We start from the raw sequence: 57671 nt of genomic DNA on the forward strand, positions 1-57671 counted from the left end.
GAATATCGCCCGCTCAATTCGAACAGATAACCGCCGAAACGAGATAAAGAGGCGGAAATAAAACGGGACAAGTCCAGTATGAGTATATAAGTGGCCGCAGATTACGCTCTCCATCAAATCCGACAGATTGCCCTCATGCTGATCATCTTGCTCATCATAGGCACCATGTTGCTGGTCGCCCCGTAAAATAAATTTGCCATATGAGAATATCAGCCTCAGATTGCTGACTGGAGCCCCCCCCAGTCCACACGAACCGCCATTCTGCTAATTTTAAAAGCCGCAAGGGATCACGCAGCTCCTCCACCACACAACTTTGCAATGGTGTTCAATTCCTGCTGGACGGCACATGAAAAACCCGAAAGCTGTTCATGTTGCTCCTCGGCCGTCAGACCAATGCGGATGAGATGCTTGCGGTTAGCGGCAATAACTTGCTTCCAGTACAAATCTGCATCCTCGCCTTGTTTTTTGTAAAGCAGTGAGGCTGTCCGCCTGACTTTGCCAACTCTCGCATCAAGTGGGAATACCAGAACCTTACAAGCTGGCTGCCACTCTAAAAGAGGAAGTTTCTTCTCACTCATTGATTACCAACCTCCGCAATCTGACTATGTGTATCCAGAGAGCAATCAGCGCTCCCCCCTATGGTATATCTATATGTGTCCGATGGGTGCGCCTGTGAAACCAAAGAAACCGCTCTGACAGGCGCATGGGTGCTCCTGCGAGGGGCTTTTTGCCCCTCTTCTTCTTGGTCACAGTACGATGGATGCGCCTGTGTGTCCGATGGGTGCGCCTGTTGTTTTTTCTTTGGCTCCCACCTCATGAAGGTTTTTGTTGGTAACTCACCGGTTACGTCACAGCGATATTCAGTTAACCGCCACTCTGTTACAGCCCGATTTTTAAGGCTAAAGGCCGAAGGTTTCTGTTTGTTAACAAACCCAACCTCAAGCAGCTTATTTAAAGCTCGCTTAGCAGTATCACGCCCCATATTTAGCTCATCAGATAGCTCACGGCAGCCAAGCCCAATGTAACCGTTATTCATGCCGTCATAACGCCATTTGAGTTCAAGATAGGCGCACCGCTCAATTGGCGTAAGCGCCTTCCATGCAGCGGAGCGCTTCACATAGGCCTCAATCATAATAAACTTGGATTTACCCTTTCGCTTATACTTACTCATGCGGACCTCTTTCTGGCCTGCGCAGCCTTGGCACAGCGGGTGGCCTGTCTATGATGCCAATCGGCAAAAGCAAGATGAGCGCGACCTGTAAGAATGAGGATTAAGCGCATTGGCTTACCCCTGTATTGTGCTCAAGGGCTTCATTCCATGTATCGAGACTGGACTTAATGAAGCGCTGCAGCTGACCGGCTGCAAAAATGATATTCGAGGCATCACTTTCAGAGATAAAGTAAAACTCACGATTGCCGGTTACGGACGAGTGATCTGTATCGAAAATATCGTGGAGCAGGCTGCCGAGGATTGAAGCCATGTTCTTTGAATCGTTGATCGGGTTCTCAAGATCGAACAGAGCTTCGTTTATCTTGGGCGTTGCCAGCGTAGTTGCCTGCGGAACACTCTTTGTGTTATTCCTCTGCATGTTCTTCATTCCTGCTACGGTTTGGATTGAACTTTGGCTCGGTATTGAGGTTGCCGCCTCTGCCGAGCCTTTTGATTTTAAGCATACAGTCATGCTGCATCTTCCATGAAGAACGCTATCAACTTGCTTCGTTCTGCAACCCACCGACCACCCACCTTTTTTGCTGGAAGTTGCCCTGAGGTTAGCAGGTGAAATGTCTGCCGTTGATTGCGACCAATTATTTTTGCGATTTCAGCAACACCCCATATTAAATTCATTTTTTGCACTCCATTGAAGCCTCAGGTACATACGTTGAACATCACTGCACTAATTTGTCAGTACATTAACCTTAGCGGCAAAATTGTCATCGTCAAGCTGTATTTGCACTAATTTTGTAGTACGTGTACATTGCATTGAGGAAATGGAGCGCATCTCATGGCCAAAGAAGCAACCAGAACCGGTAAAACGGAAACATTGACGATTAGACTGGATCCAAAATCCCGTTTTATTCTCGATTATTTGTCACGCCTAAAAGGACAAACGATCACTACTCTTGTTGAGAGATCGATCATGATCGCTGCGGATCAAGAAAGGCTTCAAGATTACGAGTTAGGCGGAACTCTCACATGGAATGATTTCTGGGATGTGAGTGATGGTGTCCGGGCTCTCAAAATAACTGATCGTCGTGAGTTTTTTCCTACATACGAAGAAGAAAAGCGGTTGAACTTCTGTAAAGAGCATTGGCCTTTTTTTTGGTCTACGAAAGATAGAACGGTTTTCCTAAATCATTACATAGACATCTTGTGGCCAAACATCGATGAGTATGTGCAGATACATGAAAACCACAAAGCCAATGACTACTTTGGCGCTGGCAAGGCCATGCAAGAAGCGCTTTCAAAGGCAAAATTAAAAGCTCCCGAATGGCCAGTGAAGCCTAAAGCTGAACTACAGAAAAAAGCACGCGATTTTGATGACGGGATACCGTTCTAATGTCCATACGTAAGCGCAAATGGACTACGCCAAAAGGCCTCATTAAAGAGGCATGGGTTGTCGATTATGTTGACAGCCAAGGTACACGCCGTTTGAAAACCTTTGCGAAGAAAAAAGAAGCGGATGCATTCTCTACCACCGCCAAGATTGAAGTGCGCGAAGGTGTTCACGTAGCCGACAGCGCAAGCGCTACCATAAAGCAGGTGTGCGGGTTCTGGATCAGCAGCGGTGAAAATGATGGGCTGGAACGCTCAACTATCAACCAGCGCCAAAGACATGTAAAACTGCATATTGAGCCTTTCATCGGTAATGCTCTCCTATCACGCCTAAATGTTCCGGCAATACGAGAGTTTGAAGATAAGCTCCGTGACGAAGGCAGATCACCCGCCATGATTAAAAAAATCATTGGTTCGCTTGGTTCAATCTTATCCGATGCACAAGAGCGCGGCCTGACCATTCGCAATCCAGTCAAAGACATACGCGGTACACGCCGCATAGGAAAAGACAGGCAGGCAGAACGCCGCCAGAATGGCCGCATCAAGGTTGGGATCGACATTCCCACCCGAGAAGAGATCAAAGCCATTGTCGGCACCCTAGAGGGACGCTGGAAGCCATTGCTCATAACCGCAATCTTTACAGGCATGAGATCATCAGAGCTACGTGGTTTACGCTGGCAAGATGTGGACTTTGAGAAGCGCGCTATCAACGTGCATCAGCGTGCTGATGAGTTTGGAGAAATAGGTCGGCCGAAGTCCGGCGCCGGCGAACGGACTATTCCGGTACCGCCACTTGTTACAAACACATTACGTGAATGGAAATTAGCCTGCCCTCGCAGACAATCAGTAAGACTAGATCCTAACGGCAACCCCGTCGCGGAACTTCATTACGTGTTTCCGAACGGCTTAGGTAAAATCGAAAGCCATGCAAACATCATCAATCGCGGTCTAATCCCTGTTCAGATAAAAGCCAGCATCATCCAGCAAGATGGAAAAGCCAAGTATACCGGCCTTCACGCACTGCGCCATTTTTACGCATCATGGTGCATTAACCGCCTCGATGACGGAGGGCTCGGATTACCTCTCAAAGTCGTACAGGAGCGCATGGGACACTCATCCATCACCATGACAGCCGACACATACGGGCACCTATTCCCACGTGGCGACGACGCAGATGAACTTGCTGCCGCAGAGGCTGCACTTCTAGGATAATTTTAATATGAAAATGCCCGAAATAATTGCCACCATTGCCGTGATAATTTCAGTCTTAGCCTTTGCACACACGCTTATAGCTTGGAGGCGTTCATTTAGACCTATTGTAACAGCAATGGTAAGGACTGCACAGTCTGGAGAATTAAGTACCATTTACAATTTAGTTTTACTTAACTCTGGCAGCATCCCAGCGAAAAATATAACTCTACACATACATGATCAAGGTCAATTAGAAGCATCCCTGTTATATGCAGATGAGACTAACCGATCCAGATTTTTAGCATGTTTTGAACCAAACACAAAAATTTCTGTCTTGCATAATGGTGCAAGCGTCTCTTGTTCATTTGGTTTTACAGGGGTCAACACTGGTTTCTGGAAACCTGGTGCAAAGTTTACGATTAGGATAAGATATGAAGGTTGGTTTAGTCACACCTACTGTGAATATCAGATCATAAAAATTGTGGATTCAAATAGTTTCACAGGTAGATACTGGGGCACTAAAGCAGAGTAAACGCAACATAAGTGCAACATACATTTAAATTACCCTGTAAAATCAATAAAAATATAAGGCATCATAATCCTTGTGTCGGCGGTTCGAATCCGTCCTCCGCTACCATTTTTTCAATAAAATTAATGATTTAGATAATCGGTAAATTTCGATATCAATATACTTTGTCTAAAATCAGATATCACATCAACTCCACACCGGTCTTAAATCTGTTTACAAGCCCAGATGTAGCCACGCTTGTTTTGGCGCCTGAGATCTGAAATCTCGCTTCAGACTTACACAATCTTTTGACGCACACCACACCAGCAAAAAGCAGCCCTTAATAAGGACAGCTCCTCGTTGTTACGTGGCTCACCCGAAGTATTTTTAGCACAACCGGATGTGCAGAAGCTTGTAGTAAGTAGGGCAAAGCAAAATTCTATGCCTGTGATACAGGGAGAGATTCCGTTGATCATATGCAAAACGGATAGTTTTCCTGATGTCTGCCCGCGTTCAAATAACGATTTTTCCTATCTTCAATCTTCTTCATCCAACCATGCAGCATATGCTGAAAGTGCGCGGGATAAATTAACAGGCGAACACACGTAATATGTAAACTACCGGCATCGAACCATGTAACATGCGTTTTGCAGGCAGGCATCCGTTCGGGACGAATGGCTGCCCCAGACGGAATGCGTATAAAAGACGTGATTTTTACTGATACAGAGAGTTCAAAAGTATTTTGTTACTTAGCCCCTGCTGCAAGCTTCTGCATTTTCTGCAACAGCGCTTGTGCAAGTGTCTCATAATCCCCGTCAAAATGATGCCCGCCGCTGATTTTCATAATATCTGCGCCTTTTAAAGCATCGGCAGTACAAGCCGTATCCTCCTCATCTTCACCATAGACACAAACGACACGATCCTGCGGCATGGAAAGAATGGCTGGCAGAGTTTTCTGTTCCCCTTCAAAACCGAGCCATCCCTGAACGGAAACCTGAAAAGATGTTGTGGTTGAGGCCCCCAGCAAGGCCACCATTCTGATCCGGCTTTGCAGTGCCGGATCAAGATATTTCCACGCGAAAGGAAATGTATCTGCACCGAATGAATAGCCCAGAACCGCTACAGGCAGCTTTCCGCCAGGATCCGCTTTCTTCAATAAGGCAGCCGTATCGCGGGCAATGTCCTCGGGCTTACGTTCACTCCAGAAATAACGCAGAGAATCCACACCGATCACATGTACACCCTGCGTCTGCAACCACTCTCCGATCGATTTATCAATATCGCGCCAGCCGCCGTCTCCGGAATAAAAAACCGCCACATATTTTGCCTTACCCCCATGTGCGGGCAGATCAACAACCGGCATAGCCGCACTTTGAGCATCTTGTCCGGCCATTGAAAATACCTCATCAGCCGCCATACGAAGGCGCTGATCCGGATCAGGTACATTTTGTAATATTGCAATATTCTGTTCGCGTGCGGTTTCCGGCTGGTTGGCTTGCAAACCGCCCGCAGCAACAAGCAAAGCGGAAACCGGTAATTCCTTACCGTATTCATAAATAAAACCACCGTCAGGTGCTTTGCCGGCCTGCGCCTGCTCGGTACAAGATGGCAGGCGGGTGCTGGCAGGCACAGGATCAACCCCGACTGCACCGGCGATTGTAGCATCGGGTGAATCAGCCGCCGCAGCATAAGCAATCGTTGCTCCCTGCCCGACACCTGTTACAACCGGATGAAAATAAACATTCAGATCCAGTGCACGCAAAGCCTCTTTGGTGATCGCTTCAAAATCTGAATCAAGATAATTGCACTCGCCATCCTCTTTATCGAGTGCTGCACGCCATTGCCGGAGATCAACCGGCAAGACAATCAGATTCCGTGTCAGTAGCGCATCGGCAAAACGGCGTTCACGATCGCCGCCTCCGTTAAGATCGCTGATAATAATCGCCAGCCCCGCCGGATCGCCCCTCGGCACATAAACAGGAATCTCTGACAAGCGTTCGGCAGTGACATATGTTACCGGCTTGTCCGAAACTGTCAGACCGGCCCAAAAACGAAGTACTTTGCCCGGGTGCATAGCAAAATAGGTGCCCGCAGTAATCAGCACCAGCAATCCGAAGAGTCCCAAAAGCCGTTTCGCTTTCATTTGCGTATAAACTCCAGCGGACTGCCGTTAATCAGCTTCGTAACGTCCAGAAGTGCACGCGGTGTTTCAAAACCACCGGGACAAACCATGTAATGCGGTGTCCAGACAGGTTCGAATTTTTCCTTAAAGGCCTTCAACCCGTCAAAATGATAAAGATCGGCGCCACGTCTGTAGATAAAAGAACCAAACCGGTTCCAGCGGGAAGCAAGCCTGCTGCCACTTAAACCTGCCAGAGGTGCTGCTCCGAGATTAAACCATTTATACCCCTGCTCTTTGCTATAGATCAGCAATTTGGCAAAGAGCGCATCCATCAGTAATTTATGCGCATTGGGCATATAGCGCATCAAATCTACTGTAATTTCATATTGATCACCGCCGCGCCACAAATTGGCAAAAGCAACGATTTCCCCTTCCTGCCTGAGAACAGCCAGATCAAACCGCTTGAGGTAATCTTCATCAAAATAACCGAGTGAGAAGCCCTTTTCACTGCCGGATTTAAAATCCAGCCACACATCAGAAATTTCGCGCAAGCGTGGTAAGAGAGGCGGCACATCTGCCGCAGAAATAATTTCAAAAACCAGCCCGTCTTTACTGACTTTACGGTCAGCGTAGCGAAAAGGTTGGCGCCGCGAACCCTCAAGAGAGAAATCCGCCAGTTCCACCCGCGCCACTTCACCAAGTTTAAGTGCAACAAGTCCCATATCAAGAAATAACGGCAGACTTTGCGGCCCCACTCCGTAAAACACAGTCCGTAATGCCTGCTGATCTGCCAAAGCATGAAATGACCATGCCAGTTCTTTTGCTGTGGAGACTTGGCCAACCGGTTCCCCCAATGCAATGAGACTACCGCCAGATTGCGCATACATGATGAAAGCAGTGTCATCAGGAGCAAGGAGAAACTGTTTATCCCCCACCATGGCAAGAGCCGCATCCGTATGCGGACAGGCTGAAACCAAAGCCGGCACAGCATCAGGAATATCATAATTGATATTTTGTCTGCGCTGGCTATGACGGTTGATTAATGTATGCAGACCAAAAGCAGCAACAACAGCAAAAACCAGTACCGTGGCGCGCAAAAACCGTGGCGCATTACTATTCCACGCAAAATCCCACCAAAGGTCGCTGGAATATTCGACATGACGGTACACAAAGAAACCAAGCCATGTAGAAACCAGCAGCGTTGTGCCGACAGTTACAATCCAATGCCAGCTTAGCTCAAAATTACCTGAGATCGGGCGGCGATAAAATGAAGCGCGAAACTCCCAGAGCACCACAGAAAAAGGCAAAGCGTAACGGCCTCTTCCCAATCCAACCCTTTCGAAAGAGAAAAAACCGCACCACTCAGGAGCAACAACAGTGCTGCCAGCCATGCACGCTCCAGACGTTTTGCCAGCCCCCGCGCAACAATCAGCAATGCGACCCCGACCAGACTTGCGGCCAGATGGGACATCTCAACCAGAAATTCCGGTACAATGTCGGATAGTAATTCCACACGATACCGTTTATCCGGCGTGGCTCCGGAAATCAGCAGGATAACCCCGCCCAGAAAAATAATGCTGGCGGTCAGTCCCGGTATCAGCGGCTCAACCAGACGTTTAGCAAGTCGCGCCTGTTTGCCGAGCATATGGCGGCGGCGCATGATTTCCCAGAATAACAAACCGGCAGCTGCCGTCACCAATGGCAAGACCGTATAGATAACACGATAGGCAAGTAAGCCTGCGATAGCCTCCGGATTGCTGCCAAGGCCAAGACCGGCAATGATTGTTGCCTCAAAAGCACCGATCCCGCCCGGTGCATGACTGGCAATGCCCAGCACAACCGCAATCACATAGACAATGGCAAAAACCGCAAAACTTGGTACAGCACCATCCGGCATCAGCACATAAAGCGTAGCGGCTGCGGCGCCCACATCCACCAGACCGGCAAATATCTGAACCGTAGCGCCTTTGGAATCCGGCAAGCGCAGGCTGAAAGTGCCAATCCTGATATGGCGTTCACTGTGTGACAACCAGTAAATAAGCCAGCCGACAGTACCCAGAATGACAAGTCCGGCAACAATATCAATACGACTGTCAAAAGCGGACAACCAGGGCACATCCTGAGGATCAATTAATAGTGCCGCGCCAACCATGATAATCAGGGCGAACCAGATAGCAAACCATGATGTACCGACTATTTTTCCTATATCGGCAAGGCTGATACCTTCCGCCGCATAAATACGATAACGTAATGCACCACCGGTAAGCAGTGAAAAACCAAGTGCATTAGAGATTGCATAGCCTGCCGCACCCGCAATTGCTGCAAGACGTTTTGGAATCTGCCCCGGAGCAATCGTCTCAACTGCAACCACATCATACAGTGCAACAGCCGCATAGCTGAGCATTGTGAAAAATACAGCAAGGCTGATTGTTTGCCACGAAATCGTATGAAACGCAGCCATTGTCTGTGAACGAGACGTATTCTGCAGCATATTTTCCAAGACATAGATTGCCAGCAGAACGACAACAAAGCCGGCAACAGGAAAGAAAAAATGCTGATAACGCTTTATCAGATCAAAGCGTCGGGATGACCGCGCAATCCCATCAGGATGCAGTGTGGTTTCGGACTGTGCGTGTTGTTTTTTATCATTCGAAGCCGTCATTTATCACTGCCTGCGCCATGAGAACGGGCGGATATTACGGCTCAGATTATGATAAATTTGTGGTGAAGTTTTAACGCCGGCTAAACTGCGGAATACTCTCCGGACCAGGACAATCCGGAGCTGAATTTTTTCAGACTTTGACCACCAAAATCTCATTCCCAAAAAACTGCCCCGTAAAAATAGCGGCCATAAACAAAAAAAACCGGTACCGGAACATATGTCCGGCACCGATCCTTTATTTGGACTGATCCGTCATTTTCATCTGCAAATTTACAGAAGCAAATGATATGGCCTCAATGTCCGCCGAGTACCAGTACCTGTACCGGCATCATAATCGCCTGAATGCGCAGGATAACGGCATGAACAAGGCCGGTGGCATCCACCGCATGCAGGAATGCCGAACGCAATGGCCCTGCCGTGCCCGCCACCAGCTCTTCATGATTGCTGGTATAGGCATTGGCAATACAATTGCTGCCCGGAGGCACATTACCGAAACCGTTTTCATAAAGAGGTTCCAGCGTCGCGGTAATCGTACCGGGACGGCTCAGTTGCTGCACATCGACCAACTGATCACTGGCACGCACCTGCCCGCCCGCGATCACATCCTGAACCTCTGTCACCACCATCGGCACAACTGTGAAAGGCTGGCCGATACAAGTGACTTCTGCAATCATACCGGTTTTGATAACCTGTGTCTCAATCTGGTTGAAACCGGCAACCAGCCTGCCCCGTCCGGCATCGTCAGGCACCAGAACACCTGCAGGGCGCAGCAGCGGATTAACCACCTCACCTGCCCTTAATGTGAACTGCTGGACAGTACCGGAGACACCGGCGCGCACAGTGGTTTTATCCAGCTGCACCCGCGCTTCTTCCAATGCTGCCTCTGCGCTGGCTTTTTGCGCAGGCAGTAAAGTGCTGATCTTGGTTTGTAATGTCTGCTTTCTTGCGATTGCTTCAGCCAGTGCACCTTTGCGACCTTCAAGATTGGATGTCAGGCGGTCAATCTCACGCTGGGCAACAACATTCGGATTGCGGCGCTGCAATTCAGTCTGTGAGTTGAGATCAATCTGCGCCTGCAAATAGGCAGCCTCAACTGACTGTATCGCACCATCTGTTGCAGCAATCTCAGACTTTGCCACCTCAGCTTCTGCCTGCACTTCAACAATACGTTGCTCTGCAGTTTTCATTGCAGCTTCCTGCTTGCTGCCGTCTAAGCGGAACAACGGATCACCGGCTTTCACTTTCTGAAAGCGTGTCACATAGACCTCTTCAACCCGCCCCGGAATTTCCGGCAGGATTGTTACTGTGCGATAAGCGGCGGTCACATTGGATGTGGAAGGATGATAATAAAAGATCATCGTAATCAGCGAGATTGTCAGAATAAGACAGGCCGTGATCCCCCAGCGCAGTTCAAACCACACGGAATAAAGCGTGATGTGGTGACCGATAAGTTTACCCTGACCATAACGCCGGAACAGATAATCCGGCAGAATAGTGACCATTGAACAGAGAAGAAATTCCAACATTATTGCTTCTCCCCGCTCGGATCCGGATTATGTGATGAATTCCCGTCTTGTGCTGCCTGCGGCTGCGCAGTTTCTGCTGGCTTAGCGACTGTTTCCGCTACAGGAGCAGGCATTGGCGAAGCAGACTGCTGCGCGGTCGGTGCTGACGCAGGCGGATAGTTTTGCGGCACATAAGTACTGCGCGCAATCCTGTTCAGGGACTTGGCCATAGAGGTTACCGGCGTAATAAAATTCGGCAGCTCAATCATCGCCAGCAAGAGGGCAGCAATCCAGAAAAGCTGATTATGGGTAAAGAGCGCAATCAGCGCCAGAACCGCAACAACCTGCAACTGAACCTTATTGGTACGATGTGCCATTTGCTCAGGCAAAGCATGAAGCCGGAGATAAAGAGTACCAACGGCAAAGATCATGCAAATGAGAAAAACAATGACGAAATTAAACAAAATATCGGTCTGTCCCGGCGCAGTTATGAATGCGGGTACATGATCAATGGCTATGGGGTGTTTACTCACATCCATAATTTGCCTGTCTCCTGATCTGAAGATTAAGTTTCAGTGAAAATACACTCAGCGAAAAACAGGCCGCACTTCCTGTGCAAACAAGGCCAAAAAATGTTGGTTTCAGTGCCATATCAAGGCGTATATGCGTAAAACGGCATTAACGGCTGCTGATAACGCTAAGTTGAAAAATTCAATGCGTCCTCATCATAAGTGCAGCAATATTTTATCAGAATTTTATAATATACAAAACAATATTGCTCTTCAGTGAAACTCTCTGCCTCATATTCCGGCAATGAGATGATTCCGGCCTTCAATGTGCCTTATCAAAGCCCTATGATGGTCCTGATATTATCAGCATGAGATTCTTATGACAGACATTACCAGACGGATTGCCGCGATCATTGCCGGTGAAATCAATGCGAGACCGGAACAAGCCATAGCGGCAATAGGCCTGCTTGATGAAGGCTCGACTGTGCCATTCGTCGCGCGTTACCGTAAAGAAGTCACCGGTGGTCTTGATGACACGCAATTGCGCAACCTGTCCGAACGTCTGACCTATTTGCGCGAGTTAGAAGCACGCCGCAGTTCCATTCTGGACTCCATCCGCACACAGGAAAAGCTCACACCGGAGCTTGAACTGAAAATCGCGGGCGTAAATACCAAGGCAGAACTCGAAGATATCTATCTGCCATATAAACCAAAGCGCCGTACCCGTGCGGAAATCGCGCGTGAGCGTGGCCTTGGTGCACTGGCGCAGGCGATCCTCGATAACCGCGCTGCGGTGCCTGCCGAACTGGCGACCGCTTATATCACGCCGGATGTGGCCGATGTGAAAGCCGCTCTTGAAGGTGCACGCGATATTATCGCCGAAGGTATTACCGAAAATGCTGACCTGCTCGGCCGTCTGCGTAGCTACATGAAGGACAATGCGGTCCTGCAGTCTCGTGTCGTTGCCGGAAAAGAGACTGAAGGCGCAAAATTCTCCGATTATTTTGCCCATAGCGAACAGTGGAATAAGGTTGCTGGTCACCGTGCGCTTGCCATGTTGCGCGGCCGTAATGAAGATTTCCTGACGCTGGACATTGTTGTCGACCAGCAGGACACTTCACCGGTCAAACCGGTTGAGCGGATGATCGCCCATAGTTATCAGGTCGGTGGTGCGCTGGCTGGTGACAAATGGCTGATGGAAGTGATCGGCTGGACATGGCGCGTGAAACTCTCGCTGTCCCTCTCCCTCGATCTGATGCGCGATCTGCGCGAACGCGCGGAAGAAGAAGCGATCAATGTTTTCGCCCGCAATCTGAAAGACCTGTTGCTGGCAGCCCCTGCCGGTTCCCGCGCTACCATGGGGCTTGATCCGGGCATCCGTACCGGCGTGAAAGTGGCGATCGTTGACGGTACCGGCAAACTGCTGGACACTGCAACGGTTTATCCGTTCCAACCACGCAATGATCTGCGCGGTGCACAGGCCGAAATCGCCTCGCTGATCCGCAAGCATAAAGTTGAACTGATCGCCATTGGTAACGGCACCGCAAGCCGTGAGACCGAGCGTATGGTTGCGGACTTATTGGGCGATATGCCTGCGCCAAAGCCGCTTAAAGTGATTGTTTCAGAAGCCGGTGCATCGGTTTACTCAGCCTCGGAAACAGCAGCAGCAGAATTCCCGCAGCTTGATGTATCGCTGCGTGGTGCGGTTTCTATCGCCCGCCGCCTGCAAGACCCGCTGGCAGAACTGGTGAAAATCGAGCCGAAATCCATCGGTGTCGGCCAGTATCAGCATGATGTGGATCAGGCACGCCTTGCACATATGCTGAATGCGGTTGTGGAAGATGCGGTGAACGCGGTTGGTGTTGATCTCAACACCGCATCCGCATCATTGCTTGCCCGTGTGTCCGGTCTTGGCACATCGCTTGCCGAAGCCGTTGTTGCGCATCGCAATGAAAATGGCCCGTTCAAGAAGCGTAAAGACCTGCTCAAAGTCGCGCGTCTCGGCAACCGTACCTTTGAACAGGCTGCTGGCTTCCTGCGTATCCCGAATGGTGTCGAACCGCTTGATGCCTCATCCGTGCACCCTGAAGCCTACGGCGTGGCCGCCAAAATCGTTGCCGCCTGCGGCCGCGATGTGCGCTCGCTGATGGGCGATGCCGGTGCTTTGCGTGCGCTTGATCCGAAGCTCTTTGTTGATGAGCGTTTTGGTCTGCCAACGGTGAAAGACATTCTGTCGGAACTTGAAAAACCGGGCCGTGACCCGCGTCCGGAATTCAAAACCGCAACTTTTGCCGATGGCATTGACGATATTAAAGACCTCAAGCCCGGCATGTTACTGGAAGGCACCGTGACCAATGTCGCCGCCTTTGGTGCCTTTGTTGATATCGGCGTGCATCAGGATGGTCTGGTGCATGTATCCCAGCTTGCCGATAAGTTCGTCAAGGACCCGCATGAAGTGGTGAAAGCCGGTGATGTGGTCAAAGTACGTGTGACAGAAGTGGACGTACCGCGCAAGCGTATCGGCCTGACCATGCGCAAAGACGGCGGCGGTGAAGCTGCTCCGAAGCCTATGGGTGAGCGCGGACAGCGTCCGGCACAGAAACATTTCACAGCCAAGCCGCAGGAAAAGCCTGCTGAAGCTCAGGGTGGTTTTGGTGCAGCACTGCTTGAAGCCATGAAACGTAAATAATCCAAATAAAAAGGCCGCTGAAAACAGTGGCCTTTTTCATATCTGAATCAAAAGACGAATTTATCTGTCTAAGGATTTGATAAGATTCTCACTTAGCTCCGTCTCACCAAACCAGTTGAGCCGGTTGATGCAGATAAATCCGCGATCAATCAGGTCATTATCATCGCCTTCAGAAGATGAATGCGGACGTCCGCGCGGCACCATCAGCACTGTCTCATCACCATCTATGCTAACCACTTCAGAGGCGGATGCAATCTTGTCCCGACCAATGCGCGGCTGGGCAATTGGCGCAGGCAAACTATGCGGCAGATTAATGCTCAGCCAGTGCCCTTCACGCTGCCAGTCAGCACATTGTTCTAACAGGTTGCGTAACAATTGCACCAGCGCGGCAAGAGCGTCTTCGCCACGGCGCGGCTGTTTGACCTGTGAGAAACCGATGGCCGGAATACCCCAGAATGTCGCCTCACGGGCAATGCCAAGCGTGCCGGAATAGGCCAGATCTTCGGCCACATTACGCCCGTCATTAATCCCCGCCAGCACCAGATCGGGCTTGGCCTGATCTTTGAAAATCCACGTCATTGCTGACACAACACAGTCCGCAGGCGTGCCGGAACAGGAGTAACGCTGCTCCCCACGCTTCACCATTGTCAGCGGTTTGCCGATAGTGATGGATGCCCCCGCAGCCGTACGCTTACCATCCGGTGCCACAACCCACACATCATCACTCAATACCCGTGCAGCACGTTCCAGAAAAGCCAGACCTTCGGCATCAATACCGTCATCATTGCAAAGCAAAATACGCATCAGGCTTCTCCCAACTCTATCATGTCACCGCTCTTCACATCCTGACGCACAACTGGGATATGCTCTGCCAGCTCGCGAAGCAACGCAGCGGAACAGGAATGCCCAAGCATGTCAGGCTTACCCGCCTGCTCCCACAGCGATACCATACCGCTCAAAGTCGGATGGGTCGGCAGTCTTATCCAGTCAGCCAGTTCATCCCGCAGCATATCAAATGCCGGTGTATCTTCCGGCACGTGACCGGTCAGCAAGACCGGCCAGCCGGTGCGCAGCGCACGGTTCATCGCATAGGCGGATGGTCCTGCCTGTCCCATCGCATCGAATGTCAGCAGCGGACAGCGTGGCAGCGCCTGATCTTCACGCCAGTCCTGCGTCTGATGCAGCAATTGTTTCAGCCGTCCGGCCACACCATTCCGCAAGGCACCAGACGCTGCAATCTGCTCAGCCAGTGCAGCACGCATATCCGCATGAATGGCAAAATTAACCGGCATCAGCGCCATCAGTTCCAGCGAGCGGCCAGAGAGTGGTGTCGGCAACAGACAACCGTCACGGTTCTGCAAAATCCATTCGCGGATTTGCTGTGCCCGTGTGTCCCCCGAAACTGTATCAGCACCATAAGAGGCATCCAGCAACAACAGATCGCATTGCGGAAATGCATCCATTTCCAGCACCGGACTATCCGGTACCACATCCCCGCTATAGAGCACCTTGTGCCCTTCGGCCTCGACACAGAACCACACGCCACCAGCCACATGACCGGAACGACCGGTGGTGATTTCTGCATCACCAATGGTCAGCACATCGCCTGCTTTGAACAGTTCAATGCGCTCCTGCGGAAATGCAATCATCTCCAGATGCTGCTGTTCTGCGTAGCTCTTCAGAGTTTGACCTGTTTCAGCCAAAGTCTCCGCAGTCATCAGGATACGCCCCTGAAAACCCTGCTCCAGCAACCATAACAAACCGCCGACATGATCCTCATGGGCATGGGAAATCAGCACCGCATCAAGTGCAGCAATCGCATCGGCCTCAATCAGCGGATAATAATCGCGCCCAGTGGCTCCGACTTTAATGCCGATATCAAACAGCAGCTTGGTTTTGGTCGTGCTGATGCCAACGCCTAGACGCCCTTTTTCAGCGAAACCACCATAGAGATTGATCTTCATGCTGCACCTGCTTCAGGGATTACCCAGCCTGACCGGATACGTAATTGCGCCACATCATCCGCTTTGAGATGCAGCGGATCCGGCAGATTGAAATGCAGGTTCAGTTCTGGTGCCTGTTCAGCAACAGCTTCAATCCGCGATGCACCGCCCTGATAGACCGAGCGTGTCACCCGCACGGCAAATCCGTCCTGTTTCACCAGTTCCAGATCATCCTCACGGATACAAATCTGTGCGTCTTTACGCACCACTTCATCGGCACGGCAACGCAAACGCACTTGCTGCCCCAGCACCAATGCTTCACAGGAACCACTGCCATTGACGCTCAAAATCTCCGCAGGCAGTACCATGCCCTGCGCGATAAAAGACGCGACCATCGCATTGGCCGGTTCATTATAGAGCGTTTTCGGCGAGGCAAACTGCATCAGTCTGCCTTTGTCCATCACCGCAATACGGTCGGCCAGCGCCATGGCCTCGGCCTGATCATGCGTAATATAGATAATCGTTGTGCCGGTGCGCTTATGGAAGCGCGCAAACTCATCTTCCATCGATGCGCGCAGATGCACGTCCAGATTGGCCAGCGGCTCGTCAAACAGCACCAGCGACGGCGCAGCCACCAGACAACGTGCCAGTGCCACACGCTGACGCTGCCCACCGGACAAATTGGCCGGACGACGATCCCCATAGCCCTGCAGATCAACAAGTTTCAGCGCCTCTTGCACACGGCGCTCGCGCTCGGCTTTTTCCACCTTGGCAATTTTCAGACTATAGCCAACATTCTCGGAGACAGTCATATGCGGCCAGAGAGCATAGTTCTGAAATACAATACCAACACGGCGTTTTTCCGGCGGCACGAACTGGCCTTTGCCGGTCACCAGATTATCGCCTACATAGATCACACCGTCGTTCGCCTGTTCAAATCCGGCAATCATGCGCAGCAATGTCGTCTTGCCACAACCGGAAGGCCCCAGCACGGCAATAAACTCACCATTGGCGATATCCAGCGACACATCGGTCAAAACTTTTGTATCATTAAAGCTTTTGGAAAGCTGAGAGATAGTCAATCCCGCCATGGCAGAACTCCGTCAGGCAGATATCTGGCGAACATATTGGTCACCAGCATCAGTAAGAATGTAATCAGCACGACCAGCACAGAAACTGCCGCCGCATAGGGTGAATCGCCACCCTGCTCAAAAGAGAAAATCACCACGCCCAGCGTTTCCGAGCCTGACGACCATAGTAACGCAGAAACTGTCAGTTCTGAAAAAGCGGTCATAAAAATCAGCACACCACCGGCCAGAGTTGCCGGTGCCACCAGCGGGAACACAATGGTACGCAGCCGTGTCATCAGTCCTGCACCGGCCACCTGTGCTGCCTCCTCCAGAGCACGGTCGATCTGATGCAGACCGGTTATGGTCGGGCGCAATGCCAGCACCAGAAACCGTGCCAGATAGGCGTAGAGAATGATCCAGATCGTATTATAGAGATGCAGCCCGACAACCGGCAAAGGCTTGAGGAACATCAGCAATGCCGCAATCGACAATACCACACCCGGCAGAGCATAGGGTAATTCGGCTGCGAGATTGAGCAAGCGTGTCCACCAGCGCGACCGCCATGTGATGAGATAACCAAGCGGCACCGCCACCAGCACTGCAAAACCGGCTGCGGCCAGCGACAGGGTGAATGAATTGACCAGCGCACGGCGAGCCCCTGCATGGTCAAACAGCACAAATTTCAGATTGTCGAGTGTTACGGTCTGCCAGCTTAATGGAATACCGAAAGCAGGCACCAATGCGGTGAGCAACAGGCCAAACATCGGCAATACCAGCATCACAGCAATCAACAGCCAGCAGGCTATCTCAACAGTCAAACGCCATGAACCAAGTTCAAAAGGCGCGGCTGGCAGTGAGGTGGAAGCGATACGATAATCGCGGCGGCGCGCCATATAATCCTGATACAAAATACCCGCCATTGCGATCACACCAATCAGCAGTGAAAGCACAGCAACTTCCGACAGCACTGATGGTCCCCCACCGGCAAGCTTCTGATAAATCAGGGTCGGCAGCACCAGCACATTAGCCGGAATGCCCAAGAAAGCAGGAATACCGAAATTGCCCACACAGGACACGAAAGCCAGTGCAGAGGCACCAATCACCGATGGTGTCATCAGCGGCACAATGATTGTCCGTGTTACCTGCCATTTGCTGGCACCGCTACTTAACGCGGCTTCGACCAACTCGCGCGGTAATTTACGCAAACCGGCGCGTACGATCAGGAACACCAGCGGTGCATATTGAATGCCGAGCAGTGCGATAATGCCGGTGGTCGAATAGAGCGGATTACGGCTGCCAAGCTCGGGCGCCATGCCGATCATTTTAAGAAACGGGCTCGCGGGACCAAAGAGTTGCAGCCATGCCAGCGCAGTCACCTGCGGCGCAATCAGCAGCGGCACCACAAACATCAGCACGAATACGCCGCGTCCGCGAATATTAGTCAGGCTCACCAGCAGCGCCACGGCACTACCAAGAATGACAGCCGCAAGTGTACCGCCAAATCCGGTGATTAAAGAATTACGCGTGGCAACCCATGTGGAAGTTGAAGAAAGCGCCGAGCGCAATGCACTGTCAGAGAGCTGACCATTCGGCGCAATGATCTCGCTGGCCAGCCGCAGCATCGGCCACAGAGACAGCGTGAACACCACTGCCGCCACAAGAAAAATCAGAGCCGTATCCCGGCTCTGACCAAATATTTTGTCTGACATCCAATAATGCCTTAACCGCCGAACAGTTCAGAAAAACGCTTCTTGTCGGCTTCTGTCACACCCAGAACTTTGAGCGTATCAATCGACATGATGTTGATTTTAGTGCCTTCCGGCAACCAGCTCGGGCGACCAACAGATTCCTTGGCTGGCAGATAGCCCTGCTCCAGCGCCAGTTTCTGGCCATCGTCGGAGAGGATGAAATCAACGAATTTTTCCGCACCGGTAACATTCTTGGCAGTCGCCATGATTGCAACAGGCTCAGTTACTGCAGGCACGCCTTCCTTAGGGAACACGAACTCAACCGGCGAGCCTTTGGCTTTGGCATTCAGTGCCATGAAATCCACGAGGATACCGTAAGGCTTTTCACCGCTGGCAACGGATTTCAGCACCGCACCATTGCCGCGCACGCTGATCAGCTCATTGGCTTTCAGCTTTTCGAAATAATCCCAGCCAAGTTCTGAATTCAGCGCAAAACCGGAAAGCAGATAAGCAGCCGCGCCGGAATAAAGCGGGCTCGGCATCACGATCTGGCCTTTATATTCTTCTTTGCCGAGATCGGCCCAGCTTTCAGGCTTGCTTTTCGCCTGTGTGTTATAGGCGATACCGGTGGTGATCAGCTTGGAACCGAAATAGGTTTTGTCCTTGTCGAAAGAACCTTCGGTCAGACCATCTGTCTTCGCGCCTTCATAGGCTTTCAGACGATTGTCTTTTTTTAGCAGTTCCATCGACACGGCATCGGCAATCAGCAGCACATCCGGCTGTGGTGCACCGGCAGCAAATTCAGCAGCCAGCTTGCTGAGAATATCGCTGGTGCCGGAACGGAACACCTGCACATCAATATCAGGATTGGCTTTGCGGAATGCTTCAACGGTTTTGGTCGCATCAGCTTCCGGCTGCGACGTATAGAGATTGAGCGTTTCTGCATTCACCGCAGTTGCGCCCATAAACACTGCCAGAGCAGTAGCCAGAACTGTTTTACGTGACGTGCGTTTCTGCAACATGATTCTTATCCCTGAAATCATTCATCCGACACCGGAGCGAGCCGGTTACTCGCCGTTCATTTATTAAATGAACACTACAAGTTTATGACAAAGAATAAAGTCACCACAGAAAACAAAAACAAACAGGGCATTGAACCAGCAATGCCCTGTTAAAATTCAGATTATATCGCTCTGTCTGCTTTAGAATCTTGCGCGTTTTTTAATTTTGGCGCTCAGAAGCGAGCGTGCTCTTTGATTTAGGCGCTCAGAAGCGAGCGCCGGCAAAATGCGCGATCTGTGCGCCGGTTTCATAATAGGCTTCGCGGACACCGAGGAAAGACTGCGTTTCCGGCTCAGTCACCGGCAATGGCAGATCAGCTTCACTGATTTCACCGCTGATATGGCGCGCCAGCAAATTGCCAAACACAGTTCCGGTGGCGATGCCGCGACCATTATAACCGCTGAAGCCGATCACATTCTTATCAAAGCGATGGAATTTTGGCAGGCTGTCATTGGTCATGCCGATCAGGCCGTACCATTCATAATCGAATTCAACTTTACCGAGCTGCGGGAACAGACGCTTCATTTCACGCTTTGCCCATGCGGTATGAATACCAGTACCGGTATTGCGCAATGCGCCCACACTACCAAACACCAGACGACCGGCCTGATCATAGCGATAGGACGACAAAACTGTTTTGGTATCCCACACACCCTGACGTTCCGGCAGAATCTGCGCCTGCTGTTCTTTGGTCAGCGGCTTGGTCGCCAGATTGAAGTAAGGCAGATGCATAATTTCTGTACGGATCTGCGGCCATGGTGCCTGTGTATAGGCATTGGTTGCGACAACAATCCACTGTGCACGCACCGAGCCTTGCGCGGTTTTCACCACCCAGTCATTACCCTGACGTTCTGTACCGATCACAGGCGATCCGGTGAAAATTTGTGTTCCGGCAGCGACTGCCGCATGAGCAAGACCACGTACATAGGCCAGCGGCTGAATTGTACCGGCACGCATATCCAGCAGCGAGCCGGTATAGGCCTTGGTGCCAACCTTCTTTGCGGTCTCTTCAGCGCTCAGCAGCGTCACCGGCGCACCACGGCGCTGCCATTGTTCCGCACGATCCTGCAATTCCCGCAAACCCTTCTGGCCGACAGCACAATGCAATGTACCGGTACGGGTCGCTTCACAGGCAATATTGTGCTTTTCAATACGCTCAAAAACCATTTTCGGGCCGTTGCCGAGAGATTCCAGCAAACGGTCACCATATTTCTGGCCGAGTACACCTGGCAGATCATCCGGCATAACCCACATACCGGCATTGACCAGACCGACATTGCGGCCGGAACCGCCAAAACCGATTTCAACACCTTCCAGAACGGCAACCTTGGTGCCACGTTCACTCAAATTCAGTGCGGTTGAAAGGCCGGTAAAACCACCGCCGACAACAACCACGTCAACGCTCAATTCACCTTTCAAGGCAGAAGTAACCGGAGCAGCTGGCGCGGATTTTTCCCAAAGACCGTGGGAACGGGGATTATTCAACATGTCAGTTCATTTCTCAAAACAACGTTGCCACTTGCATCAGCCTGTATTGCAGCAGCAAGCCTACGATTATGCGCCTGAAAATACACGCATCACGCAAGAACGCCGAGACAAAAGGTCAACGATCAAAATGGATAAAGAGCGCCGTATATATAATGCGGATACACACACAACACTCTGAGTGTTTGAAATTTGAAGCACAACACGGAAAATCGTCCGGCTTGTTATTTACCAGTGTTCTTATCGTCTTTTTCTTCTGGCGCCTGAGTAGCCATACACCTTTCGGTTTTGGCAACAGTAGCAATTTATGCGCAACAGATCATTCATTCACGGAATGACCTGTTACACTTTAGTTCTATTCTGCGTTCAGATGCACCAGCGCCATATAGTCATGCTGGCCGACCTGCCCGCGAATCCAGTTGGAAAACGTCTGTATCAGCGGGTTCTCGTGTTTGCCTTCCGGCACCACCAGATAATAGTCATTCTCTGTACGCATCGGCTTATCAAACAGAATACGCAGACGTCCTTCCTGCAGCTCTTTCTCAATCAGATAAACCGGCAACAAACCAATGCCAAGCCCTGCGGCAGCTGCTTCGATCACCATAGAGAACTGGTCAAAACGATGCCCGCTATAGGTGCTGCGTGCATCCACTTCGCACAGTTCAAACCATTGCGTCCACATTTTCGGACGGGTGGTCAGATGCAGCAGAGGCTCTTTCTGCAGATCTTCAGGTTCAACAATGCGGTGGCTTTCAATCAAAGCACTGCTGGCAACCGGCACCACCATTTCACTGCACAGATAGTTACAGGTGGCATGTGCCCAAACCGGCTGGCCATAATGAATAGCCATATCAAACGGATATTCTTCAAAGTCGAACACACCGGTGCGCGAACCGACATTAAACGCAACGCCCGGATTTTCTTCGATGAAATTCGGAATACGCGGCATCAGCCAGCGCGCACCGAATGTCGGCAATGTCGCCACGCTGAAAGCCGAAGAGGACTGTGCCGAAGCCATCGCCCGCAGCATCGTGTCTTCGGTCTGGTTCAGCAAACGGCGCACTTCCGGCAAAAACTTGCGTCCCGCATCGGAAAGCAGGATACGCTGACGGATTCGTTCAAACAGCAAAACGCCGAGCTGGCCTTCCAGATCCTTGATCTGACGACTCACCGCGCTTTGTGTCAGGTTCAGCTCATGCGCTGCCTGCGTGAAACTTCCGTGACGTGCAGCGCATTCAAAAGCCTGCAAAATGGCGATATCCGGTATCAGTCGTCGGCTGAGCTTCATTCCTGCCTCGCATAAACATAGTCGGTTTCGTCGCAATCATGCGGCCACTACAGCTGATATGATCAATTTTAGTCATGATATCAACATCTGATACGTGTTTCTGATAGTCGAAAATCGATTTAAAAAGAAATTACGCATCAAATTTAAAGCATATCCCGAAAACTGGCTGACATTTTTCGGATCAGATAAGCCTTTATAACAACATCAGGATGGTTTTGTGCGACTCCCAAAGAGCACAAATCAACCACACAAAGCAGTTTCAGGAAAAACGCCCCCGATTTTCTTTATGAAACTGCACCAAGAGCAAAACAGACAGGGCTTTATCTTCTCCCAAGGCAGATAACAGCTCTCAATACGGAAAGCCCCTAAGGAGGCAACCCATGAACTTCGTATCAGCCGACAGCATCCGCGCTGCATTCTCGGCCGCAATGTCCGCAATGTACCGTACAGAAGTGCCTGCTTACGGCACGCTGATGGAACTGGTTGCAGATGTGAATGCTGCGACACTGAAAGCCCAGCCTGAACTGCTCGCCCGCCTTGAAGATACCGATTCTCTGGATCGTATTTCCGAAGAGCGTCACGGTGCGATCCGTCTCGGCACCGCTGCTGAACTCTCCATGATGCGCCGCGCTTATGCGGTTATGGGCATGTTCCCTGTCGGTTACTACGACCTGTCCGCTGCCGGTGTACCTGTACATTCCACAGCTTTCCGGCCGGTTGCTGACGCATCACTGAAGATCAATCCGTTCCGCGTTTTCACCTCGCTGCTGCGTCTCGACCTGATCGCTGACGAGAAACTACGCAAGGAAGCCGAAGAAACACTCGCAAAGCGCAATATCTTCACTGCCGGTGCGGTTGAGCTGATCGAGATTGCTGAAAAACAGGGCGGCCTGACACAAGAACAGGCTGACAAGTTTGTTGCTGAAGTTCTGGAAACCTTCCGCTGGCACGATAAGGCCAATGTGAGCGCAGAACTCTATCACCGTCTGCATGATGCCCATCGTCTGATTGCTGATGTTGTGTCCTTCAAAGGCCCTCACATCAACCATCTGACACCACGCACACTCGACATTGATGCCGTGCAGGCACAGATGCCAGCGCGCAATATTTCGCCTAAAGCTGTTGTTGAAGGCCCGCCAACCCGTAAATGTGCGGTTTTGCTGCGTCAGACCTCGTTCAAAGCTCTGGAAGAAGCTGTTTCTTTCACCGATGCTGCAGGCGAATGGAAAGCCGGCACACACACTGCCCGTTTTGGTGAAATTGAACAGCGCGGTATTGCACTGACACCAAAAGGCCGCGGTCTTTATGATGCGCTGCTCGACAAGACCCGTGCACGTATCCGCCCTGCGCCGGATGGCTCGAACGCTGCTGAATATGTTCGTATTCTCGGTGAAGTCTTTGAAGAGTTCCCGGATACATGGGCAGAAATCCGTGAACAGGGTCTCGGCTATTTTGCTTACAGCGTTGCAGACCGCTCGAAAGCCAAGAGCGAACTGACTGCCGCCAATCTCGACAACCTGATTGCTGAAGGCGCAATCCAGTTTGATCCGATTGTCTATGAAGACTTCCTGCCGGTCAGCGCCGCTGGTATCTTCCAGTCCAATCTCGGCGACGATGACACACAGGAATTCACTGAAAGCCCGAACCAGAAACGTTTTGAAGCTGATCTCGGCGCAACTGTGCTCAATGAATTTGAACACTATGCCCGCATCGAGCGCGAATCTGTTGAGGGTGCCTTGAAGGCTCTCGCCTTTAAAGCTGCAGCAGAATAACTAGATAACATATGAAAACGGCAATCTGCCCTCAAAGCAGATTGCCGTTCAGCTGTTTATACTAGAGCGTGTCCATTTAATTGAGTCCGCCACGCTCGCTCTAGTTTCATGAGTTGTCGCATTATCGCGGTCGTTAACTGCAACCAGTTAACTGCGAAATGCTCCGGAGCAGATTACTGCTCCACCGTACCAGATAGAATATCGAGCCTGTTCCCTTACCCGAACAAACGCCTGATATTCTGAACGATAAACAATAGGGAATGCGATTTATGAGCACCGAAAATAAAAAAGTGAACGTTAAGCAGGAAGCTGCTGACATTCTCGCCAAGCTTGGCGTTGACAGCGCTGCCTATACAGGCGGTGATCTTGCCTCGTTCAGCCCGGTTACCGGCGAACAGATCGGCGCCCTCAAGACTCATTCGGCTGCAGACACTGCCCGCATGATCGAAGAAGCTGATGCAGCATTCCGCACATGGCGCGATGTTCCGGCTCCTCGCCGCGGTGAACTGATCCGCCTGCTCGGTGAAGAACTGCGCGCTTCCAAAGCTGATCTCGGCCGTCTCGTTTCCATCGAAGCCGGTAAGATCATCTCTGAAGGTCTCGGCGAAGTTCAGGAAATGATCGACATCTGCGATTTCGCAGTTGGTCTGTCCCGTCAGCTTTACGGTTTGACCATTGCGACTGAACGTCCGGGTCACCGCATGATGGAAACATGGCATCCGCTTGGCGTTGTCGGCGTTATCTCCGCCTTCAACTTCCCGGTTGCTGTCTGGTCATGGAACGCGGCTCTGGCACTGGTTGCCGGTGACGCTGTTGTCTGGAAACCTTCCGAAAAGACCCCTCTCACAGCGCTTGCTTGTGAAGCGATCTTCAACCGTGCGGCTGCCCGTTTCGGCGCAGATGCTCCTAAGGGTCTGTCCGCTGTTATCATCGGCGACCGTACAATCGGTGAAGTTCTGGTGGACCATCCGAAGGTTCCTCTGGTTTCCGCAACCGGTTCAACCCGCATGGGTCGCGATGTAGGCCCGCGTCTGGCCAAGCGTTTCGCACGCGCTATCCTCGAACTCGGCGGCAACAATGCCGGTATCGTCTGCCCGTCAGCCGATCTCGACATGGCTCTGCGCGCGATTGCTTTCGGTGCCATGGGTACTGCAGGCCAGCGTTGCACCACCATGCGTCGTCTGTTCGTACACGAAAGCGTTTACGACACGCTGGTACCACGTCTGGTCAAAGCCTATCAGAGCGTATCCATCGGCAACCCGCTGGAAACTCCTGCACTGATCGGCCCGCTGATCGACAAGGCTTCGTTCGACGGCATGCAGAAAGCTCTGGCAGATGCCAAAGCCCACGGCGGTAAAGTTGTCGGCGGTGAACGCGCATCAGTCGGTGCGGACACAGCTTACTACGTACAGCCAGCCATCGTTGAAATGCCGGAACAGGCAGGTCCGGTTCTCGAAGAAACCTTCGCACCGATCCTCTATGTGATGAAATACAGCGATTTCGACAACGTACTCGAACTGCACAACGCAGTTGGTGCCGGTCTGTCGTCTTCGATCTTCACACTGAACCTGCAGGAAGCTGAGCGTTTCCTCTCTGCATCCGGTTCGGATTGCGGTATTGCCAACGTCAATATCGGTACATCCGGTGCTGAAATCGGTGGTGCATTCGGCGGTGAAAAGGAAACCGGTGGCGGTCGTGAATCCGGCTCCGATGCATGGAAAGCTTACATGCGCCGTGCAACCAACACAGTTAACTACTCGAAGGCACTGCCGCTCGCACAGGGCGTATCCTTCGATATCGACTAATCATCAGTACTGATGACAAAGAAAAGCCCCGCTATGCGGGGCTTTTTTATTGACTAAAATCCTGCACAGGGTCTCTATTAGGCACAGCATTCACGCATATCTTGTCAGACTTCTCCGCCTTGGAGGCTTACATGCGTTTATTTTTAGCAGCCCTGACGACTATTCTTTATACCGCGCCTCTGCCCGCAGCTCATGCGAGCGAGAATAATACGGTGTTCTGCACCAAGCTCGGAGAGCTTGCGGGACGGTCGATGGCGGCACGTTTACAGGGAAAGCCGCTGGCTGATCTGTTGCAGGTCAAGTTTGATCCGGCGGTGCATGAGATTTTTCAGACGGTCATTCTGGATGCCTATTCCAGACCTCTGGTTGAGGGGGAAAATGCGTGGGTGAGAAATATGTCTGACTTCAGAAATGCAGTTGAAGAGAAATGCCAGTCATCTCTGCAAAAATAAAAAGCCGGAAATTCCGGCTTTTTATTTCTCTACACTCAACCTTCTCAACTTGCCGGAATTCTTGCAATGACGAGGCGAAAACGGAGTTACTCCGAGAACCGGAGCGGAATGTACTTTGAGGTACATGAGCACCGGAAGCGGAGGAATGCTCCGTTTGCAGACCGTCAGTGCGTGAATAACGGTGGGTTGATCAGCCCATGCGTTCAGAGGCGTACGACCCTGGTGACGCCGGAAATACGACTGTCCGGTTACCATTGAGGAAGACGCGGTGATGGATATGCGCGTGAATGGCGCGTGCCAGAACCTGTGCTTCAACATCACGACCAATGGAAACATAATCGGCAGCCGACTGCGCATGGGTAATACGGGCAACATCCTGCTCGATGATCGGGCCTTCATCAAGATCAGCGGTCACATAATGCGCTGTCGCACCGATCAGCTTCACGCCACGCTCATAAGCCTGCTTGTAAGGATTGGCGCCTTTGAAAGACGGCAGGAAGGAGTGGTGAATATTGATGATTTTACCGGACATTTTCTTGCTCAGCTCATCAGACAGCACCTGCATATAGCGCGCCAGAACCACCAGCTCCGTACCGGTCTGGTTGACGATATCCATCATCTTGGCTTCGGCTTCAATTTTATTCTCTTTCGTCACCGCAATATGGTGGAAAGGAATATCGTGATTGACCACAACCTTCTGATAGTCAAAATGGTTGGAAATCACACCGACAATATCAATCGGCAGACCGCCGATTTTCCAGCGATAGAGCAGATCGTTGAGGCAATGGCCAAAGCGTGAAACCATCAGCAATGTTTTCACCGGCTTGCGGGTATCGTGGAAATCATAAGCCATGCCGAATTTGTCAGCAGTCTCCTGAAAACCACCGGCGATTTCTTCGAAACTCTTGCCCTGCTCGGTAATAAAGCTAACGCGCATGAAGAATTTATCAGCACCGAGATCATCGAACTGTGCGCTGTCAACGATGTTACACCCCATACCCGCGAGATATCCGGAAATAGCGGCAACTATACCGAGGCGTGACTGGCAACTGACGGTCAACACATAATTCTGCATGGGAGTGTCCCTTAAGCTTCAACAGTTCAAATGAGTATGAACCGGAAAATTCCGGTTCCGTATGAAGCTCTTACACAGAATTTCGACGCTTAACAGTCCCGATTACGCTTTTGTTTGACGGATTCCTGCCATTTGCAAACAAATCTGCATGACCCATAATCTCAGGTTACAGGTGATGATTTCCTGACTTATGGGTGGCGTACAAAACTCACAAATGCGGATTGCGGGTCTTATATTTTTCAATCAACCGGTCGTTGATTTCCGTGGCACCCGGCATATTCGCACTGCGATAGACCGGAACTTCTCCGCCCTCTGCGGCCAGTTCAGCAGCAACCGCGGTAAAGATCGCGTGGAGAATGGTAGCACCAACGGCGGTGGAAACCGCGCCCGCTTTCATCTCACTATTTGGCAACTGCATCATCGCATCACCGGCCGGAATTTCATTATCCAGCACCAGATCGGCCAGCTCAGACAGACGTACACGGCCGTTAGCTGCACTGGCAGAATAGGAAACAGATGTCAGCGCGATAATTTTTGCACCGGATTCACGGCCAAAGCGCGCGGCTTCAACCGGCGCGGCATTAACACCGGAATTGGAAACAACCAGCAGAATATCACCGGCACCGATATCATAGCGTTGCAGCAAAGGCTGAACCATGCCGCTGATACGCTCGAATTTGGTGCTGGAAGATGCGCCTTCATGCAGCATCGTGAAAGCTGAAAGAACCGGCACGGTAATCGCCAGACCACCGGCACGATAATGCACCTCTTCCGCCAGCATATGCGAATGGCCGGTGCCAAACACAAAGACACGCTTGTCATTGCGTGCGGCCTCACCGATCATGGCAACAGCCTGCGCCATTGCCTCGGCCTGACTGTCTCGCAATTGTGTGAGATGAGCTGTCAGCTTATCGAAATAGTCATTGATAATGCTCATACCCGCTGATCCTGTCGCGCACCGGAAATCCATGTGGAACGAACATGACACTGGTCGTCCAGCCAGACCAGATCAGCACGTTTTTTCGGTGCCAGCACACCACGGTCTTTGAGCTGCAAAAACGCGGCCGGATAGGACGTCGCCATACGCAAGGCTTCCTCGCAGGAAAGGTCCAGCATCGCCATACCATAGCGGATACCCGATGCCATATCGAGATCGGAACCGGCGAGTGTCACGCGGTCTTCCAGCACCAGTTTCGGACAGTAACCGCCTTCAACACGGTAGACTGTACGGCCATTGAGCTGAAATGTATCGCGGCCGGAACCGACCAGCGACATCGCATCGGTCACAAAGAACAGGCGTCCCTGCCCGCGCTTTGCCCGCAGAGCCACGCGCAGAGCCGCAGGTTCGACATGATGGCCGTCAGCAATAATGCCGCCCCACACGGACGGGTGATCCAGTGCCGCACCGACAAGATTTGGCGCACGATGACCGAACTGGCTCATTGCATTGAACAGATGGGTTACGCCCTGCGCGCCCGCATCGAACCGCGCCATTGCAGCTTCATAAGAACTGTCGCTGTGGCCGATGCTGATAATCACACCGCCTTCGGTCAGCTCACGCACCTGATCGGATGTGACCTGTTCCGCAGCCATAGTCACCAGCAAACAACCGATTTTCTGCGCCGCTGCAGTCATCGCCTGAATGTCAGCCGGTTGCACAGGGCGCATCAGCTCCGCCAGATGCGCACCTTTTTTCGCCGGCGCCAGATGCGGGCCTTCAAGATGCAGACCGGCAACGCCCTTATCAGCCTTCACTGCCTCAACCGCCGCAGCCATTGCCTGTGCTGTCACATCACCGGTATCGGTGATCAAAGTTGGCAACAGACTGGTTGTGCCATATGGGCGATGACCTGCCGCGATAGTGAACATGATTTCCGGTGTCGGGCCGTCATTAAGCATTGCTCCGCCGCCGCCATTGACCTGCGCATCAATAAAACCGGGGCTGAGAATACCGCCGTCCAGTTCAATAATCTGCAGATTTTCCGGCAATGCGTCGCCATCCTGAACCAGACGGACAATCTTGCCCTTCTCGATCAGAACGGCTGTCCGCTCATGAAAACGATGACCGTCAAAAACACGCGTACCACGCAGCAGCTGAAAACCCATCAGACAGTCTCCGTTACCTTATTCAGATTAAGCGGCTTATCAGGATTGAAACCGCGACGACGCGTTACCGCTTCGATCACACGATAATAGGCACCGAGCGATACCAGCGGATCAAGCAGAGCCGAACCGGTTGCCGGCGTTTTAATCTGGCTCCATGGCAGATCCAGCGGTGAAATGGTCAGAATATTACCACCAATGCTTTCCAGATGTTTCAGCGCCTGCAGATTATGCTGATAGGCCTGATCCTGCGAGACAAAGGCCACAATCGGGAAGCCTTTTTCCACCAGACGCATCGGGCCATGCATCAGTTCGGCCAGCGAGAAAGCTTCCGCATGAATAGCCGAAGTTTCCTTGGCTTTCAGCGCCGCTTCAAGCGCAATAGCCATTGAAGGCCCACGGCCGCCGATAAACAACGATTGTTTTTCAACCAGAATATTCTCAAGCGCATTGCCTGCATCAATCTGAACCGCACCCAGTGCTTCCGGCAGCTGGTCAAGCCCGCGCTGCATTGTGCTGTCTTTGCTCACTGCAGCAATCACGCCAGCAAGCGCAGCGGCAGAAGCGATGAAAGATTTGGTTGCAGCCACACTTTTTTCAGGACCTGCACCGATCCCCAGCACGATATCGGCCTCATTGCCGAGCGGGCTGTCGGTCACATTAACCACGGCAACCGTAACTGCGCCGCCTTTTTTAGCCGCGCGCTGCATAGCAACGATATCCGGACTGGCGCCGGACTGCGAAACAGTAAAATGCACAGCAGAACCAAGCTGCAATGGTGCATCATAAACAGAAGCCACTGACGGGCCGATTGCCGCCACCGGCAGACCCAGCTGAATCTCCGCAAGATATTTAAAGAATGTCGCGGCATGGTCAGAAGAACCGCGTGCACAGGTTGAAATCAGTGCAGGCTTACGGGAGGCAAAGACCGCCGCGATCTCTTCAAAAACCGGCTTCTGGTCTTTTAACATGCCGGCAACAACCGAAGCGGCCTGTTCGGTTTCCTGAAGCATGAGTGTTGGTGATACGGTCATCGGACCTCTCCCGTTTTCAATTCTGCAATAAAGTCATAAGCATCGCCGCGATAAAGCGAGCGGGTATATTCAACAATCCGGTCTGTCTGCGTGCGGGATACGCGCTCCATCTGCAAAGCCGCAGCTTTGTCAGCCACACCAAGCAAACGCGCATTGACCGGATCAAGCACCACGGCGGTCAGACGCTGCAAAGCGCGCACCGGCTTATAGCCATGTTGTTCGAGTGCTGCATAAAGCGACAGTGCACCGCTGAGCACAGCCTGTGCCAGTTCCGTTTCCTGTCCGGCAGCAGATAACGTACCGGTACCCAACAGACGCTGCGGCACCACTGCACGTTCAATCGCCATCGGCATATCATCGGCAAGGCGCAGGCGCTCCACCCGCACCACCAGATCCTGCATGGAAATGCCAAGCTGGAATGCTTCCTCCGGTGACGGCTGCCCGATACCGCCGGATAGAATACGCACCCCCGGTACTTTACCACGGGCGATCATATCCTGCGAGAATGAGGTAAGTTGCCAGAGCGGCTGGCTGATCTTTTTCGGACGTTCGCAAATATAGGTGCCGCTGCCATGACGGCGTTCGACCAGACGGTTTTCAAGCAGTGCCTGATAAGCCGAGCGGATGGTGACCCGCGCCAGACCAAGCGCCTGCGCCAGCTCACGCTCGGGCGGCAAACTACTGCCAGCGGCCAGACTGCCATCCTCAATCAAATTGGTCAGCACCACGGAAACCTGCTTATAAAGCGGTCCGCCGGTCGTTTGCGCCGCTAATCCGCGCTGAAGAAGAGGAAGTAATCTGGTATTATCCATACGCCGACTATAATACCTTTTTAATACCAATGACAAATGGAATTATCTGCCGATCCAAAATTAAAAGGGCAGTTTCTGTTGAGAAAGCTGCCCTTTAGCATTTGAGCTATTGTACTGGCACCGGCTCGGCCGGCGGCACCACAGAGCTATCTTCCGACTCCGGATGCTCAGGCTCTTTCACACGGAACCAGGCCACATAAAGCGCAGGCAGGAACAGCAGTGTAATGACCGTTCCGGCAATAATCCCGCCCATCATGGCATAGGCCATCGGCCCCCAGAACACTTCACGGGAAATCGGGATCAGCGCCAGACTGGCCGCCGCTGCGGTCAGCGCAATCGGACGCATACGATGCTGGGAAGCCTGATAAACAGAATCCCACGGATGCATCCCCTCTTTGATATGATCCTCCACCTGTACGATCAGGATCACCGAGTTGCGGATCAGAATACCGATCAGCGCCAGCACACCAAGAATGGCCACGAAGCCCAGCGGCTTGCCGCTTGGCAGCAAGGCCGCCACCACGCCGATCAGGCCGAGCGGAGCAACCGCCACCACCAGAAACAGCCGCTGAAAGCTCTGCAACTGGAGCATCAGAATAGTCGCCATCACAAACAGCATCAGCGGCACAACGGCAGCAATCGGCCCCTGACTTTTGGCGCTTTCCTCCACAGTACCGGCAATATGCACGGAATAACCAAGCGGCAGTTTCTGCGCAAATGCATCAACCTGCCCCTTCATCTGCTCCACCACCGTATCCGGCATGGTCTTGTCAAGAATCCCCGCAGAGACCGTAATCGTCGGCAGACGGTCACGGCGCCAGACAACCGGCTGTTCAATTTCGTAACGGAAATTGGCAATTGAGGCGAGCGGAATGGAATCCCCGTTGCCGGTACCGATCTGCAGATTGCGCAGAGTTTCAATCCGGTCACGCTCCTGCGCCTGTGCCCGCACAACCACATTAATCAGATAGGTAGCATCGCGTACCTGTGTGATCGCCAATCCACCAACCACACTGTTCAGCGTCATCGAAATATCTTTGGAAGAAACACCGAGTTTACGCGCTTTATCCTGCAACACATCAACCCGCACCACGCGTGCCGGTTCGTTCCAGTCATAGGCCACAACACCCAGCCGCTGATCCTGCGCCATGATTGTGGAAACCTGATGTGCATAGCCGCGAACAGCCTGAATATCCGGCCCGCTGACGCGATATTGTACCGGACGACCAACCGGAGGCCCCAATTCAAGGAATTTCACATAAGCATCAGTGCCTATATAATCCTTACGCAGCACCGCATCGAATTTCTGCTTCAGCCGGTCGCGTGCCTCCACATCCTTAGCGACAATAATCATCTGGCCAAAATACGGATTGCCCGGCTGCACATCGAAAGTCAGTACGAAACGCACAGCGCCCTGCCCGATATAGCTGCTCCAGTGGTCGATATCCTCATTGCCTTTGAGCATCGTCTCTTCAAAACGCAGCATCTGCGCTTGCGTCTCAGTAATTGAACTGTTCTCCGGTAGCTTCCAGTCAATCACCAGCTCCGGACGATCCGAAGACGGGAAGAACTGCCGTTCAATCAGCGTCATACCACCGAGAGAAATCAGAAACAGAACGACCGTGGCAAAGATTGTCGTCCAGCGATGGCGCATACACCACAACAAGGCCGCCGCAAAAGCCTTGCCGACGCGACGCGGCTTTTCCTCATGCTTCTTCATCGTTTTGGGCAGCAATGTCACACCAAGCAGCGGCGCAAACAAAACCGCCACTACCCATGACACGACCAGCGAAACGGCAATCACCACGAACAAAGTATAAGTATATTCACCCGCCTGACTGGTGTTCAGACCGATCGGGATAAATCCGGCAATCGTTACCAGCGTACCGGTCAGCATCGGAAAGGCGGTGTGAGAATAGACATAAGTCGCCGCTTTATTGATCGGATCCCCCGCCTCAAGACGGGCAACCATCATCTCCACGGCAATCATCGCATCATCCACCAGCAGACCAAGGGCAATAATCAATGCGCCCAGTGACACACGCTGCAGGGAAATATCCATATATTGCATGGTGAGAAAGGTGATTGCTAAAACCAGCGGAATGGACAGCGACACCACAAAACCGGCACGCACACCAAGACTGATAAAGCTCACAGCCAGAACAATGACCACCGCCTCAAACAAGGCTTTGGTGAAGCCGGAAACAGCTTCGTCCACCACATCAGGCTGATCCGCCACCTGATGTACGCTGATACCAACCGGTAGTTCCCCTTCAACACGGTTCATCAGTTCACTGAGCGCTTTGCCGAAATCCAGCAAATTCTCATTCGGCTTCATGCCGATCGCCAGCCCGATTGCCGGTTCCCCATTCACACGAAACAGGCTTTCCGGCGGATTGGTATAGCCGCGTTTGATTTCCGCCACATCGCTGAGGCGGAAGAAACGGTTATTGACCCGCAGATTGACGGCTTTCAGGCTTTCTTCCGAGGTAAACTGCCCGCTCACCCGCACAGAGACCCGCTCCGGCCCTGCATTAATCACACCGGACGGGGTAATCGCATTCTGATCCTGAAGGCTTTTTAAAATCGCCTGTTGATCCAGCCCCAGCGCCGCAATCTGACGGGATGAAAATTCGAGATAGATCACCTCATCCTGCGCGCCGATCAGATCAACTTTACCGGCGCTCGGCAATTGCAGAACCTGTGTACGCACAGTTTCCACATAATCACGCAATTGCCGGTGGCTGAGACCATCGGCAGTAAAAGCATAAATATTACCGAACACATCGCCGAAACGGTCATTATAAAAAGGCCCGTAGACACCTTCGGGAAAGTTCCCTTTGATATCATTGATCATATTGCGGGTCTGAAGCCAGATTTTCTCCACATCCCGCGCTTTTGTCGTCGCTTTCAAATTGACAAAAATCACCGCCTTACCCGGTGTTGTCACCGATTTGGTAAAATCGAGACTGTCGAGTTCCTGCAGCTTTTTCTCAATCCGGTCAGTCACCTGATTGATTGTTTCATCCACCGACGCACCGGGCCAGTTGGCCTGTATCAGCATGGTTTTAATGGTGAATTGCGGATCTTCCTCGCGCCCGAGATTGATATAGGCGGCAATTCCGGCAATCAGAAACACCAGCATAAAATACCAGACCAGCGAGCGGTGATTAAGTGCCCAGTCAGAGAGATTAAATTTCTTCATTATTGCTCTCCCTGCGGCAGCTTAACCTTCTGGCCGTCCTGCAAACTGTTCACGCCTGCGCTGACAATACGCTGACCGGCCTCCACACCCTTGGCAATAAAATGCGTATCCGTGCGGCTGATAACCTCCACCGGCTGACGGCGAACGGTCTGGCTTTGCGGATCAGCAACCCAGACATAGGTCTTGCCTTCCTGTTCCAGCAAAGCGGACACCGGCAAGGCAATCTGCTCCTGATGGTTACCATTGCTGCGCAGTGCAGTAATGGTTGTACCCAGACGGAAAGCTTCCGGGGCATCATCCAGTGTGATTTTTACACGACGTAAACGCGTGGCATTATCCGCCTGCGGTGCAATTTCCCGTACGTGGCCTTCTGCCTGCACAGTCGGATCGGCTTGCAGAAAGATCATAAATCTGTCGCCGTCTTTGACCGTCTCTGCAATATAATCCGGCACATCAACCACGGCTTCGCGCACATCCGGCCGCGCCACAGTCAGCACACTCTGTCCGGCAGCCACAACCTGCCCGACTTCGGCATTCACCGCAGAAACAACACCATCGAAATCAGGATCCAGTTGCGCAAAACCACGCTCGTCTTCTGCTTTTTTCAAGGCCGCACGGGCTTTTTCCAGACCGGCAGCTGCAGTGTCGCGCCCCTGTTTGGCACTGTCATAAACCGCCTGCGGAATGCTGCGCATAGCCAGCAAACGCGCCTGTCTGTCCTCTGTGGCCTGTGCATTCACATATTGTGCCTCGGCACTGGCCATATCGGCCTTGGCTGCTTGCAAATTCAGATCAAGCTGCGCGGGATCAATCATCGCCACAACCTGATCTTTTTTGACAAAATCACCTATATCAACATCGCGCTGGATCAGCCGCCCCAAAACGCGAAAGGCAAGATCTGTGCTGAATTGCGGCTCCACAGTTCCGGCGAAACCGCTTTGCTGCGAGGTTTCCGCTTTGGCAATAACAAACAGTACCGGCCGGACAACCGGCTCCTTAGCCTCATCGGTCTGTTCACCACAGGCTGCCAGCATCAGCACAACCGATCCTGCCGCAGCTGCTTTTAAAATTCTGCACTTCATCATCAATCCCGCCGCCCGCATCACTGTGTTACTTTCTGCTCGTCAGCCACCAGAAGCTCCACAACAGCGCCTTCACTCAGCAACTGTCCGCCACGCGTTATGACCATTTGCCCGTCCTGCAAACCTTCAGAAATAATGATTTTTTCCCGTTCATAGTCCAGAACCCGTACCAAAGCGGAAGAAACTTTTTTTGTTTGCGGATCGAGAACCCATACAGCCGGCTTTCCGTCCTGTGATGTCATCGCACTCCATGGCAAAATCACAGCACGCACCACCGGCAATTGCAGACTGCCGGTTACCGGAGCTGCCAGTGTCATGGCTGACGGCGGTGTATCCAGCTCAACCTTAATCCGTACTGTTCCGGTTGTGGCATTCACCACCGGCGCAACCTCGCGCACATGACCGGTTGCAGTGACTGACGGATCGGAAATCAGCGAAAGGTTCACCTGAGGCAGAGCCTGCACCCCGCCTTTTTGTTCGATTGTCTCCGCATGGGCAGCCAGTGCCTCCTGCACATCAAAAACGGCATCCCGCTCACCATCGGCAGCAATGACAAATGCAGTTTGCGCCGCCTGAACCAACTGGCCGGTTTCAATATTTCGGGCAGTCACCACACCGGCGCGCGGCGCACGCAGCTCCGTATAGCTCATCATATCCTGCGCATTTTTCATCTGGCTTTGCGCACTGATAAGAGCTGCCTCTGCACGCTGTTTGGTTTCCTCCGCTGTGCCGAACTGGCTGCGCGTTGTGAAACCCTGATCCAGCAATGCCTGTTGACGTGTATAATTGGCTGTCGCCTGTATTAATTGTGCCTGCGCCGCGTTCAGGGAGGCCAGAGCCGAGCGCAGGCTGGCCTGCTGCTCCACAGCATCAATACGCGCCAGCAATTCACCGGCTTCAACTTTTTTTCCCACATCAGCGCTGCGCTCTGTCACCTGACCGGAAGCACGAAAAGCAAGATTGATAAGATTACGGGCTGCTATTGTACCCGTCTGCACCAGTTTCGGGCGATAATCGCTGACACGGACAGTTTGTGCACTGACTGCAACACTATGCGCGTTATTAGCAGGCTGTTGCGAGAGTGGGGCAGCCTGAGCAAAAACACTGCAAACAGACGCAAGCATAAAGGAAGCAAGGGGAACAGGAAGAAGAATGTTTCTGCGCCGTCTGACCATCAAATTCACAACCTTTAAAATACCTATTGCATTACAATGAACATAGCGGATCATTCCGGTATTAATAGCCTTCCTGATCCTGACTTTATCAAATCGGGATGATATTAACTCTTTAAAGACTGAATTTAGAAAGCAACTGATATGAGTACTGTTCTGGAAATCGCCGATCTGAAAAAACTGGCACGCCGCCGCGTGCCAAAGATGTTTTTCGATTATGCAGATTCCGGTGCATGGACAGAATCGACCTATCGGGCCAATGAAAGCGATTTTGCCAAGATCAAACTACGCCAGCGTGTGCTGGTAGATATGACTGACCGTTCTTTAGCAACCACGATGATCGGTCAGAATGTGGCTATGCCGGTAGCCCTGTCTCCCACCGGTCTGGCAGGTATGCAGCATGCAGACGGAGAAATTCTGGCAGCACAGGCCGCACAGGAATTCGGTGTGCCCTTTACCCTCTCCACTATGAGTATCTGCTCAATTGAGGATGTGGCAGCAGCAACGAAAAAGCCGTTCTGGTTCCAGCTTTATGTCATGAAAGACCGTGATTTTGTTCGCAATCTGATTGAGCGTGCCAAAGCTGCCGGTTGCTCGGCACTGGTACTGACACTTGACCTGCAAATTCTCGGCCAGCGCCACAAAGATCTGCGCAATGGTCTGTCGGCTCCGCCGAAATTCACACCAAAACATATCTGGCAAATGATGACGCGCCCGCAATGGTGCCTCGGCATGCTGGCAACACAGCGCCGCACCTTCCGCAATATTGCCGGTCATGCCAAAGGTGTCAGCGACCTCTCATCCCTGTCCTCATGGACGGCCGAACAGTTTGATCCGAAACTGAACTGGGATGATGTGGAATGGATCAAAAAACTCTGGGGCGGCCCGCTGATCCTCAAAGGTATTCTTGATGAAGAAGATGCCCTGATGGCAGCAAAAACCGGTGCCGATGCGATCATCGTCTCTAATCATGGCGGCCGCCAGCTCGACGGTGCACCATCATCTATTTCGATGTTGCCGCGCATTGTCGATACGGTCGGTGATAAGGTGGAAATCCATCTCGACGGCGGTATCCGCTCCGGTCAGGATGTGCTCAAAGCCGTGGCACTCGGTGCTAAAGGCACCTATATCGGCAGACCGTTTCTTTATGGTCTGGGTGCCATGGGCAAAGCCGGCGTGACCAAGGCGCTGGAAATCATAGCCCGTGAGGCAGATGTAACTATGGCCCTGTGTGGCAAACGCCGCATCACAGATGTGGATGCCTCAATCCTGCATAAAGACTGAGTATTCTTACACGAATAGAGCGCCGCTCTAATTTTTAGCTGACGCATTATCGTATCCATCAAGTTGTTTCAACTTGATGGCGAAATGCTTGTACTGGCGCTCTGCTCAGCAGCACACTACGGATCGAGAAACTGGAGTGAATACGCACCACACCCGGCAGACGTGAGAGAATTTCTTTGTGAATGACCTCATAGGCCGCCGTATTTTCTGCCTCGGCACGCAGGATATAATCGGCATCCCCCGTCATCAGATAACATTCCTGAATTTCCGGATGGCGGCGCACCGCCTCTTCAAAACGGTTGAGATATTCCTCCGTCTGCCGCTCCAGCGTGATGCGTACCAGCGCGACCAGACGGTCATCGGCATCGGGTGCCGCAACAATCGCCGTATAGCCGCGAATAACACCGCTTGCCTCCAGCATTTGCACGCGCCGCAGACAGGCCGATTGCGATAAACCGACCTCTGTGGCCAGCTGACTGTTGGTCATGCGCCCGTCCCGGCGCAGACAGCGGATAATATTACGATCAATAGCATCTAAAGTCGACACGCAGAATCTTCCAATTCATAGTATTTTATCGTGCTGATTTAACTACAATTCGCATAAATTGCGAAAAATAGCAAAAACATTCGAAGACTATTCGACTACACTGAGAAATAGGGAGAGAGTTCCGGCACGTGATATCGCTCGTAAAGTTACGACGCTGAACGATGCTGTCTCTTATAAAATTTGTTTGGCATCTCTGGCATGGTCTGCATGCAGGGCATAATCTGAAACTGTGTTATAGTTTTCCGGATATGCATTCTGGCAACCAACAAACGTGTCAAACATGACAATGCGGAATTGCTTATGTCTGTACTCTTTTCTGAAACCCGTGCGGCAGCGCCTGTTGATACAACTGCCGGTGAAAATCCGGAAATCCTCGCGGCTGGCGGTATTCTCACCGTTGATCTGGCCGCTTTGCGCGCGAACTATAAGCTGATCGCCGGTGCACTGAGCCCGACCAGAGCCGCAGCCGTTGTGAAAGCTGATGCTTATGGCCTGGGTGCAGATAAAGTCGCCCCGCAATTTTATGCCGCCGGTTGCCGTGATTTTTTCGTTGCGCATCTGGGAGAGGCTCTGAAGCTGCAGCCGCATATCGGCAAAGATGCGGTTATTTATGTCCTCAATGGCCTCCAGCCGCAGACCGAAAAACTCTGCGCAGATCGTAATATTATTCCTGTGCTGAACTCGCTGGAACAGCTGCGCAACTGGGCAGCTTTGGGCAAGGCCGGCAACCGGAAGCTTCCGGCACTGCTTCAGCTTGATACAGGCATGTCACGTCTCGGTCTTTCCGAACAGGAACTGAAAGAACTGCTGGCAGATATTTCCCTGCTGGACGGCATTGATGTGAAATTCATTATCAGCCATCTGGCTTCTGCAGATAATGTGCAGAGCCCGCAAAACCACGCCCAGCTGGAGCGGATGCAGGCAGCTCTGAAACTTCTGCCGCATTATGCTGTTGCTTTTTCCAATTCCGGCGGCAGCTTCATGGAGCGCGGCTATCATTTTGATCTGGCTCGTCCGGGTATTGCACTTTACGGCGGTGCACCGCAGGAAAATGCACCAAACCCGATGGAGCCGGTTGTATCACTGCAGGCGCGCGTCATTCAATGCCGCACCGTTCCGGCACATACTCTGGTGGGTTATGGCGGCAGCTATGAAACACAGGGCGAAACACGGATTGCCACGATTGCCGTCGGCTATGCAGATGGCTGGCCACGGCATTTAAGCAATAAAGGCGCAGCATATTATGGTTCTGTACGCCTGCCAATTATCGGGCGTGTTTCCATGGATTCCATTACTCTGGATGTCAGCGCCCTGCCGGAAGGCACATTAAAGCTCGGCAGCCTTGTGGAGCTGATCGGCGCACATCAGAGCCTTGAACAAGTGGCACAGGATGCCGGAACAATTTCCTATGAGATTCTGACATCTCTGGGGAACAGATATCATCGCAATTACATTAACGACATTCTTGCCTGAAGAACAAACAAGCCTGCACATGCGGCATCAGACAGGATATGACAGAGGCAGACCATGAAAGTTACAATACTCGGCAGCGGTGTGATCGGCGTAACGACCGCCTATTATCTGGCAAAAGCCGGCCATGAAGTGACTGTGCTTGACCGTCAGGAAGGACCAGCGCTCGAAACCAGTTTCGCCAATGCCGGTCAGCTTTCCTATGGTTACTCGACCCCATGGGCTGCTCCGGGTATTCCGCAGAAAGCGGCAATGTGGCTGTTTAAAAAACACTCACCTTTGATTTTCCGTCCGACCTGCAATCCGGCAATGTATAGCTGGCTTCTGTCTATGCTGGCCAATTGTACCGCATCGGCCTATGCGATTAACAAAGCCCGTATGCTGCGCATCTCCAATTACAGCCGCGAATGCCTGACCGAACTGCGCAATGATACCGGCATCACCTATGACGAAGGTTCAAAAGGTACTTTGCAGCTGTTCCGCAGTCAGAAAGATTTTGACGCGGTAATGACCAAGGATATTGAAAGCCTGCGTCAGGACGGCATCAAATTTGAAGTGCTGGATGCCGAAGGCTGCACCAAGGCAGAGCCTGCCCTTGCCAATGTAAAGCACATGATCACCGGCGGCCTGCGCATGCCTGATGACGGCACCGGCGATTGCTTCACCTTCACCAATAAACTGGCCAAAATGGCCGAAGAACTTGGTGTGAAATTCCACTACAATGTGGATATTAAAGGCTTCCAGCTTAACAGCGGTAAGATTGTTGCGGTTGAAACCAATAAAGGCATCTTCACTGCTGATCGTTATGTGGCTGCACTCGGCAGCTTCACACCGCAGCTGGTCAAAGGTCTCGGCCTCAATGTGCCGATCTACCCGGTCAAAGGCTATTCGATCACGATTCCGATTGTTGATGAATCCCGCGCGCCGGTTTCCACAATTCTGGATGAAACATACAAGATTGCTATTACCCGCCTCGGCGACCGTATCCGCGTCGGCGGCATGGCTGAAGTCACCGATTATGTGACACGTCTGCTGCCTGAACGCCGTGAAACGCTGGAACTTTCCGTCAGTGGTCTGTTTGGCGGCGCCGGTGACCTGTCCAAGGCAACGTTCTGGTCGGGTCTGCGTCCGATGACACCGGACTCAACACCGATCATCGGTGGCACAAAATACGACAATCTCTATATCAATGCCGGTCACGGCACACTCGGCTGGACAATGTCTGCCGGTTCTGCCCGCGTGATGGCTGATCTGATCTCCGGCAAAAAACCGGATATCGACACATCCGATCTCGGCCTGTCACGTTACAAGTAAAATTACATCTTCCGCTTAAACGCCGTCGCAAAATTCTTGCGGCGGCGTTTTTTTTGCATTTCAGAGCAATCCGATCAGATGCGCCTTCATCACCGCATGAACCTTGTTGGAAACAATCAGCTTATTCAGAACATTGTTCATGTGAAAATGCACAGTGCGCGGCGTGATATTGAGGATAATTGAAATATCCTCAGCAGTTTTACCATCACCGGTCCAGCGCAATATTTCCCGCTCCCGCAGCGTAATAATCTGATCCTCAGTATTATATGTCTCATCCAGCTGATAAAGATCATAGAACCGCTTGAACAGAGACAGGCTGAGCTGGCGCAATTCCGGCTCCAGTTCTTTCAGTTCAGCTTTGCTGATTGCATCGCCGGCACGACTGAAAGACAGAAAACCGGCAACCGATTGCGGCCCCCAACAAGACTGCGTAACCCCTACAGAATGGCCGTCGCGCCTCATTTCCTGCCACAGAATTTTGTTCTGCTGATAGAGTTTTTCAGTCCAGACAACCGGCTTTGAAGAACGCATCGCCTGCTGAATTGCAGGATCGGTCAGAATACATTCATTGCGCACATAATAATTACGCCAGCCTTCAGAGTAATTATCAAAACTCTGAATTTTCGGACGGGTCAGAGACTGCGGGATGCGAAGGACAAAACTATAATAGTCAAAGCCGAGCCGTACCGCATGACTACTGATAATATCGACAATTTCAATTTCCTGTACATCTGTTAAATTGACACTATAAAGTATTGGCCGCGATATATTCATCGGAAAAACCTTATCTTATTTTAAAATACCAATAAAAATAAAACAGTATAAAAAATCAGGACAATCAAAGAATAACAATTCAAATAAAAAATGACAATCAATTAGAATAAATTTCACAAAATATGTTCACATCTTGAGAAAGATACAAATATTTAAGAATAACTATGAAATTTTATTGAAAAACATAGATTGATAAATCTAATTTTCTAAAAAATAAAAAAGGCTTAAAACGCTTTTTACAGGACGTGACATTTTTACCATGTGATTTGACGAGATAATTCCGGCCTTTAATGCCGCTGTTTTCGCAAATGATTCTTATTGTAAATCAATAAAAAAGCCCGCCAAAGGCGGGCTCATTTGATGAAGCAATCGTAGCTGCTGATTACTTTTTCTTGCTCAGCACCTTCACCAGACTATATTTCAGGCTGGAACTGTCCATAGGCGGATTTTTGATTTTGCTCACATTCACTTTCAGCTTGTACCGATAACCCGGCTCAAACCGGAAACCGTCAATACCGCCATAGAATAATGTCCATTCGCTTTTCGGGCTTTTGCGAACCTGCATACATTTTTGCGGCCCTACACCAACACAATCAACCAGCTTGTTATTGATATAAAGCACCTCATTTTTACCGGCTGCGCTCGCCTGCTGCATCGACAACAGGCCGGCACCAACAATGGCCGCAGTTACAACAGGTATAATAAAGGTCTTTCTCACAGTCTTCTCCGTCTTCGCTTCTTACTTGCGTCAGCACTGAACTTAGCTAAAACAACCTGAACAGCAGGTGAACCGGATGACGTCTCAAAACACAAATACCAACGGCAAGACCATTGCCATTATTGGCGGGGGGCCTTCGGGTCTCGCTGCGGCCGAAATTCTGTCCGCGCACGGTCATGACGTCACTGTTTATGAAGCCATGCCGACTGTTGCACGCAAATTCCTGCTGGCAGGCAAATCCGGTTTGAATATCACCCATTCAGAACCCTATGAACGCTTTCGTAGCCGCTATGGTTCCGCCGACTCGCGCCTCATTCCCGCACTCGACGCTTTTACACCTGAAGATATCTGCCAATGGACAGAGGCATTGGATATTGAAGTTTTTACCGGCAGTTCCGGCCGCGTCTTTCCGAAGCGGATGAAAGCCTCACCATTGCTGCGCAACTGGGTCGCACGGCTGGAAGCGCAAGGCATCAAAATCCTGAAACGTCATCGCTGGAAAGGCTTCAGCGGAGACGGTCTTTTGTTTGACACGCCGGAGGGTGAAAAGCAGATCAGCCCCGATGCCACATTACTGGCTCTGGGCGGCGCCAGCTATCCGCGCCTTGGCTCTGATGCCGCATGGGTGCCGTGGCTTACGGAAAAGAATATCAGTATTGCACCTCTCCAATCAGCCAATTGCGGATTTGATGTTGATTGGAGCACATTCTTTCGTGGGCGCTTTGAAGGCGCGCCGATCAAATCGGTCGCGGGTACATCTCCGGCAGGCCGGATTGAGGGCGAATTTGTCATCTCGCAGCACGGTATTGAAGGCAGTCTGATCTATGCCCACGCCGCTGCATTGCGTGACCAGTTGAAGAATACCGGCACCACCAGCCTCTATCTTGATCTGACACCGGCACGCTCAACTGAACGGCTGATCAGCGACCTTATCAAACAAGGCAGCAAGAGCAGCTTCTCCAACCGTCTGCGCAAAGCCACCGGCCTTGAAGGTGTGAAAGCAGCATTGTTGCGCGAACTGGTGCCGGATGCTCATCTGCTCTCAGCGGAAAACCTTGCGCAGCAGATTAAAAACCTCGGAGTGCCATTGCTGCGTCCGCGTCCGATTGCAGAGGCGATTTCTTCTGCCGGCGGCATTGTCTGGGATGAAGTCAGCGACAACTATATGCTGCACAAATTGCCGGGTGTTTTTGTTGCCGGTGAAATGCTGGATTGGGAAGCGCCGACCGGCGGCTATCTGCTCACCGCCTGCTTTGCAACAGGCCGTGCGGCAGCTCAAGGTATGCTGGATTGGCTGGAGCATTTCACAGTCAAATTAGATTAATTTGACGGCTGTGATAATGCGACCACTAAAAAATCTGGAGCATGCCCCCTAAAACTGCACATCGGTTTTGGAGACATGCTCCAGAAACTCAAATAATCTTCGCCTTCACAAACACATCATAGCGTGTGCTTTTGCCTAATATCTGGTGTGAAGGTTTGCGGATACCTGCCATCGGTTCCGCACGCAGCGGCCATTTCAGTACAACACGGTTTTGCGCAGCTTCCAGCGCCACATGCATCAGTCTTTCCGCATCAGGATCGGTACCGACAATCTCACGGATCTGGCGCATTTCTTTTTTGACCAGTGCCGTATTTCCGCGCGGCGGATGCATCGGATCAACCAGAACCACCTGCGGCTTCAGTTCCGGCAACAGGGCACAGGAATCACCAAAAAGCAGTGTCATCCGCGCCACGGTCTCCGCCAAGCGCCCGCCTTCTGCCGCAGCACGCTCCAGCCCTGCGGCCAGCAAAGCGTGCATTTTTTCTGACCGCTCAATCAAGGTCACTTTTGCGCCAAGCGACGCCAGCAAAAAGGCGTCGCGGCCAAGCCCTGCGGTAGCGTCCACAATATCCGGTGTTGCACCGCGCACTAATCCTGCCGCCTTAGCAAGCGCCTGCCCGCGCCCCTCGCCGGAGCGGAAACGATGACCGACAGCCCCGCCGACAAAATCAACAATCAGGTCATTATCATCTGCTTGCTGCATAGGTTCTCTCAAAACGGGCAAGGTATGGTAAAAGTAACAATACGACCATCAGGATGGCGGAAACTCAGACTTTCCGCATGCAAAAGCAATCGATCAGCCGCCTGCAATGCAGCGCCTTCAGCATAGAATTCATCGCCCAGCATCACATGGCCAATGGCTTTCATATGCACACGCAACTGATGCGTCCGGCCGGTTAACGGGAACAGACGCAACCTTGTTGTTTGTTCGTTGCGCTCCAGCACCTGCCAGCGACTTTGTGCCGGTTTGCCATGTTCGTAATCCACACGGTGACGCGGTTTATTGTCCGGATCAATCGCCAGTGGCAGATCAATCAGTCCTTCATTCTCAGCCACATTGCCCCAAACAACTGCGACATAGGACTTCTCCGTGCTGCGTTCTTCAAACTGTCTGGCAATCTGCGCATGGGCTTTGCGGTTCAGCGACATCAAAACCACGCCGGACGTGTCTTTATCCAGCCGGTGGATCATCAGTGCTTTCGGAAACTGCTTCTGCACCCGCGTCGCTAAACTATCAGACAAAGCCGGATCACGCCCCGGCACAGATAACAGTCCGCTCGGCTTATCCAGCACCAGAATATCCGCATCCTGATAGATCACCGAAACCGGATCCATAGGCGGATTATAAACAGGAGAAGCGGAAGAATATGTGCTCATCCCCCCCTCTAACATAGTTTATCCGCCGCATAGAAGTACTGACTTTCAGGAGAAACCAAGAAAAACGGGAACTGAAACGGCAGTTCAGCGGTTTATCCAGGCACTCGCTGCAAAATCAGTCATGATTTTGCACTCACGGAAAGGCTCTTGATGCGATATTTTCTGCCCCTCTGCTTGCTTGCAGTGCTGAGTAGCGGCACTTTGATGACAATACCGGCCACAGCGAAAACTGTTCCGATACCTGCACAAAAACCCGCTGCGGAAGAGAGTAAAACCATTACCCCTGCCCCAAAACCGGATATGTCAAAACCGGAGATACCGAAAACCGAACGGATTTATCAGGCTGCCTGCCTGCCATTAGTGCAAAATGAAGTGACCGGCAAAGTCATCCCGCCTGTCAATGAAGGGCAATGCCAGATCAGAAGCCCGCTGGAAATCACGGCCTTCACCAAACCTGTCCCGATAGAACTGGATCAGCCGGTTACAACCAATTGCACGATGACTGTGGCTCTCACTGAATGGGTGCAGCAGGCTAACAATCTGGCCAAAACCCATCTCGGCAGTGATATCAAAACCATCGGCACCGGTTCGCATTATCAGTGCCGCAAGGTTAATAACGGCTCAGCAGGGCGTGTATCCGAACATGCTTTCGGTAATGCTCTGGATATTATGTCTTTCACACTCGCCAATGGTGAAAAGACCACACTTGCCACAGACTGGAACGGCAGCGAAAAACAAAAGAAATTCTGGCGTGAATTACATAAGGCAAGCTGCACGCTGTTCATGACCGTATTGGGACCGGAAGCTGACAGCGCCCATGAAACCAATCTGCATCTTGATATGGGATGTCATGGTAAATCCTGTACCTATCGCATCTGTCAGTAATCTGATGAAACAGAAAAATAGACGCCCGATTTCCGGCGGCACAGGAAGCAAATCATGATAAAGTCTGTTTATGCTATTTTCTTTACCCGACCCTAAAATTCTTTATCAGGCACTTCTTGATCGTGACCAGTCCTATGACGGCCATGTTTTTGTCGGTGTGACCAGCACCGGCATCTTCTGCCGCCTGTCCTGTCCGGCGCGTAAACCGAAATTCGAGAACAGCCGCTTTTTTGATCATCCCGCCGCCTGTATGGAAGCGGGTTTCCGGCCGTGTCAGCGCTGCCGTCCGCTGGATTTTTATCGTGGCAAGGAACCGGTTGTCGCCAAATTGCTGGATTGCCTGGATGCCCGACCGGATCATTTCTGGTGCGAAGATGACCTCATCGCCATGCAACTTGATCCTTCCACAGTGCGCCGTGCTTTCAAACGCCATCTGGGTATGACTTTTCTGGATATGGCACGACTGCGCCGCAAAGCACGCGGGCTTGAAAGCATTGCTGCCGGTCATTCCGTGATCGATGCCCAGCTTGAGGCCGGTTATGATTCCGGCAGTGGTTTTCGCGAAGCCATTACGCAGCTGATCGGTGATACGCCTGCCCAACTGAAAGGGCGTGACCTGCTGAAAGCCGACTGGCTGGAAACACCAATCGGCTCCATGCTCGCCGTTGCCGATCAGCATCATCTGCATTTGCTGGAGTTCTTTGAGCGCAAAGGCCTGCCCAATGAGCTGAAAAAACTGCGCCTCTATACCAAATCATCCATCAGCTTTGGCCGTCTTGCGCCGATTGATCAGATTGAAGCAGAGCTGAAGCTCTATTTCACCGGCGGCTTTACCGGCTTTAAAACACCCTTGGCGCTTTATGCTCCGGCCTTTACCCGCTCAGTCTGGGATACATTGCAGGAAATTCCGCTGGGTGAAACCCGCTCCTATGCCGAGCTGGCAGAGCTGACCGGACGTCCCGATGCCATACGTGCCGTGGCCAATGCCAATGGTGCAAATCAGCTGTCGATTATTATCCCGTGTCACCGCACCATCGGCTCGGACGGATCACTCACGGGATATGGCGGCGGCCTATGGCGCAAACGCTGGCTGCTTGAGCACGAGAAACGTATGGCTGCCCGTTCCGCCGCCTGAATGAGATCAGAATCCTGTATGAGTTTTCAGGAATTCAGTTTCTTCCGGTGTGTTTTTGCGGCCGAGAACGGCATTGCGATGCGGAAACCGGCCGAATTCCTCGACAATATCACGATGCTCTCTGGCAAAGCCGAGAGCAAAATCATTGCCGAGCGCTTTATAAAGCTTCACGCATTGCTCCTGATCTTCAATCACCTCGCTATGCATCAGCGGCAGATAGAAAAACTGCCGTGCTTTCTCATCCACAGCCATGTCGTAATCATGTTCCAGCGCATATTTTGACAGTGCACAGGCAAGCGGATCACTCGCAAAAGCCTTAGGATCACCGCGGAACATATTACGCGGAAACTGATCAAAAATAATGGTCAGAGCCAAAGCGCTTTTGGCATCATTCTTCCAATGCGCAAGCTCACCTTCCACTGCCTGCTCATATACCGCACTGAAACGCTGTTTGATTTGCTGGTCAAGATCATCAGAACGGACAAACCAATGCGCTTCCGTTGCATCAGAAAACCAGAAATCCAGAATATCCTGCGGGGTTACCTGCGTCATAGATCATCTCTCCTGTCTTATTTTCATACATAATACATAGAGCAAATCTCTGGGCTTACCAGTTTCAGAACGTTTACATATGCACATCAACAAAAAAGGAGCCGCAAGCGGCTCCTTTTGCAAATCATCTTCATGAAATGATCAGGAAGAAAACTCTTTGTCTTTATGACCGAGAATGGCCAGCAAAGTAATTGCCGCCGCAGCCAGCAAATACAGACCGACATAGCTAAGGCTGTAGGTTGTAGCCAGCCATGTCGCAATATATGGCGCCAGCGAAGCACCGAAAATACTGGCCATGTTAAAGGTCATGGAAGCACCGGTATAACGCACGGCAGTCGGGAACGGCGAAGCCAGCGCCGCACCAATCGGACCATAGGTCATGCCCATCAGTGCGAAACCGATGATCGAGCACATCACAGCGCCGACAACACCGGCACCCAGCAGCGGCGCCATGAACAGGCCGAATACACCAATACCGATTGTAGTGAGGATCATGATTAAGCGGCGTCCAAAACGGTCAGACAACAAACCGGACACCGGAATCAACAGACCAAAGAACACAACGCCAACCATCTGGATGAACAGGAATTGCTCACGGGAATAGCCCATGCCTGCCTGTTCAACCGGACGTGTTGCCCATGACAGCATGAATACGGTCATCAGATAGAACAGCACAAAGGTAGCCAGTGCCGAGAAAGTGCCGAGAACCAGCGCGCGCTTGTGATGTTTGAAGACTGCTGCCAGCGGCACCTGAACACGCTCCTGCTTGTCCATCGCCTTCTGAAATTCAGGTGTTTCGGTGATCTTGATACGAACATAAAGACCAACTGCAACCAGCAGGATCGAACCGACAAACGGAATACGCCAGCCCCAGCTCATGAACTGCTCATTGCTCAGTGTTGCACCGAGAATAATGAATGTACCGGCAGAGAGGATGAAGCCGATCGGCGCACCAAGCTGCGGGAACATTGCATACCATGAACGCTTGCCTGCCGGAGCGTTTTCGGTTGCCAGCAACACTGCACCACCCCATTCACCGCCAAGGCCAAGTCCCTGACCGAAACGGCACAGTGCGAGCAACAGCGGCGCAACCACACCAATTTGTGCATAGGTTGGCAGCAAGCCGATGATGACGGTCGAAAGACCCATGGTCATCAGCGCGGCAACCAATGTTGCCTTACGGCCGATTTTGTCACCGAAGTGACCGAAAACCATGGCACCAAACGGACGGGCAAAGAAAGCAATCGAGAATGTAGCAAAAGATTGCAACATTGCCGAAGTCGGATCGCTGGCCGGAAAGAACACAGCCGGAAACACCAGAACGGCAGCCGTTGCATAAACATAAAAATCGAAAAATTCGATGGTTGTTCCCACGAGGCTGGCAAACAGCACACGCGCGGGTGAATTCAAGGCCGGAGCTGCCTCGCCGTTTTTATCGGCAACAGCACTCCGGGGGGCACCGGAAACACTCATTTTTTTATCCTGTTTGCGCAAGTTTACGAGGGTAAAATCCGATCCCGCAGACCTGCTGAAATATCAACACAGAACAGCCGTTTAAAAAGAAAAAGACTGACCTGAGATTATGTGTCGCCGACACCGAAAACCGAAGTCCGGGACATTCTGATCGCAATGGTCTATCCGATAAAAAGCAAGAAAACTATCAAAAATATCAGGGTTTCTTTTTAAAATTGCGCAAAATGCGCGTTTATTTTGCAGTTCGCCATGCCACATGCATTTTCGCGTAATAGTCTGATAGCGACATTTCAATCCGGCCATGCATATGACGCGAACCGGTGCCGGACTTATCACAAATGCGTTGCACAACAGTCATACGCTCTTCATTGAAATTGCAGAGAATGCGGCAGTCCTGTTTTTCGGAGATTCCGGCCATGCATCCGCCCTCGGAAAATACCAATCGCAGAAAACAACCGCCACCGGTCAGATCAAGCAATAATAATTGCTCATCCGCTATCTGGTTTCCGCGCTGGATACCGCACAACACAAAAAGAGCGCTGCCCGTCAATGCGCCGGTCAACCGCGTCTGGTAACCAGAGCGCCGTGCGTCCTGTCGGGCGCACAAAGTTCGCTCTAACACTTTTAAATTATGCTCTGGCACTCAGCAGACAAAAAAGCCCTTGTGCAGAACACAAGGGCTTTTCATTTTTTAACGGCTGAACAATCAGAACTTCGAGGTCATGCTGACCCAGAGACGACGTCCGTCAACCGAAGCATTGAAATCACTCTCTTCAATACGCTTGTCGAACAGATTGTAGAGTGCCGCATTGAATGTAACATTCTCGCTGAACTCATAGCTCGTACCGATATCAAAGGTCATATAGGCATCATATTTGCGGGCGATAACCTTGCCGTTTTTATAAACCGGCTTACCGTTGCTGCCGATACGGGCTCCGGCATTGGTTTCCGAGCCATGGTAATTGGCAGCTGTCCATGCAGAAAGACCTTCAACCGGTGTGATCCAGTCCGCACGGATATTACCCATATGTTCCGGTGTGCGTGTCAGCGGCAGACCATCATAGTCCCCGCCCTTCTGACGGGAATGCGTATAGGTATAGCTGGCGCGCAAACGGATATCAGATGTGGCTTCCCAGTTTGCTGTCAGTTCCACACCCTGCATCACAGCATTATCGATATTGAAGCTGCTCCACAGAACGTAATTTGTATTTTCGCTCCAGCGGATCGGCTTGCCATTCGCATCAAGCATCTGCTTGTTGGAGATTTTGTCTTTGAAATCCGTGTAGAAATAAGTCGCGCCAAGCTGCAAACCGTCCTGATTGTCCCACAGGGCGCCCAGTTCATAGCTTGTGCTCTTTTCTGCTTTCAGGCTTTCATCGCCAATAATCACGCCGCAAGGGTTCTTGCCGGATGGCAGGCTTGCCTCAGGACCATAGAAACAGCCGCCACCGCCGGTCGTATAAGCATAACCCGGTGCAATTGTGCGGATTTCCGGTGCTTTAAAGCCCGTGGAAATACCACCTTTCAGCGTCAGCTGCTCCGTTGCATGCCACACGGCATAGGCGCGCGGGCTGAGATGGGAACCGTAGATTTCATGATCATCCATACGCAGACCACCGGTCAGCGAGAAGTCCGGTGTAATCCACCACTCATCTTCAGCAAAGACCGCCCATTGGCGAATGCTGAATGTCTCATCGAGACCGGTGCGGCGTCCCGGATTCTGATCTGTCAGCTGTGCATCAATGAACTGACCGCCGGTGACCAGCGTATGATCGCCGTAAAATTCAAACGGTGTGGTGAATTTGCCGTCGAGAACAGAGTTGCGGATTTCCGGCGAGCGCAGATTTTCCACATAGGAGCCACGGGCTTTATCCCAGTTGAAATTGGTGCGTTCTGCCCATTCCTGCGAGAACGAGAAATCAGACGTTGTCGGACCCCAGCGGCCGGTATGGCTGATCGACCAGTGTCTGCGGTCGTTGTAATTATATGTATCCGTTCCGGTTGCAGCGATTGTATCACCGACAGTGCCTTCACGGCGCACGCGGGTGACGCCGCCTTCGATGAAAATGTCATGATCTTCGTTCGGCGTAATTGTCAGCTTTCCGCCCAGATCACCGTCGCGCTGTTCCTGCGTACCATTGAGGAATTTATCCTCACTGCGCTTTAGACCACGTCCCCAGGCCTGAACGCCAACAACGTCAGGCACCAGTGGTCCGCTGACATAGAAGGAAGCCTGTCCGCTGTTACCATAACGTGATTTGGTCTGCACGGTACCGTCAAGGGTCAGCTCACCATGCCATGCATCGTCAACTTTACGGGTAATAATATTGATAACGCCGCCCATGGCATCCGAACCATAGAGCGAAGACATCGGGCCGCGCACCACTTCAATCCGCTCGATAGCCGATGCAGGCGGAACAAAACTCTGTTCAAAACCGGCATTACCATTGGTACGGGCATCACGGGTGCTCTGGCGCTTACCGTCAACCAGAATAAGCGTATAGGCACCCGGCAAGCCGCGGATATAAATATCCTGCTCATTGGCGATACCCGTTACGCTAACACCCTGCACGCTGTTAAGCGCATCGGTCAGGTTGCGGAAAGCACCTTTTTCCAGCTCTTCGCGCGGTACAACAGTAATGCTGGCCGGTGCATCTTTAACATTCTGTTCAAAGCCGGTGGCTGTGACAACAATCTGATCCAGACGCACAGTACCCGCCGGAGCTGCAGCCTGCTCAGCTGGCTGCACGGCCTGCGCTTCAGCCGCAACCGGCTTCTTTTTAACAGCCTGTGCCTGAGCCGGAAGGGCGAAAGACAGCATTGTTCCGGCCAGAATTGTACCGCATGCAAGAGCTGCGAGACGATGCATTTTGACCTGTTTTAACATTTCAGATCCGGAAACCACCTGAATTTCCTCTCTTGAATGCCCTATATCTGTCATTTCAATTGCCCTCTGCCACAAATATGAGTTATTTACTCCCCTTATGTGTGGCAAGGTAACAGGTCAATCGCCATGTTTCAGACTTATTCCAACATCAGCTTTTTGCATTCCGCATAATGAAGATATCTCCTCATCTGAAAATAGTTTTGGCTTGCATTAAAACCGGAGGGAACAGTTAAATGCGTGAAAAGACTGTGCCTGATGACCGGAAATCAACCAAAGACAGTACAAACAGCGCTTTGCCCTCATCCCGATTAGGGCAGTTAAGGCTGTTGATAGCTTTGGATACATTGCTTGTGGAGGGCAGTGTGCAACAGGCTGCCAAGCGTATGAATCTCAGCGCTCCGGCAATGAGTCGCCTGCTCAGTCAAATTAGAGAAGCCTTCAACGATCCCATTTTAGTGCGTTCCGGCCGCCGGATGATCCCCTCTCCGCGCGCAGAAATGCTGCGGCTGCGCCTGCGTGTTCTTGCAGATGAAGCAGAAAATCTGCTCAGCCCCGACCTGCCGGTAACTCAGACACCAGCAGAAACCGGCTGGCAGCAACAGGCCTTGCTCGCCGTTCCGCCTTTATCTCTCAGAACACCGCTGATCGGCGGACAACCCAGCCCCAAACAACTGGCCAATCAGTTGGCAGATCTGAGCAGTAGTCATGATCCTGTTTTACGATTTTCGCGGTTTCTAGGCATACTCGGTCGTGGCGCAGGAAACAGTCGTCCGCTGGCGATTGAAGAGGCAGAGGAAGCCTTTTCCCTGATCCTGCAGCAACAGGTTGATCCGATGCAGGCCAGCGCATTTTTCAGCCTGATCCATTATCGCGGAACTGCCGCTCAGGAACTGGCAGGCATGGTCAGGGCTGCACGCCAATATTATCAGTTGGATGACACATTCAGTCCGCAAGCGGATCTGGACTGGCCGGCCTATCTCTCCCCCAACTCTCCGCGCGCACCATGGTTTTTACAGGCGGCTAAACTGCTCGCACAGGCCGGTTATAAAATCGCACTCCATGGCAGTAATGGCAGTGGTATGAATAGCGGCAAGATTGAACAGGCAGCACATGCGCTTGGCATCCCTGTTGCACAAAATCTTGCCGAAGCCCGCCAAACACTGAAGAGCAGCCATATTGTCTATATGCCATTAACAGGTTTTGCCCCTGCCCTTGCATCCATGATGGCGCTCTATCCGCTATTTGCCGCGCGCTCTCCGGTGGGCGACTGCGTACATCTGCTCAACCCTTTACAAGCGCGCGCAAGTCTGCTGGGTGTATCCCGACCGGCCTATCGGGAACTGCACAGGGATACAGCAAAACTGTTACAGGAACTGCCGGAAACACATGACACTACTGTGTATGGAAACAGCCAGCGGCAATTGACTGTTCTCAGCGGCAATCGCGATGTAGCCGAATTTTATCCTTTCCGTGTGGCAACACTTTTAAGCCTCAGCGGCACGGAAAGCGCTGATATTATTATAAAAGCACTGCATGAACCGGAATCCCTGCCTCGTATCGGTATGGATTCCTTTGAATATTGGCAGGCTATCTGGGCAGGAACTGCAATTGACCCGCGTCTTGAAACCGTTGTCACAGCAACAGCGGCTCTCGGTCTGATGACATTACACAATAATCCGGACTTCAGCGACTGCCACACCAAAGCAAAACAACTCTGGCAGCAACGCCATAACAAATAAACGGCACCTTCTGCGGAGGGTGCCGTTTAATCACTGTCAGGTGCCACGCCATTTCTGTGTCTTGCGCAGCAGCATTTGTGAAAGGCCGTAATGCACAAGCCGTGCCGCGACATTGGTATAGAAGATCATCATCCCCATAGCCGCAGCGGGTGCCACATCCCCTGCATCATCCATATTCAGCACGGCGACAGAAGCCAGCGTAGTATGAGCTGAATACAGGAAGACCACGGCGGATACTGTCGTCATCGCATTGACGAACAGGTAGATTGAAATATCCAGAATGGCCGGCAGACACACCGGAACCGTCACCCGTGCAAATAATTTGTAGAATGGTTGTTTGAGCGATGCCGAAACCGATTCAAATTCCGGATCCATCTGCTTCAGCGCAGTCAGCGCCGTCAGATGGGACACCGTGTAAAAGTGTGTCACGGTACAGATGACAAGGATGATCATCGTTCCGTAAATGGTGCTCAGCGGGTTTGCCGGATTATTGAAGAAAAAGATATAGGCAAGCCCCAGCACCATCCCCGGCACAGCCATTGGCAGCATGGCCAGAAACTGGAACAAGGCGCGGCCTTTGGCAAAGCCCTCGGTTTTCTCAACCGCATATGCACCGACAAATACAACCACGGTTCCTATAATCGCTGTCAGAAAAGCCAGCTGGATAGAATTATAATAGGAACTCAAGCCACCGCCATCCATACGTCCGAACTCAAAATTGCGCAGGCTGAGGCTCAGATCATAAGGCCAGAATTTTACGATGGCTGCTAATTGACATACCAGCAAAAGACCGGTGATAAACAGCCCGATCAGAGTGCAGTAAAGCAGGCACAGATTATCAAACAACGGTTTCTTTTTCGGAGAAAACGGCACCGCACGTGCAGATAATAAGGCAACCTGTTTGCGTTGAATGAAACGGTCAACGGCGAAGGCAATCACAGCCGGAAACAACAGCATCACGGAAACAACCGCACCGATTTCAAAATTCTGCTGGCCGATAACCTGCTTATAAATATCCACGGCCAGCACATTATACTGGCCGCCGATAACCTTTGGCAGACCAAAATCCGTGATAACCAGATTGAACACCACAAAAGCTGCAGAGATCAGCCCGTAGCGGGCACCCGGTACTGTCACCGTCCAGAATGTGCGCCATTTGCTTGCCCGCAGAGAATCCGCCGCCTCATAATGACGGGCATCCGACACAGCCAGAGCCGTTGAGATAATCATGAGCGCATGGGGAAAAGTAAAGAACACCGAGCCCAGCACAATACCCAGCGGCCCGTAAATCGGCAGGCCGAACAGCAGCTCTTTCAAAATTCCCTGATTACCGAACAGATAGATCAGCGCAATCCCCGGCAACAGTGACGGCACGAGAATTGGCATCACCGCCACCAGCTTGAAAAAACCTTTGAAGCGCATTTTGGAGCGGTTGAGCGCATAGGCAAAACCAAAAGCCAGTGAGACAGTGAGCACCATGCTGACCAACGCAATCACCAGCGAATTTTTAATCGACTGAAACAGCGCGGGTGATGAAAAATAAGTGCGATAATTATCCAGCCCTGTCGTTTGATGCGGCATCAGCATGACACGGCGGAAATTATTAGAATCCACCTCCTGCCATTCCTGCCCTGTATAAGGGGCAGAACCGATCAGAAACCGGCTGTTATCCGTCAAGCCACGGATGCGATAATGTTCAGCCCCGCGAAAGCTAAACTCCGGAAACAGCGCTACAGGTGACAAACGACCGCTATTGGAGGTTGCCAATTCTTCGGATGAAATAGTTTTCAGTTCAGCATTCAGCTGGCTCAAAGACTGAGCAGGAGCCCAGTTGCCTTTGCCGTCACCAACCTGCACCTCATAATTTTCCAGCTGAAACTGGTAACTGGCAAAAGATTTGGACAGCATCACATAAAGCGGCGCCGCCAGTGTTATCAGCAGGTAAGCGCCGATAATCAGCATCATGCCGCGCTTGATCCAGTCGTCCGAACTGACCTTCTGACGAACAGCCTTGCCTGCCGGCATAAGCGGAGCGGCAGGATAATCGCTTACAGCACTCATCGCCTGCCCTTTCCGTCAAAAATCAGCAAACGGCTTTTCGGCAGTTCAACAAGAATAGTCATACCTTCTGTCAGGCCGAGGCGACGTTCGGCATTGATGGAAAAATCTGCAATCAGCTGCTGGTTTTGCAAATAGGTGCTGCGCATATGCGTGCGCCAGAAAGAGCCAAGAAATTCCATGGCTTCAATCTGCACCTCAATCAGATTTTCCCCGTTTCCGGCAGAAGAACTCGCATCCACAGCACGGCCATGAGGGATCACATCATTCGGCCTGATCACCGCAACCGCCTCGCTGCCCTCCGGCAGATTATGTTCGTTACATTGCAGAACCAGATCACCGGAAAATGCGGTACCATCCGCACCGATTGTGACCGGATATTTATTGGTCTCTCCGATGAAATCGGCCACAAACAGGCTGCTTGGCTGGCGATAAACATCAAGCGGCGTGCCAACCTGTTCGATTGTCCCTTTATTCATCACTACGATACGATCAGCCATGGCGAGTGCTTCTTCCTGATCGTGGGTGACCATGATTGTTGTCACGCCGAGCTTGCGCTGCAATTCTTTAATCTCGTGGCGCAGATGGACGCGCACCTTGGCATCAAGCGCGGAAAGCGGCTCGTCAAGCAGCAAAAGTCCGGGAGAAATCGCAATCGCCCTTGCCAGCGCAATGCGCTGCTGCTGTCCGCCGGAAAGTTGTGAAGGGTATTTTTTCGCCTGATCTGCCAGTCCCACCAGTTCCAGCAATTCGGCAACGCGCTGCGTAATCTCGGCGCGTGATTTCTTCATATTTTCAAGCCCGAAGGCGATATTTTTTTCGATGGTCAGATTGGGAAACAGGGCATAGGACTGAAAGACAATCCCGTAATCGCGTTGTGCTGGCGGCAGACAGGAAATATCTTTGGACGCCTGATGAACCGTCCCCCTTGTCTGCAAATCCAGCCCCGCAATGGCACGCAACAATGTGGTCTTGCCGCAACCGGAAGGCCCGAGAAAGCAGATAAATTCGCCTTCTCTGATTTCCAGATTGATATCTTTCAGCGCATAAAACTCTCCGAAAGCTTTCCAGAGACCGTCAACCTTGAGATATTCCTGTCTGTTTGCTGCCGCATCGCCGGCATTATATGCCTGCTGACCGATACGAACCGCATCTGTAGCCATTTCATGTTTCACGAATTCATTCCTCTGGACTGACATGGTCACACTCCCTGCACGAACGCGGAAAAGCCCGCGTTCGCAGTCGCATTATGCGTGTCTGTTAGAGCAGCTTCGGAAGACACAGGAAGCGGCCTGTGTCCGAAACCATATGAAGACAGAAGTTCTGCCGCTCAATGAGACAGCGTT

The 57671-nt window shown here is 51.8% G+C and carries 46 protein-coding genes, 1 tRNA gene and 1 pseudogene; 15 read left to right on the plus strand and 33 right to left on the minus strand.

Annotated elements, in window-relative coordinates; translation table 11 throughout:
• Positions 1 to 287 precede the first annotated feature (287 nt).
• The 3 genes from HBA93_RS14640 to HBA93_RS14650 form a co-directional block, all read right to left on the minus strand.
• Positions 288 to 578, minus strand: a complete 291-nt coding sequence (locus HBA93_RS14640; RefSeq protein ID WP_221723736.1) for a DUF6074 family protein — start codon at positions 576 to 578, stop codon at positions 288 to 290.
• A complete protein-coding gene (locus tag HBA93_RS14645; protein WP_221723737.1) occupies positions 575 to 1171 on the minus strand; it encodes a hypothetical protein in 597 nt (198 codons plus the stop codon). The genes HBA93_RS14640 and HBA93_RS14645 overlap by 4 nt, the downstream gene beginning before the upstream one ends.
• A 100-nt stretch (positions 1172 to 1271) precedes the next feature.
• The gene (locus tag HBA93_RS14650; RefSeq protein ID WP_221723738.1) at positions 1272 to 1589 is read right to left on the minus strand and encodes a hypothetical protein; all 318 of its coding nucleotides are present in this window, start codon (positions 1587 to 1589) and stop codon (positions 1272 to 1274) included.
• A 414-nt stretch (positions 1590 to 2003) separates the two neighbouring features.
• Here HBA93_RS14650 and HBA93_RS14655 point away from each other — a divergent pair, with 414 nt between their 5' ends.
• The 4 genes from HBA93_RS14655 to HBA93_RS14670 all read left to right on the plus strand — a co-directional run bounded on the left by HBA93_RS14655 (position 2004) and on the right by HBA93_RS14670 (position 4382).
• Positions 2004 to 2558, plus strand: a complete 555-nt coding sequence (locus HBA93_RS14655; protein WP_221723739.1) for a hypothetical protein — start codon at positions 2004 to 2006, stop codon at positions 2556 to 2558.
• Positions 2558 to 3766 carry a tyrosine-type recombinase/integrase gene (locus tag HBA93_RS14660; RefSeq protein ID WP_221723740.1) on the plus strand — a complete coding sequence of 403 codons (1209 nt, stop codon included), beginning with the start codon at positions 2558 to 2560 and terminating at the stop codon, positions 3764 to 3766. Before HBA93_RS14655 ends, HBA93_RS14660 begins: the two co-directional genes overlap by 1 nt.
• A gap of 7 nt (positions 3767 to 3773) precedes the next feature.
• Positions 3774 to 4277, plus strand: coding sequence for a DUF8453 domain-containing protein (locus HBA93_RS14665; protein ID WP_221723741.1), 504 nt, complete (start codon positions 3774 to 3776; stop codon positions 4275 to 4277).
• Positions 4268 to 4382, plus strand: a tRNA-Ser gene (locus HBA93_RS14670). Before HBA93_RS14665 ends, HBA93_RS14670 begins: the two co-directional genes overlap by 10 nt.
• Positions 4383 to 4998: 616 nt before the next feature.
• Here HBA93_RS14670 and HBA93_RS14675 read toward each other — a convergent pair.
• From HBA93_RS14675 to HBA93_RS14690, 4 genes and pseudogenes are all read right to left on the minus strand, one after another.
• Positions 4999 to 6396: a virulence factor family protein gene (locus HBA93_RS14675; protein WP_221723742.1), complete on the minus strand. Its 1398-nt coding sequence runs from the start codon at positions 6394 to 6396 to the stop codon at positions 4999 to 5001.
• Positions 6393 to 8944, minus strand: a pseudogene (gene mprF / locus HBA93_RS14680) (bifunctional lysylphosphatidylglycerol flippase/synthetase MprF); the annotation flags it as partial. The pseudogene mprF and the gene HBA93_RS14675, both read right to left, overlap by 4 nt.
• A gap of 386 nt (positions 8945 to 9330) precedes the next feature.
• Positions 9331 to 10563 carry an HlyD family secretion protein gene (locus HBA93_RS14685; protein ID WP_221723743.1) on the minus strand — a complete coding sequence of 411 codons (1233 nt, stop codon included), beginning with the start codon at positions 10561 to 10563 and terminating at the stop codon, positions 9331 to 9333.
• Positions 10563 to 11081 carry a hypothetical protein gene (locus tag HBA93_RS14690; protein ID WP_221723744.1) on the minus strand — a complete coding sequence of 173 codons (519 nt, stop codon included), beginning with the start codon at positions 11079 to 11081 and terminating at the stop codon, positions 10563 to 10565. Before HBA93_RS14690 ends, HBA93_RS14685 begins: the two co-directional genes overlap by 1 nt.
• 349 nt (positions 11082 to 11430) lie before the next feature.
• Between HBA93_RS14690 and HBA93_RS14695 the strand changes: the two genes are divergently transcribed.
• On the plus strand, positions 11431 to 13740 hold the full coding sequence (locus HBA93_RS14695; RefSeq protein WP_221723745.1) for a Tex family protein: 2310 nt from the start codon (positions 11431 to 11433) through the stop codon (positions 13738 to 13740).
• A 60-nt stretch (positions 13741 to 13800) separates the two neighbouring features.
• On the opposite strand, the gene HBA93_RS14700 is transcribed toward HBA93_RS14695, so the two are convergent.
• From HBA93_RS14700 to HBA93_RS14730, 7 genes are all read right to left on the minus strand, one after another.
• A complete protein-coding gene (locus tag HBA93_RS14700; protein WP_221723746.1) occupies positions 13801 to 14544 on the minus strand; it encodes a 5'/3'-nucleotidase SurE in 744 nt (247 codons plus the stop codon).
• Positions 14544 to 15704: an MBL fold metallo-hydrolase gene (locus HBA93_RS14705; RefSeq protein ID WP_221723747.1), complete on the minus strand. Its 1161-nt coding sequence runs from the start codon at positions 15702 to 15704 to the stop codon at positions 14544 to 14546. The genes HBA93_RS14700 and HBA93_RS14705 overlap by 1 nt, the downstream gene beginning before the upstream one ends.
• Positions 15701 to 16774: an ABC transporter ATP-binding protein gene (locus HBA93_RS14710; RefSeq protein ID WP_221723748.1), complete on the minus strand. Its 1074-nt coding sequence runs from the start codon at positions 16772 to 16774 to the stop codon at positions 15701 to 15703. Before HBA93_RS14710 ends, HBA93_RS14705 begins: the two co-directional genes overlap by 4 nt.
• Entirely contained in the window at positions 16762 to 18462 is a 1701-nt protein-coding gene (locus tag HBA93_RS14715; protein WP_221723749.1) for an ABC transporter permease, read from the minus strand. The genes HBA93_RS14710 and HBA93_RS14715 overlap by 13 nt, the downstream gene beginning before the upstream one ends.
• Positions 18463 to 18473: 11 nt before the next feature.
• Positions 18474 to 19463: an ABC transporter substrate-binding protein gene (locus tag HBA93_RS14720; RefSeq protein WP_221723750.1), complete on the minus strand. Its 990-nt coding sequence runs from the start codon at positions 19461 to 19463 to the stop codon at positions 18474 to 18476.
• A 244-nt stretch (positions 19464 to 19707) separates the two neighbouring features.
• On the minus strand, positions 19708 to 20991 hold the full coding sequence (locus tag HBA93_RS14725; protein WP_221723751.1) for an NAD(P)/FAD-dependent oxidoreductase: 1284 nt from the start codon (positions 20989 to 20991) through the stop codon (positions 19708 to 19710).
• Between the two features lie 352 nt (positions 20992 to 21343).
• Complete coding sequence (locus HBA93_RS14730; RefSeq protein WP_121991564.1) at positions 21344 to 22276, minus strand: LysR family transcriptional regulator; 933 nt, start codon at positions 22274 to 22276, stop codon at positions 21344 to 21346.
• Positions 22277 to 22656: 380 nt separating this feature from the next.
• Between HBA93_RS14730 and hglS the strand changes: the two genes are divergently transcribed.
• The 3 genes from hglS (at position 22657) to HBA93_RS14745 (ending at position 26305) form a co-directional block, all read left to right on the plus strand.
• On the plus strand, positions 22657 to 24048 hold the full coding sequence (hglS, locus tag HBA93_RS14735) for a 2-oxoadipate dioxygenase/decarboxylase HglS (RefSeq protein ID WP_221723752.1): 1392 nt from the start codon (positions 22657 to 22659) through the stop codon (positions 24046 to 24048).
• Between the two features lie 269 nt (positions 24049 to 24317).
• Positions 24318 to 25853 (plus strand): L-piperidine-6-carboxylate dehydrogenase, encoded by a 1536-nt coding sequence (gene amaB / locus HBA93_RS14740; RefSeq protein ID WP_221723753.1) that lies wholly within the window; start codon positions 24318 to 24320, stop codon positions 25851 to 25853.
• Positions 25854 to 25984: 131 nt separating this feature from the next.
• A complete protein-coding gene (locus tag HBA93_RS14745; protein WP_122093882.1) occupies positions 25985 to 26305 on the plus strand; it encodes a hypothetical protein in 321 nt (106 codons plus the stop codon).
• A 190-nt stretch (positions 26306 to 26495) separates the two neighbouring features.
• Here the strand turns inward: HBA93_RS14745 and purU are convergent, their stop codons facing one another.
• The 8 genes from purU to HBA93_RS14785 all read right to left on the minus strand — a co-directional run bounded on the left by purU (position 26496) and on the right by HBA93_RS14785 (position 36740).
• Entirely contained in the window at positions 26496 to 27380 is an 885-nt protein-coding gene (purU, locus tag HBA93_RS14750) for a formyltetrahydrofolate deformylase (RefSeq protein ID WP_121991568.1), read from the minus strand.
• A gap of 208 nt (positions 27381 to 27588) precedes the next feature.
• A complete protein-coding gene (locus HBA93_RS14755) occupies positions 27589 to 28317 on the minus strand; it encodes an SIS domain-containing protein (RefSeq protein ID WP_221723754.1) in 729 nt (242 codons plus the stop codon).
• Entirely contained in the window at positions 28314 to 29486 is a 1173-nt protein-coding gene (nagA, locus tag HBA93_RS14760; protein ID WP_221723755.1) for an N-acetylglucosamine-6-phosphate deacetylase, read from the minus strand. The genes HBA93_RS14755 and nagA overlap by 4 nt, the downstream gene beginning before the upstream one ends.
• Complete coding sequence (locus HBA93_RS14765; protein WP_221723756.1) at positions 29486 to 30517, minus strand: SIS domain-containing protein; 1032 nt, start codon at positions 30515 to 30517, stop codon at positions 29486 to 29488. Before HBA93_RS14765 ends, nagA begins: the two co-directional genes overlap by 1 nt.
• Positions 30514 to 31329, minus strand: coding sequence for a GntR family transcriptional regulator (locus HBA93_RS14770; RefSeq protein ID WP_221723757.1), 816 nt, complete (start codon positions 31327 to 31329; stop codon positions 30514 to 30516). Before HBA93_RS14770 ends, HBA93_RS14765 begins: the two co-directional genes overlap by 4 nt.
• A 106-nt stretch (positions 31330 to 31435) precedes the next feature.
• A complete protein-coding gene (locus tag HBA93_RS14775) occupies positions 31436 to 34534 on the minus strand; it encodes an efflux RND transporter permease subunit (protein ID WP_221723758.1) in 3099 nt (1032 codons plus the stop codon).
• Positions 34534 to 35619, minus strand: a complete 1086-nt coding sequence (locus tag HBA93_RS14780; RefSeq protein WP_221723759.1) for an efflux RND transporter periplasmic adaptor subunit — start codon at positions 35617 to 35619, stop codon at positions 34534 to 34536. The genes HBA93_RS14775 and HBA93_RS14780 overlap by 1 nt, the downstream gene beginning before the upstream one ends.
• Positions 35620 to 35636: 17 nt before the next feature.
• Positions 35637 to 36740, minus strand: a complete 1104-nt coding sequence (locus tag HBA93_RS14785; RefSeq protein ID WP_221723760.1) for an efflux RND transporter periplasmic adaptor subunit — start codon at positions 36738 to 36740, stop codon at positions 35637 to 35639.
• Between the two features lie 192 nt (positions 36741 to 36932).
• Between HBA93_RS14785 and HBA93_RS14790 the strand changes: the two genes are divergently transcribed.
• Positions 36933 to 38072 (plus strand): alpha-hydroxy acid oxidase, encoded by a 1140-nt coding sequence (locus HBA93_RS14790; protein WP_116087874.1) that lies wholly within the window; start codon positions 36933 to 36935, stop codon positions 38070 to 38072.
• 58 nt (positions 38073 to 38130) lie between these two features.
• On the opposite strand, the gene HBA93_RS14795 is transcribed toward HBA93_RS14790, so the two are convergent.
• Positions 38131 to 38619: an Lrp/AsnC family transcriptional regulator gene (locus tag HBA93_RS14795; RefSeq protein ID WP_122093890.1), complete on the minus strand. Its 489-nt coding sequence runs from the start codon at positions 38617 to 38619 to the stop codon at positions 38131 to 38133.
• A 300-nt stretch (positions 38620 to 38919) separates the two neighbouring features.
• Here HBA93_RS14795 and alr point away from each other — a divergent pair, with 300 nt between their 5' ends.
• Positions 38920 to 40092 (plus strand): alanine racemase, encoded by a 1173-nt coding sequence (gene alr, locus HBA93_RS14800; protein WP_221723761.1) that lies wholly within the window; start codon positions 38920 to 38922, stop codon positions 40090 to 40092.
• A gap of 54 nt (positions 40093 to 40146) precedes the next feature.
• A complete protein-coding gene (locus tag HBA93_RS14805) occupies positions 40147 to 41403 on the plus strand; it encodes a D-amino acid dehydrogenase (RefSeq protein WP_121991578.1) in 1257 nt (418 codons plus the stop codon).
• 60 nt (positions 41404 to 41463) lie between these two features.
• On the opposite strand, the gene HBA93_RS14810 is transcribed toward HBA93_RS14805, so the two are convergent.
• Both HBA93_RS14810 and HBA93_RS14815 read right to left on the minus strand, forming a co-directional pair.
• Entirely contained in the window at positions 41464 to 42177 is a 714-nt protein-coding gene (locus HBA93_RS14810; RefSeq protein ID WP_121991579.1) for an autoinducer binding domain-containing protein, read from the minus strand.
• Between the two features lie 382 nt (positions 42178 to 42559).
• Complete coding sequence (locus HBA93_RS14815; protein WP_221723762.1) at positions 42560 to 42895, minus strand: DUF4377 domain-containing protein; 336 nt, start codon at positions 42893 to 42895, stop codon at positions 42560 to 42562.
• Positions 42896 to 42971: 76 nt separating this feature from the next.
• Between HBA93_RS14815 and HBA93_RS14820 the strand changes: the two genes are divergently transcribed.
• Positions 42972 to 44219: a TIGR03862 family flavoprotein gene (locus HBA93_RS14820; protein WP_221723763.1), complete on the plus strand. Its 1248-nt coding sequence runs from the start codon at positions 42972 to 42974 to the stop codon at positions 44217 to 44219.
• Between the two features lie 88 nt (positions 44220 to 44307).
• Here HBA93_RS14820 and HBA93_RS14825 read toward each other — a convergent pair whose 3' ends face one another.
• Complete coding sequence (locus HBA93_RS14825) at positions 44308 to 44922, minus strand: class I SAM-dependent methyltransferase (RefSeq protein WP_221723764.1); 615 nt, start codon at positions 44920 to 44922, stop codon at positions 44308 to 44310.
• An 8-nt stretch (positions 44923 to 44930) separates the two neighbouring features.
• Positions 44931 to 45596 (minus strand): RluA family pseudouridine synthase, encoded by a 666-nt coding sequence (locus HBA93_RS14830; protein WP_221723765.1) that lies wholly within the window; start codon positions 45594 to 45596, stop codon positions 44931 to 44933.
• Between the two features lie 204 nt (positions 45597 to 45800).
• On the opposite strand from HBA93_RS14830, the gene HBA93_RS14835 reads away from it, so the two are divergent.
• Both HBA93_RS14835 and HBA93_RS14840 read left to right on the plus strand, forming a co-directional pair.
• Positions 45801 to 46481, plus strand: coding sequence for an extensin-like domain-containing protein (locus HBA93_RS14835; RefSeq protein WP_221723766.1), 681 nt, complete (start codon positions 45801 to 45803; stop codon positions 46479 to 46481).
• 70 nt (positions 46482 to 46551) lie between these two features.
• On the plus strand, positions 46552 to 47616 hold the full coding sequence (locus tag HBA93_RS14840) for a bifunctional transcriptional activator/DNA repair enzyme AdaA (protein ID WP_213598665.1): 1065 nt from the start codon (positions 46552 to 46554) through the stop codon (positions 47614 to 47616).
• 6 nt (positions 47617 to 47622) lie between these two features.
• On the opposite strand, the gene HBA93_RS14845 is transcribed toward HBA93_RS14840, so the two are convergent.
• From HBA93_RS14845 to HBA93_RS14860, 4 genes are all read right to left on the minus strand, one after another.
• Positions 47623 to 48168 (minus strand): DUF924 family protein, encoded by a 546-nt coding sequence (locus HBA93_RS14845; RefSeq protein WP_121991585.1) that lies wholly within the window; start codon positions 48166 to 48168, stop codon positions 47623 to 47625.
• Positions 48169 to 48309: 141 nt separating this feature from the next.
• Positions 48310 to 49641 carry an MFS transporter gene (locus HBA93_RS14850; protein ID WP_221723767.1) on the minus strand — a complete coding sequence of 444 codons (1332 nt, stop codon included), beginning with the start codon at positions 49639 to 49641 and terminating at the stop codon, positions 48310 to 48312.
• Positions 49642 to 49873: 232 nt separating this feature from the next.
• The gene (locus tag HBA93_RS14855) at positions 49874 to 50059 is read right to left on the minus strand and encodes a hypothetical protein (protein ID WP_221723768.1); all 186 of its coding nucleotides are present in this window, start codon (positions 50057 to 50059) and stop codon (positions 49874 to 49876) included.
• 288 nt (positions 50060 to 50347) lie between these two features.
• Positions 50348 to 52528, minus strand: a complete 2181-nt coding sequence (locus HBA93_RS14860; RefSeq protein ID WP_221723769.1) for a TonB-dependent receptor domain-containing protein — start codon at positions 52526 to 52528, stop codon at positions 50348 to 50350.
• A gap of 233 nt (positions 52529 to 52761) precedes the next feature.
• Here HBA93_RS14860 and HBA93_RS14865 point away from each other — a divergent pair, with 233 nt between their 5' ends.
• On the plus strand, positions 52762 to 54267 hold the full coding sequence (locus HBA93_RS14865; RefSeq protein WP_221723770.1) for a glycosyl transferase family protein: 1506 nt from the start codon (positions 52762 to 52764) through the stop codon (positions 54265 to 54267).
• A 36-nt stretch (positions 54268 to 54303) separates the two neighbouring features.
• Here HBA93_RS14865 and HBA93_RS14870 read toward each other — a convergent pair whose 3' ends face one another.
• Positions 54304 to 56328, minus strand: a complete 2025-nt coding sequence (locus HBA93_RS14870) for a putative 2-aminoethylphosphonate ABC transporter permease subunit (protein ID WP_286201954.1) — start codon at positions 56326 to 56328, stop codon at positions 54304 to 54306.
• On the minus strand, positions 56325 to 57488 hold the full coding sequence (locus tag HBA93_RS14875; protein WP_121991674.1) for a putative 2-aminoethylphosphonate ABC transporter ATP-binding protein: 1164 nt from the start codon (positions 57486 to 57488) through the stop codon (positions 56325 to 56327). The genes HBA93_RS14870 and HBA93_RS14875 overlap by 4 nt, the downstream gene beginning before the upstream one ends.
• Positions 57489 to 57671 lie beyond the last annotated feature (183 nt).

This window comes from Ochrobactrum sp. SFR4 (genome assembly GCF_019730395.1).
In the GTDB taxonomy this organism is placed as follows: domain Bacteria; phylum Pseudomonadota; class Alphaproteobacteria; order Rhizobiales; family Rhizobiaceae; genus Pseudochrobactrum.

What these genes read in the sequence shown, in the direction of transcription:
- HBA93_RS14840 (WP_213598665.1), top strand. Translation starts at nt 46,552, where the DNA reads ATGCTATTTTCTTTACCCGACCCTAAAATTCTTTATCAGGCACTTCTT.
- HBA93_RS14685 (WP_221723743.1), bottom strand. Translation starts at nt 10,563, where the DNA reads ATGTTGGAATTTCTTCTCTGTTCAATGGTCACTATTCTGCCGGATTAT.
- HBA93_RS14775 (WP_221723758.1), bottom strand. Translation starts at nt 34,534, where the DNA reads ATGAAGAAATTTAATCTCTCTGACTGGGCACTTAATCACCGCTCGCTG.
- HBA93_RS14645 (WP_221723737.1), bottom strand. Translation starts at nt 1,171, where the DNA reads ATGAGTAAGTATAAGCGAAAGGGTAAATCCAAGTTTATTATGATTGAG.
- HBA93_RS14715 (WP_221723749.1), bottom strand. Translation starts at nt 18,462, where the DNA reads ATGTCAGACAAAATATTTGGTCAGAGCCGGGATACGGCTCTGATTTTT.
- HBA93_RS14650 (WP_221723738.1), bottom strand. Translation starts at nt 1,589, where the DNA reads ATGCAGAGGAATAACACAAAGAGTGTTCCGCAGGCAACTACGCTGGCA.
- HBA93_RS14640 (WP_221723736.1), bottom strand. Translation starts at nt 578, where the DNA reads ATGAGTGAGAAGAAACTTCCTCTTTTAGAGTGGCAGCCAGCTTGTAAG.
- HBA93_RS14655 (WP_221723739.1), top strand. Translation starts at nt 2,004, where the DNA reads ATGGCCAAAGAAGCAACCAGAACCGGTAAAACGGAAACATTGACGATT.
- hglS (WP_221723752.1), top strand. Translation starts at nt 22,657, where the DNA reads ATGAACTTCGTATCAGCCGACAGCATCCGCGCTGCATTCTCGGCCGCA.
- HBA93_RS14765 (WP_221723756.1), bottom strand. Translation starts at nt 30,517, where the DNA reads ATGACCGTATCACCAACACTCATGCTTCAGGAAACCGAACAGGCCGCT.
- HBA93_RS14785 (WP_221723760.1), bottom strand. Translation starts at nt 36,740, where the DNA reads ATGCTTGCGTCTGTTTGCAGTGTTTTTGCTCAGGCTGCCCCACTCTCG.
- HBA93_RS14675 (WP_221723742.1), bottom strand. Translation starts at nt 6,396, where the DNA reads ATGAAAGCGAAACGGCTTTTGGGACTCTTCGGATTGCTGGTGCTGATT.
- HBA93_RS14835 (WP_221723766.1), top strand. Translation starts at nt 45,801, where the DNA reads ATGACAATACCGGCCACAGCGAAAACTGTTCCGATACCTGCACAAAAA.
- HBA93_RS14710 (WP_221723748.1), bottom strand. Translation starts at nt 16,774, where the DNA reads ATGGCGGGATTGACTATCTCTCAGCTTTCCAAAAGCTTTAATGATACA.
- HBA93_RS14705 (WP_221723747.1), bottom strand. Translation starts at nt 15,704, where the DNA reads ATGAAGATCAATCTCTATGGTGGTTTCGCTGAAAAAGGGCGTCTAGGC.
- HBA93_RS14725 (WP_221723751.1), bottom strand. Translation starts at nt 20,991, where the DNA reads ATGTTGAATAATCCCCGTTCCCACGGTCTTTGGGAAAAATCCGCGCCA.
- amaB (WP_221723753.1), top strand. Translation starts at nt 24,318, where the DNA reads ATGAGCACCGAAAATAAAAAAGTGAACGTTAAGCAGGAAGCTGCTGAC.
- HBA93_RS14870 (WP_286201954.1), bottom strand. Translation starts at nt 56,328, where the DNA reads ATGAGTGCTGTAAGCGATTATCCTGCCGCTCCGCTTATGCCGGCAGGC.
- HBA93_RS14665 (WP_221723741.1), top strand. Translation starts at nt 3,774, where the DNA reads ATGAAAATGCCCGAAATAATTGCCACCATTGCCGTGATAATTTCAGTC.
- HBA93_RS14660 (WP_221723740.1), top strand. Translation starts at nt 2,558, where the DNA reads ATGTCCATACGTAAGCGCAAATGGACTACGCCAAAAGGCCTCATTAAA.
- HBA93_RS14810 (WP_121991579.1), bottom strand. Translation starts at nt 42,177, where the DNA reads ATGAATATATCGCGGCCAATACTTTATAGTGTCAATTTAACAGATGTA.
- HBA93_RS14820 (WP_221723763.1), top strand. Translation starts at nt 42,972, where the DNA reads ATGACGTCTCAAAACACAAATACCAACGGCAAGACCATTGCCATTATT.
- HBA93_RS14700 (WP_221723746.1), bottom strand. Translation starts at nt 14,544, where the DNA reads ATGCGTATTTTGCTTTGCAATGATGACGGTATTGATGCCGAAGGTCTG.
- HBA93_RS14865 (WP_221723770.1), top strand. Translation starts at nt 52,762, where the DNA reads ATGCGTGAAAAGACTGTGCCTGATGACCGGAAATCAACCAAAGACAGT.
- HBA93_RS14730 (WP_121991564.1), bottom strand. Translation starts at nt 22,276, where the DNA reads ATGAAGCTCAGCCGACGACTGATACCGGATATCGCCATTTTGCAGGCT.
- HBA93_RS14845 (WP_121991585.1), bottom strand. Translation starts at nt 48,168, where the DNA reads ATGACGCAGGTAACCCCGCAGGATATTCTGGATTTCTGGTTTTCTGAT.
- HBA93_RS14830 (WP_221723765.1), bottom strand. Translation starts at nt 45,596, where the DNA reads ATGAGCACATATTCTTCCGCTTCTCCTGTTTATAATCCGCCTATGGAT.
- HBA93_RS14770 (WP_221723757.1), bottom strand. Translation starts at nt 31,329, where the DNA reads ATGGATAATACCAGATTACTTCCTCTTCTTCAGCGCGGATTAGCGGCG.
- HBA93_RS14790 (WP_116087874.1), top strand. Translation starts at nt 36,933, where the DNA reads ATGAGTACTGTTCTGGAAATCGCCGATCTGAAAAAACTGGCACGCCGC.
- HBA93_RS14860 (WP_221723769.1), bottom strand. Translation starts at nt 52,528, where the DNA reads ATGTTAAAACAGGTCAAAATGCATCGTCTCGCAGCTCTTGCATGCGGT.
- HBA93_RS14690 (WP_221723744.1), bottom strand. Translation starts at nt 11,081, where the DNA reads ATGGATGTGAGTAAACACCCCATAGCCATTGATCATGTACCCGCATTC.
- alr (WP_221723761.1), top strand. Translation starts at nt 38,920, where the DNA reads ATGTCTGTACTCTTTTCTGAAACCCGTGCGGCAGCGCCTGTTGATACA.
- HBA93_RS14780 (WP_221723759.1), bottom strand. Translation starts at nt 35,619, where the DNA reads ATGATGAAGTGCAGAATTTTAAAAGCAGCTGCGGCAGGATCGGTTGTG.
- purU (WP_121991568.1), bottom strand. Translation starts at nt 27,380, where the DNA reads ATGCAGAATTATGTGTTGACCGTCAGTTGCCAGTCACGCCTCGGTATA.
- HBA93_RS14855 (WP_221723768.1), bottom strand. Translation starts at nt 50,059, where the DNA reads ATGGCCGGAATCTCCGAAAAACAGGACTGCCGCATTCTCTGCAATTTC.
- HBA93_RS14720 (WP_221723750.1), bottom strand. Translation starts at nt 19,463, where the DNA reads ATGTTGCAGAAACGCACGTCACGTAAAACAGTTCTGGCTACTGCTCTG.
- HBA93_RS14805 (WP_121991578.1), top strand. Translation starts at nt 40,147, where the DNA reads ATGAAAGTTACAATACTCGGCAGCGGTGTGATCGGCGTAACGACCGCC.
- HBA93_RS14745 (WP_122093882.1), top strand. Translation starts at nt 25,985, where the DNA reads ATGCGTTTATTTTTAGCAGCCCTGACGACTATTCTTTATACCGCGCCT.
- HBA93_RS14825 (WP_221723764.1), bottom strand. Translation starts at nt 44,922, where the DNA reads ATGCAGCAAGCAGATGATAATGACCTGATTGTTGATTTTGTCGGCGGG.
- HBA93_RS14875 (WP_121991674.1), bottom strand. Translation starts at nt 57,488, where the DNA reads ATGGCTACAGATGCGGTTCGTATCGGTCAGCAGGCATATAATGCCGGC.
- HBA93_RS14755 (WP_221723754.1), bottom strand. Translation starts at nt 28,317, where the DNA reads ATGAGCATTATCAATGACTATTTCGATAAGCTGACAGCTCATCTCACA.
- HBA93_RS14695 (WP_221723745.1), top strand. Translation starts at nt 11,431, where the DNA reads ATGACAGACATTACCAGACGGATTGCCGCGATCATTGCCGGTGAAATC.
- nagA (WP_221723755.1), bottom strand. Translation starts at nt 29,486, where the DNA reads ATGGGTTTTCAGCTGCTGCGTGGTACGCGTGTTTTTGACGGTCATCGT.
- HBA93_RS14850 (WP_221723767.1), bottom strand. Translation starts at nt 49,641, where the DNA reads ATGAGTGTTTCCGGTGCCCCCCGGAGTGCTGTTGCCGATAAAAACGGC.